Origin of the sequence: Paraburkholderia solitsugae, from assembly GCF_013177695.1 — a bacterium.
Taxonomy (GTDB): domain Bacteria; phylum Pseudomonadota; class Gammaproteobacteria; order Burkholderiales; family Burkholderiaceae; genus Paraburkholderia; species Paraburkholderia solitsugae.
In genome coordinates this window covers 1-55190 of sequence record NZ_WOEY01000095.1, presented here as the reverse complement: position 1 = coordinate 55190, position 55190 = coordinate 1, and the positions used below count along the sequence as shown (strand labels likewise).

Below are 55190 nucleotides of genomic sequence, written 5' to 3'. Positions count from 1 at the left end.
CCGCAATCGAATTCATACTGCCTCCAGCGATAACCGACAGCTGAAGTATTGCGGAGGGCACCGCTAGCCGCGTAGTACCAGCCGCCGCCAATCGCTGAGTCCAAGCTGGCGTGGGGCGCTGTACGGCACTGATGCTCATTCCCCCTCGTCGCGGTTTGCGCCTCGAACCCGATCAGCTAGGCGACATCCCGCGCCGTGGGGCGAAAGCGGCCGCTGTCGGGCCGCTCTCAGTCGATCGTGCTACCCAATCAAACCCGGCCTTTCCACGGCACCAGCACGCGCTCGAGGTGGCGCATCAACAAGTCAAAACACAAAGCAAAGAAGCCAATGACGACAATGCCCATGATCACCACGTCGCTGGCGAGAAATTCCGCAGCGTTGAGCACCATGAAGCCGAGACCACTTGTCGACGCCACCATTTCCGCGGCGACCAGGGTCGTCCAGCCGACGCCAATGCCTATCCGCATACCGGTGAAAATTTCCGGCAACGCCGATTTCAGGATCACATACAACACCACCTGGGTGCGCGAGGCGCCCATCGAATAGGCTGCATGAATCTGCTCGATCGACACGGAACGGACGCCGGATCGCGCGGCGATGGCGAGCGGCGCGAAGATGGCGAGGTAGATGAGAAAGACTTTGGAGAATTCACCAATGCCGAACCAGATGATGATGAGCGGCAAATAGGCGAGCGGCGGAAGCGGACGATAGAACTCGATGGGCGGATCGAAGATGCCGCGCGCAAAGCGCGAGACGCCCATCATCACGCCGATTGGAATCGCGGTCACGCAGGCGAGCGCGAAGGCGCCGAACACGCGCAGCAAGCTGATGCCGGTATGTTGCACGAGCGTGGAACCGGCGAAACCCTCCGTGGCCACAAACACGAACTTTGCATACACCGCTTGCGGCGATGGCAGAAAGAGCGGCTTGATCCAGTGAAGGTTGGTCGCGACAAACCATAGTCCGATGAATACGGCGACCGTCACGAGGCTCGCGACGACGCTGCTGCCGTGGCCGGGTACGCCGAATGTGTCGCCTGGCTTGGCGGGTTTCTTGGCGAGCAGCCGTGGACGTCGGCCGGGTGTGCGCGGTGGCTCGATCGGCGTGTCGGATCCCAGCGGGGCGTGATGGCCATGCGCAAGTGCATGAGCCCGTTTTGAACTAAACATGTGTCACCTCGGCTTCGGCGCTGTGCATTTTCTCGTCGCCGTAAATGATGCTGAGTACGCGCTCGCGCATCTCGATGAAATCGGGGCTCGACTTGATGGCGCGCGCGTCGCGCGTTTCCAGAAAGCGTCGATTGAAATCCAGCTCATAGGTGTGCGTGATGCGCCCGGGACGCGGCGACATCACGACCAGGTGGCTGGCCAGAAAGAGCGCTTCTTCGACGCTGTGCGTGATGAAGAAGAACATCTTGCTGGTTTGCGTCCAGACATCGAGCAGCAGTTCCTGAATCGTTTCGCGGGTCAGCGCATCGAGCGCGGCCATCGGCTCGTCCATCAGCAACATGGCGGGGTCGCAGGTCAGCGCGCGGGCGATGCCGACCCGCTGCTGCATCCCGCCGGAGAGCTGATAGATCATGTGCTTGTGAAAGTCCTGCAAGCCGACCAGCGCGAGATTGCGTGCTGCGATCTCGCGCCGCTGCGTTTTCGGCACGCCCTGAAGCTTCAGGCCGAACTCGGCGTTATCGATCACGTTGAGCCAGGGCAACAGGGCATGCTTCTGGAACACGACGCCACGGTCGGCGCCCGGTCCGGCGATCGGCGAACCGCCGAGCAGTAGCTCGCCGCTGGTCGGCGCGATGAACCCCGCCATGAGCGAGAGCAGGGTGGTCTTGCCACAACCCGATGCACCGAGCGCGACGACGAAGTCGCCCGAGTTGATCGTCAGATTGATGTCGTCGAGCGCATGCACCGTCTGGCCGGCCTTGCGGCCCGGAAAGACCACGCTCACATTCTTGACTCTCATGCTTTCCATGTTGCCTCCTGATTCGACAAAACCGCGCTACATCATTTGAGTTTCATTGCCGCTTCGGCATAAACCGGCGTCACGAACTTCGAGTAATCGGGCAACACCGCGCTGATCTGTTTCTGATCCTTCAGGAAATTGGCGGTGTCTTTCAGCGCGAACGTCGCGCGGCCGGCACTGCCGCCGCCCAGCCATTGCGAGGAAACCTGTTCCTGGAGCGTCGGGAAGGCATAGAGCGAGAGCGACTCCGGCACGTCGGCCGGTGAGCCGCCGATCATCTTGGCGATGGCTGCGGCCTGCGGCGAGGTGGCATTCCATTGCGCGGCATTCTTGCGGTATTGATCGTCCGCATCCGCGATGGCTCTCACGAGTTTGGCCATGAAGTCCTTATGCGCCTCGCCCCATTGGCGATCGACGGCGATTCCGTCGAAGGTCGGCTTGCCGAGCTTCGACAGGTCGCCGGACGTAATCAGGACCTTGCCGCTCTTCTTCAACTCCGCAAGCGCCGGGTCCCAGACATAGGCAGCATCGATATCGCCGCGCTCCCACGCCGCGACCAACTGGTTCGGCTGCATGTTGAGGATCTTCACCTCGGACGGATTGATGCCCCAATGCTGCAGCGCGAACATGGTGTGATAGTGCGTCGTCGACACGAACGGCACGCCGATCGTCTTGCCTTTCAGATCAGACGGCTTGGTGATGCCGGAGCCATTGCGCACGACCATCGCTTCGGCCTGGTTGATATTGTCCAGAATCCAGAAGAGCTGCAGGTCGAGCCCCTGGCTGACCGCGGCGGCGAGCGGGCTCGAGCCGATCACACCGACCTTCACGTCTCCTGAGGCCATCGCGGTCGCGACTTTCGCGCCGGATTCGAACTGCCGCCAGTTGATCTTGTAGCCCGTTTCCTTCTCGATCGAGCCGCTGGCGATCGCGACGACCCATGGGTCGACGATCTGCTGATAGGCTATGGTGACCTCCTTGTCCTGCGCGTAGCTGCTGGGCGCCGCCACGCAGGCGAGCGCCGCGAGCGCCGCCACCGTCATACGGCGCGTGAGATGGCCGAACCAGCGGGACAGCTTTGGGGGGGTATCGCTTCTCATCTTAGGTCTCCAGAATGGCCGTGTAGGTACGCGAATACACGTGAATCCAGCCCGCGCCGACGGGGACTTGTCCCAATCGCCGGCAAAGGGGTGATGCGAGTATCGTCAGTAATAAATGTTGCGGGTTAGGGCCAGACGTGGCTGATCGTTGAGTCCACACCGCTGCACCAGACTGAGCCGTTGCGCCGATGTCGCCGGCAGCCGCCCGGGATGACTGGCAGGCGTTTTTTTGCGCGCCCACAATGCCGGTGTCCGCCTTCGTGCGAGCGGGCTCCGCCTACAAAAAACAGGAGAAAGCATGGCAAGTCGCACCTCGATTGCTCTATGGACTCAACGATTCCAGCGTTCACCCGAGTCGAATATGAGTCTCCAGGGCCAGATTCGCCAGATGCTGGTGGCTGCGATTCTGGACGGCCAACTGTTGCCGGATCACGCGTTGCCGTCCAGTCGCGAGCTGGCCGATCAATTAAGTGTAGCTCGCAATACGGTCGTGCTCGCTTACCAGCAACTGGTGGAGGAGGGGTATCTGATTTCACGCGAGCGCAGTGGGCATTTCGTCAATCCGGCCATTCTCGAAGGGCGGCACGAATTCGCGCCGCTGCAGACGGTCCCAGGGCAGGCCGCCAATGAGGCGCTCGCGCGGCCGGATTGGGACCAGCGCTTACGCAGGCGGCCGTCCTCGCAGCGCAACATCGTCAAACCGGGCAACTGGCTGAGCTACGAATATCCCTTCATTTATGGACAGTTCGACCAGTCGCTGTTTCCGACCAACGATTGGCGAGAATGCTGCATGAAAGCGCTGTCGGTCATGGAGATCCGCAACTGGGCACCGGACCTGATCGAGCGCGACGACGATACGCTGATCCAGCAGATCCGCACGCGGGTGCTGCCGCGGCGCGGCGTGTTTGCGATGCCGGACGAAATCGTCGTGACGATCGGCTGCCAGCAGGCGCTCTATCTGATCGCGGATCTGCTCGCGAGCGAGCGGACCACGATCGGCTTTGAGAACCCCGGCTATCCGGATGCCCGCAATATCTTCGAGAACCGCAATGCGCGGCTGCAGCCGCTGCCTGTCGATGGCGGCGGCGTGCGCCCGGTTGAGGACGCCGATCTGCTCGCGCAGTGCGATTACGTCTATGTGACGCCGAGCCACCAGTGCCCGACCACGGCCACCATGCCTATCGAGCGCCGTCATGCGCTGCTGGAACAGGCCCAGCAACATGACTTCGTGCTGATCGAAGACGACTACGAGAGCGAAAACAACTTCTCAGGCATGCCGCACCCTGCGTTGAAAAGCCTTGATACGGCGGATCGGGTGATCTATATCGGCAGCCTGTCGAAGACGTTTGCGCCTGGGCTGCGGCTGGGTTATATCGTCGGGCCGCGTGAACTGGTGCGTGAACTGCGCGCGCTGCGGCGCCTGATGGTGCGCCACCCTGCAGCGTATATTCAGCGCGCCTTCGCCACTTTTCTGGCGCTCGGGCACCACGATGCGCTGCTGCGCCGGCTCGCTCATGCCTATCGGGAGCGCGCTCAGGCGCTGATGGCGGCGCTCGACGCGCATCTTCCGGAGGCGCGCTATGTGCCGGTGGGCGGCGGCGCGTCGTGCTGGGTCGAAGGGCCGCCATGGCTCGATGCGACACAGCTTGCCGCGGATGCGCAGGCACATGGCATTCTGATCGAGCTGGGCCGGGTTTTCTTCATGACCGGACTGGAGCAGAACCACTGCTTCCGGATGGGTTTTTCGGCCATCAAGCTGGAAAAGATCGATGCGGGCGTGCGTCTGCTAGCGGAGCTTGTGCGCGCACAGCAGCCTGTGGAATAGGGGGCGGGCTAAGCCGAAGTTTGAACACCTGAACCACTGCTGAGCAAGAAGTGGCGCGCCTTTGCGCCATTTTTTGTGTCTTAAATGTTCCCATGTAAATGATGCATTTTCGACGAGATTTCATCTTGATTTACCGGGTTGATTGTCTATTCTTTAGCCCATGTATATCGAGACCGTCCCGAACCGGAACTCTCCGCCCGCGATCCTCCTGCGTGAGGGCTACCGCGAAGGCGGCAAGGTCGTCAAACGCACGATCGCCAATCTGTCCCACTGGGATCCGCAACTCATCGAGCACTTGCGCATCCTGCTCAAGGGCGGCGTCGCCGTTGAGTCAGCCCGGGCGCTGATGAGCATTGAGCGCTCCCTGCCGCATGGCCATGTGGCCGCGGTGCTCGGTATCGCACGGCGCTGCGGTCTCGCGAAGCTGCTGGATCCCGCACCCGCCCCGGTGCGCTCGCTGGTGCTGGCCCTGGTGGTCGCGCGCGTGTTGGAGCCGGGCTCCAAGCTCGCCACCTGGCGCAACTTGCAGCCGGAGTCTGCAACCCATTCGCTGTCGCAGGTGCTGGGACTCGGCGCATTCGAGGCCGAGCGGCTCTACGCCGCGCTGGACTGGCTCGGTGTGGCGCAGCCGCGCATCGAGCGCAGCCTGGCGCGCCAGCATCTGGGCAACGGCGTGCTGGTGCTCTATGACCTCACCTCGACGTGGGTCACCGGCCGGCACTGCGCGCTCGCCCACTACGGCTACTCGCGCGACGGCAAACGCGACGACCCGCAGATCGTGTTCGGCTTGCTGTGCAGCGCGGATGGATGCCCGGTAGCGGTCGAGGTGTTTGCCGGCAACACCGCTGATCCGGCCACGCTGGCCGCGCAGATCGACAAGCTCAAGGAGCGCTTTGGCCTGTCACAGGTGGTGTGGGTGGGGGACCGCGGCATGGTCCCCTGCGCGCGGATCGAGCAGGTGCTGCGTCCGGCGGGCATGAGCTGGATCACCGCGCTGCGCTCGCCACAGATTGCCGAGCTGATCGAGGACCGCGGCCCCTGGCAGCCTTCGCTGTTCGACGAGCACGGCCTGATCGCACTCGACAGCGCGCGCTATCCGGGCGAGCGGCTGGTGGTCTGCCGCAACCCGGCGTTGGCCGAGGAGCGCGCCAGAAAGCGCGCCGAGCTGCTGGCGGCCACCGAAGTGGAACTGGCCGCGATCGCGCAGGCCACTGCGCGCACCCGCAATCGCTTGCACGGCCAGGACAAGATTGGCTTGCGCGTGGGTCGCGTGATCGAGCGCTACCGGATGGCCAAGCACTTCGACCTGGAGATCACCGAGACCAGCTTTACGTTCACCCGCAAGCAAGCGCAGATCGATGCCGAAGCCGCACTTGATGGACTCTATGTACTGCGCACCAACGTGCCCAGCGAACAGTTCTCCGATGCCCAGACGGTCCTGGCCTACAAGAGCCTGGCGCAGGTCGAGCGGGCCTTCCGCTCGATGAAGACTGTCGATCTGCACGTGCGTCCGATCTATCACTTCAACGAGTCGCGTGTGCGCGCGCACGTGTTTTTATGCATGCTGGCCTACTACGTCGAGTGGCATCTACGCGAAGCGCTCAAGCCCCTGCTTCATGACGATGAGGACCTCGCAACGCGGCGTGATCAGCGCACCAATCCGGTGATGCCGACGCCGCGCTCCGAAGGGGCCAACGCCAAAGCCGCGCGCCACCGTACCGACGATGCGCTACCCGTGCATAGCCTGCATACGCTGCTGCAAGACCTCGCCACCTTGACCTACAACATCACTTCCACCCCGGTCAATCCACAGGCGAAGATCGTCATCACAACCCGTCCCACACCGTTGCAGAGCAAAGCCTTTGCGCTGCTCGGCATCGACCCCGCCTGTTCCCAGTAGTCAACCCCTTCGGTTCGAAAATCTCTCAGCGCTTCAACAGGTTAGCTCGGGCGCCCAGTCAAACTTCGGGCTAAGCGGTGCCATAAGCGATCGCAGAAGCGGTGGCAAAAGCGGTGGCAAAAGCGGTGGCAAAAGCGGTGGCAAAAGCGGTGGCAAAAGCGGTGGCAAAAGCGGTGGCAAAAGCGGTGCCGCGAGCGACCATGACCGACCGCACAAGCGACTGCCAAAGCGCTCTAGAACGTTTTAGCGAGCTGTTGAGCGGCTTCCTGCAGGCGCGGCACGAACTCGAGGGCGCGCGACAGCGGCGCCCGCGAGACCGGGGCATGAACGGCGATCGCTGCGATGCAGGTATTGTTCTCATCCATCACCGGCGCGGCCACGCAAGCGATACCGGCGACAAATTCCTCATTGTCGATAGCGATGCGCTTGTGCGCAGTGCGGTCGAGCTCCGCTTCGAGCAGTTCGGGATCGGTGATGGTGTTCGGTGTGAAGCGTTCGAGCTTCAGCGTGCGGACGAGGGCGCTGCGTTGTTCGCGCGGCAGCATGGCCAGCAGCAGCTTGCCGCTCGCGCTGCAATGCGCCGGCACGCGCGAGCCGGGCTTGAGATCGAGCCGCAACGGCCAGGGTGCTTCGAGCCTGTCGAGATACAGCACCTCGGTTTCGTGCAGCATGGTGAGGTTGCAGGTCTCGCCGAGATCGGCAACCAGGTTCGACAGGATCGCATGCCGCAGCCGGCGGGCACCCGAATGCATCATGACGCCCAGACCGAGTTGCGCAAGACGCGGCCCTATCACATAGGCGTTTTTCTGGCCCGGTTCGCGGATCACGAGGCCGCCGGCCTCGAGCGAAGCCAGCATGCGGTGCAGTGAAGCCTTCGGCAGGTCGACGTCCTGGGCAATGTCGGCGAGCGACACTGGACCTTCGGCGCGCACGAGATGCTCGAGCAGGGCGAACGCCCGCAGGGTAGGGGTATCCGCTTTAGTCATGGGGGCCGTTCCGGAAAATGGATCGGCGTCATTGTACCGCGTGGCCTTACCGGTGGTGGTTTTCGCTGGGATCAGGTGATTTAAAAGCACTATTTCAGCGCAGATCATCCCGTTTTTCGGAATGCGGTGCGGCGCGGCACCTCGGAGCATGAATGCACGTTTGAACGCGTGGCGGACTCGCTTTCGGCCCTGCGTCCCGGGCCGCTGCACGTATTTCGCCGGCAATCTCGCCCGCACTACTGCCGGAATGTCTTGGCGGTTTCCTCCGCGGCGAGCCGCAGATCGGGCAGGAAGGCCAGCAGATCCTCGAGTACGACCCGCCCGACCGGCGCCTGAACGGCGATGGCCGCGCACGCGCGATTGCGATCCAGCATGACCGGCACCGCGATCGCGATGAGCCCCTGCAAATGTTCCTGATTGTTGATCGCGAGCTGGCGCCGCCGCGTGATGGTCAGTTCTTTGCGCAACTCGCCGCGATCCGTAATCGTCCGCTCGGAGTAGGCGCGCAGCGGCAAAGTTTCGATAACCCGTTCGCGCCTGTCCTTGGGCAGAAAGCTGAGTAACAGCTTGCCGCTTGCCGAACAGTGCAGCGGAACATGCGAACCCGGTTGAAGATGCATGCGCAGCGGCCACTCCGTTTCCACCCGGTCCACATAAACCACATCGTTGCCGGCCAGCATCGTCAGATTGCAGGTCTCGCCGATTTTGGCCACCAGTTGCTCGAGCAGCACATGGCGGGCAGCGGCCGGGCCCGCATGCATCAGCACATTGACCGCCAGCATGCGCACGCGCGGTGAACACTCGTATAGCCGGTCGCCGGCGCTGCGCGTGACCAGCCACGCATCCATCAACTGCACCAGAATCCGATGCACGGTCTGCTTGGGCAGTTCGAGGGCATGGACGAGATCCGTCATGGAAAGCGGGCCGCTTGCCTCAGCCAAGGTTTCAAGTACGCGAAATGCACGCACGGCTGCCGCATTCGATTGATTCGAAGTCGCCACGCTGTCTCCTCAGTGTCGTACTTATAAGTTGGATTGTGCATCGGTCTGGTTAGTTTTCGGGACTATGGAAAGTCCCGAAATTTGCACTTTTCGATTCTCGCCGGCCTGGCGCAAGGGATAGTTCAGAAAACGGGACTCCGAAGCATGCGCGGTTCACTAGATTGGTACCAACACCAATCTTTCCCGTTCCGGAGTGAACCGTATGAACGTCAGGGCCACAGAAGCCGAAGCCACGCACGCGAGTGCGCAAAGCGAAGTCGAACGCGTGGTTGCGTCACTGGTTGCGCGTGCGCGGGCTGCGCAGCGCGTATTCGAGATCGCGGGGCAAGATATGCTCGATGCCGCCGCCGACGCCGCAGCGTGGGCGATCATGGAGCCCACGCGCAACCGGCAGCTTGCAGAGCTGGCGGTGCGCGACACCGGTCTCGGCAACGCGGACGACAAGTTTCGCAAGAACTATCGCAAGACGCTCGGGCTGTTGCGCGATTTGCGCGGGCAGAAGACCACGGGTGTGATCGAGCGTCATGACGCCACCGGCATCGTCGAGATCGCACGGGCTGTCGGCGTGGTGGCGGCGATCACGCCGTCCACCAATCCGGCGGCCACGCCGGTCAACAAGATCGTCAACGCTCTCAAATGCGGCAATGCCGTGATCGTGGCGCCTTCTCCCAAGGGCTATTCGTCGTGCGCGCTGCTGATCGACTTCATTCACGCGCAATTCGCCAAAGTCGGGCTCGCGGCCGACCTCGTTCAGATGTTGCCAGCGCCGATCAGCAAGGCGGCCACCGCCGAACTGATGCGGCAGTGCGATCTGGTCGTGGCGACTGGCTCGCAGGCGAATGTGCGCATGGCCTACGCAAGCGGGACGCCCGCGTTCGGCGTGGGCGCGGGGAACGTGGCTTCGATCGTCACCGCGTCGGCCGATCTGCACGATGCAGCGCACAAGATTGCACGTTCGAAAACGTTCGATAACGCTACGAGCTGTTCATCCGAAAACAGCGTCGTTATCGAAGCTGCGGTGTACGCAAACATGCTGGCCGAGCTGACTGCCTGCGGTGGCGTGATGCTCGACGCCGCGCAAAAAGCGCGACTGCAGGCCGCCCTGTGGTCGAACGGCAAGCTGTCGGCACACTGCACCGCGCGCTCGGCCACGGAGATTGCACGGGCGGCGGGGCTCGACGATATTGCCGCGCGCGAGCCCGCTTTCCTGATGGTGGAGGAAACCGGCTTCGGCGCTGACTACCTCTTCTCGGGTGAGAAGCTCGCGCCGGTACTGACCGTTTATCGCGCGGCAACCTTCGATGCTGCTGCCGACATCGTGCGCGGCATCTACGCCTATATGGGCGCCGGGCACTCGGTGGGCCTGCATTCCAGCGACTCGGGCCAAGCGGTGGAGCTCGCGTCGACGCTGCCAGTTGCGCGCGTGATCGTGAATCAGGCGCATTGCCTCGCGACAGGCGGCAACTTCGATAACGGCTTGCCCTTCTCGCTCTCGATGGGATGCGGAACGTGGGGCCGCAACAATTTCTCGAGCAATCTCAACTTTCACCATTACCAGAACATCACGCGCGTGGCCTACCCGATCGAGGAGCGCGTCCCCGAGCTCGACGACGTACTCGGCGATTTCTTCGGGAGGTATGGCAAATGAGAACGCCTCATACGATTCGCGCGCTGATCGACGCGCGCGCCGCTCAGCATCCCGACCAGGCGTTCCTGCTGGCGGCCCCTGAATGCGCCGAGGATGACGGCGCCGCGGCCCGTGTCGACGTGTTGACCTTCGCGGAACTGCGCGACGACTGCCGCGCGCTTGAGACGTATTTTCACGAAGCAGGCTTGCACGCCGGCGATGTCGTTTCGGTCTTCATGGGCAACGGCATCCACACGGCAAGGCTGCTGCTCGCGGCGATGTATAGCGGGCTCGTCGCCAACCCGCTCAATCTGTTGTGCCAGCCGTCGCAGTTGCGCTACATCGTGGAGCATTCGGACACGCGCATGGTCTTTGTCTCCGGCGATACGCACGCGGCGATGTCGAGCGCGATCGACGGGTTGCGTGAGCAAGGCATTACCCGCACCGTTGCGCTGATCCAGACGGCGCCCGATGCCGCCGTTGTGCCTGTGCCGGCTTGCGTCGAACCAGCGCTGGTGGAAGCGGCAGGTGTTGCCGCCGCGCACATGGCATCGGCAGAGGGGGCGCCCAGCGCGTCACCGATAGCCGCCGGGGAGGCTCAAGCCTCGTCGACCGGCGGGCCAGATGCGAGCGATGTGGCGCTGTTGATGTACACGTCCGGCACCACGGGCGCACCGAAGGGCGTCCTGCTGACGCATCGAAATCTGCTGGCCAATGCCCGCAACATCTCGCACGAACACCGGCTCGGCACCGGCGACCGGGTCTTCGCCGCGTTGCCGCTTTATCACATCAATGGCCTTGTCGTGACGTTGCTGGCGCCGCTCTTTCATGGCGGCTCGGTGGTCATGACGCCGCGGTTTTCAGCACGGACCTACTGGCGGGATGTCGCGCGCCACGGTTGCACGTGGATCAACGTGGTGCCGACGATCGTCGCCTATCTGCTCAACAACGACGAACCGTGCGCGTTCGACCTGTCCGCGCTGAGGTTCTGCCGCAGTGCGTCGGCAGCGCTGCCCGTCGATCATCACCGCGCATTCGAGACGCGCTTCGGGGTCGGCATCATCGAAACGATGGGCATGACCGAAACCGCCGCGCCTGTGTTCAGTAATCCATACGATCAGGAGAGGCGAAAAATCGGCAGCATCGGCCTGCCTTCGGGCGGTGAAGCCAAGGTGATCGATCGTGACGGCCGCGAATGCGCGCCCAACGAGTGCGGCGAACTGGTGTTGCGCGGCGAGCAGGTGATGGGCGGCTATTACAAGCGCGCCCGGGAAACGCGTGAAGCCTTCACCGCCGACGGCTGGCTGCGTACCGGCGACCTCGGCTATCGCGACAGCGACGGTTACTTCTACATCAACGGCCGCGCAAAGGAATTGATCATCAAGGGCGGCGAAAACATCGCACCGCGCGAGATCGATGAAGCGTTGCTCAAACACCCCGGTGTGTTGGATGCGGCAGTGGTGGGCGTGCCGGATACCGCGTATGGGCAGGAGATCGTCGCCTTCATCGTGCCTCGCGTCGAGCAAGGGCAGGGCGCGCTCGACGTCGCGGATCTGCATGAGCACTGCCTGCGCGAACTGGGCCGCTACAAGACGCCGAAGGAATTTCGCTTCGTCACGGAACTGCCTCGTGGACCTTCGGGCAAGGTGCAGCGCCTGAAGCTCGTGCCCACTTGACGGCACGCGCATCGGTATGCCGGATCGCGCCGGCAAGCACAGGAGGCGGGTGCGCGTCGAGGCGCACGTGACCCGACACAGCGCGACGCAGTACGACGTGCGAATCGAACACCCCAGACGCCGTCGGCGTCACATAAGAGACACAGGAGACAGCATGCAAACGCATAAGCGGCGCGTGAAAACGCGCCACATCATCCTGGCCGTCATGTGCCTGATGTATTTCATCTCGTACATCGACCGTGTGAATATCGCCGTGGCCGGCCCTATCATCCGCCATGAAATGGGACTGACGACGGTCCAGCTCGGCCTCGTGTTCTCGGCCTTCGCGTATCCGTACGCGTTCATGCAGGTCATCGGTGGCTGGCTGTCGGACAAGTACGGGCCGAAGCTGGTGCTGACGGTGTTGTCGCTGATCTGGGGCGCGGCGACGCTCGCCACGGGATTCGCCGGCAGTGTGGCGATGCTCGTCGCGCTGAGGTTCGCGCTGGGAATCGGCGAGGGCGGTGCATTCCCGACGGCGACGCGCGCGTTTACCTACTGGATGCCGGTGGCGGAGCGGGGTTTCGCTCAAGGCATCACCCATAGCTTCGCCCGCCTCGGCGGCGCGGTCACGCCGCCGCTCGTGCTCGCGGTGGTGGTGGCCGGCGGCTGGCGCGACGCGTTTATTTTGCTCGGCGTGGCGAGTCTCGCGTGGACGATACTGTACCTCTGCGTTTTTACGAACTCGCCGGAGCAGAACCGTCGCGTGACGCCTGAGGAAACGGCTGAGATCGGCTATCGCGCCGGCGACTGCGAACGCGCCAAGCGTGCGGCCACGCCGTGGCGCAAACTGATCCGCAGGATGTGGCTCGTCACGTTCGTCGATTTCTGTTACGGCTGGCTGCTGTGGGTCTATCTGACCTGGCTGCCTTCGTACCTGAAGGAGGCCCGCGGCTTCGATCTCAAGCAACTGGCGCTGTTCACGGCGCTGCCGCTTCTCGCGGGCGTGATTGGCGATACCCTGGGCGGCGTCGTCTCGGACCGGCTCTACAAGCGCACCGGCCGGCTGCGCTTTGCGCGCTGTGCCGTGCTGGTGGTGGGCATGGGCGGCTCGCTCGTGTTCCTGCTGCCGATGGTGTCCGCGACCAATCCGTTGATGGCGGTGCTGTACCTGTCGGCGTCGTTCTTCTTTCTCGAGATCACGAATCCGGTGTTGTGGACCTTGCCGCTCGACATCGGCGGTCGCTACGCGGGCACGGCGGGCGGCATGATGAACACGGGCTTCGGCGTCGCCGGCATGATTTCGCCCGTGGTGTTTGGTTATCTGATCGAGACAACGGGCAGTTATAACGTGCCGTTCACGATTTCCGCGGGTTTGCTGGGGGTGGGGATCGTGGCCGCGCTATTCATCGATCCGGCCAGGACGGTCGAGGCCGACGAAGAGCGCGAGCGGCTCGAAGGCAGGCAACTGGACGGTATGCCCGCGTTTGCCCCGGCGAGTGCCGCAGTGCGGCTGGAACGGCACCATCTGCGCCGTCCGCTGCGCTGGCGCAGATAAGACGTGCTCAGGCAAGTGGGCGGACGGCAGGCGCCCGCTTGCTCGCGACGCTGGTTAATCGGCAGGCGTGAGCTTGCGCAGACGCCAGATCAGACTCGAGGTGTCGTAGCGGTTGCCGCCTAACGCCTGAATGTCGCCGTAGAACTGATCGACAAGCGCGGTGACCGGCAGCGACACGCCAACGCGCTTCGCTTCGTCGAGGCAGAAACCGAGGTCCTTGCGCATCCAGTCGACGGCGAAGCCGTAATCGAACTTACCTTCGATCATCGTTTTGCCGCGGTTGTCCATCTGCCAGCTCGCCGCCGCGCCCTTGCCGATCACCTCCAGGACGCGGGCCATGTCGAGGCCTGCGCTCTCGCCGAAATGGATCGCTTCGGACAGGCCCTGCACGATGCTGGCGACGCAGATCTGATTGACCATTTTAGCCAGTTGACCGGCACCGGTCGGGCCGATCAGTGTGACGGCGGCCGCGTAATGGCGCAGCGTCGCCGCGGCACGTTCGAACGCCGCCGCGTCGCCGCCGCACATGATCGTCAGCTTGCCGTTTTGCGCCCCGGACTGGCCGCCCGAGACCGGCGCGTCGATGAAGTGCAAACCCTGCGTGCCCGCGATGTCCGCGAGTTCCCGGGCGACGTTAGCCGAGGTGGTGGTGTGATCGACGAACGGCGTGCCACGCGCCATGCCCGCAAATGCGCCCTGGTCGCCGAGGGTGATGCTGCGCAGATCGTCGTCGTTGCCCACGCATGCCAGCACCAGCTCGGCGCCGTCCACGGCTTCGCGCGGCGTGTGTGCTGCGCGTCCGCCGTACTCGGCGACCCATTGCTCCGCTTTTTGCGCGGTACGGTTGTAAACCGTCACGTCGAGGCCGGCTTTCGCCAGATGCCCGGCCATCGGATAACCCATGACACCGAGGCCGAGAAAGGTGACGCGGCGCACTGCATCGCTCGAAGAAGCGTTTGCTGGATTGTTCATTGGGGTTCCTCAGGGCGGGGAAGAGTATGGGGAAATCAATTATGTCAGCGATGTCTGCGTGGTGCGAGCCGTGCGTCAACCGCCCTGAATGGTCCCTTAGCAAAGAAGTCAATCGCAGTGTTACCGGATCGAGCTCGCCATGCAGACTGTTCTAAAACCGCTCCACCCTGAACGGCCGCGTGTCTACAAGCGTCTTCTCGTCGGTCATCATCTCGGCGATCAGCCGGCCCGTGACCGGGCCTAGCGTGAGCCCATGGTGTGCATGGCCGAACGCGAACCACAAGTCTTTGTGATTTCTCGCGGACCCGATGATCGGCATCATGTCGGGCGTACAAGGGCGCCGTCCCATCCATGGTTCGTCGTCGAGACGCTTGCCCAATGGAAACAGCGTGCGCGCAATCGGCTCGACCGCGGCGAGTTGCGTGGGCGTTTTGGGCGCATCGCAGTGCGCGATTTCCGCCCCGGTGGTCAAGCGGATGCCTTTTGCCATGGGTGCGATCAGGTAGCCTTTCTCGACGTCCAGAACCGGATGATTTAGCCGGGCCATTGCCTCAGCCGCATAGTGCATGTGGTACCCGCGTTTGACAGCAAGCGGCAAGCGATAGCCGAGTCGCGTACTGACCCGATCCGACCACGGCCCCAACGCGACTACCGCCGACGAAGCAGTGATCGTTCCGGCTTCCGTATCGACCGCCCAACCCTCCCGAAACGAGTCCGCGTCGCCGATGAAGAACCGCCCACCCAGCGCTTCGAAATACTTCGCGTAGGCGGTGACAAGCGCGTTGGGATCGCTCACGGAATCAGACGCCGGGTAGCGCAAGCCGCCTGACAAGGTCTTGTCGAGATCGGGCTCCTTCTGTTGCAGGCGGGCGGCGTCGAGCGCTTCGAACTCGACGCCATATTCCCGATGCCACTGTTCAACGAGCCGGATTTCCGCGTCCCGTACCTTGTCAGTGCGAAACACCTTGATCCAGCCGGTGTGGCGCAACAACGCGCTCGCGCCGGCCGCGGCGGCCAGCGCGCGGTGTTCGTCCACGCAATGCTCGATCAGCGTGGCGTATGACTTCGCGATAGCGGCATGTTTTGCCGGATGAGAATTGCGCCAGTATTGCCACAGGAACGGCGCGGTCTTGAGCATGGCGTCGGCATGGTAGCGAACGTCTGGCGACTGGTTGCGCGCGTAGCGAAGCAAGGTGCCGAGGTCACGTGGAAACGCGTAGGGATACACGGCTTCGCGCTGGATCAGCCCGGCGTTGCCAAACGACGTTTCGTTGCCGGGCTGCTTACGGTCGACCAGCGCGACCTGGCGCCCGCGTTGCTGAAGGTGCACGGCAACGCACACGCCGACAATGCCCGCACCGAGCACAACGGCATCGAATTTCAAAGTGGTCATGGAGTATTTCGGGCGTTATGGAGAATGATTTCGTCCGTTTGAGGTGCACCCGCATCATAGTCTGTCGAGTCGTCTTAAATCCCCGTGCGATCTGGGCAATGCTGATGCCGGCATTGTGAAGGAACAACGATACGAATATGCCATCCTTGCCTTTCCAATTTGTTTAACTATAGTGTTAAATATCAACCAAATGGTTTACAAAATGAGGGAATCATGAGCGAACCGTTTCATCGTCCTTCGCTGGGCGCGTCGGTGTATTACAAGGACCCGTTTGCCGCGCTCGACTGGCTTGAGAAAGCGTTTGGCTTCGAGCGTCAAATGGTGATCACGGATGGCGACGGCCAGTTGGGCCACTCGGAAATGCGTTTCGGCGACAGCTACGTGATGATCTGCCGCGAATGGTCGGAAGACGCGGCGAGCCCGGCTTCGATCGGCGGCAAGAATACGCAATCGGTGCACGTGCAACTGCGCGACGGGATCGACGAGCATTGCGCCCGCGCGCGGGCCGCGGGCGCTGTCATCACGCGCGAGCCGGCGGATCAGTTTTACGGCGACCGCGTCTACGCGGCGCGCGATCCGGAAGGGCACGTCTGGAGCTTCGGCCAGACCGTGCGCGCGGTGTCGCGCGAGGAAGCCGAGCGCGTGAGCGGCCTGAAAATCGAAGGGTGGGTGTAAACGGATGGGTAAGCCGATGGCATTGCCTGCCAGCGCCTCGCTCGACCGCACGCTGGCCGCGCTAGCCGATCCGAACCGGCGTCAGGTGGTCGATCTGCTCAGTCAGCAGCCGATGCGTGCCGGCGAACTCGCTCAAGCCACCGGTCTCTCGCCGCAGGCGATGAGCCGGCATTTGCGGGTGCTGCGTTCGAGCGAGCTGATCGAAGAATCGCACGACGGCATCGACGCACGCGTGCGCCTCTACGTGCTGAGATCGGCGCCGATGAGCGAACTGAAGGCGTGGCTCGAACAGACCGAAGCATTGTGGTCCGAGCAATTGCTGGCGTTCAAGGCGCATCTGGAGCAGCAGGAATGAGTTCGCGCGTGCAGGTGTCGCTACGCGTCGCGGCCACGCCGCTGCGCACGTTCGATGTGTTCACGCGCGAGATCGGCAGATGGTGGCGGCCGAACGGGCTGTTTCAATTCACGCCGCGAGGCGCGGGCGTGCTGTCGTTCGAGCAGGCCGCGGCACCGCTCACGCCCGGGGAGTATGGCCGCCTGATCGAAACGCAGCCGGACGGCAGTGTGTTCGAGATCGGCCGCGTCACAGCGTGGGAGCCGGGCGAGCGGTTGGCATTCGGCTGGCATCAGGCCAGTTTCACCGATGCGCAGCACACGCACGTCGAAGTGCGTTTCGAAGCGGTGGGCGACGAAACGCGTGTGACGGTCGAGCATCGCGGCTGGGATACGGCGCCGCAGGACCATGTGGCGCGCCACCATTTCCCCGAGCGCGAGTTTCTGTTGCGGCACGGCGAGTGGTGGCAGGTCTTGCTGGCATCTCTGCGGATTGAAGTGCAAGCCGCTGCGCCGCCGGGCTGAAGGCCGGCGCCTCGTTGTCACATGCTCGTTAGCGTGTGGCGATAGCGGCGGCAACACCCACCATGACCGTGGCACTGGCGCGGTTGGTGATCCTGACTGCGCGGCGGGTGCTCAACAGCTTGCGCGCACGCGTGGCGAGCAGAGCCCAGCCGAAGTCGACGGCCATCAGCACGATCAGCATGGTGAGCGTCAGTTCGAACCACGCGACAGTGCCGATACGTGACAGATCGATGATGGTCGGCAGCAACGCGAGGTAGAACATCATGATCTTCGGATTGCTGAGCGTCACTAGCAAGCCGGCGACGAACATGCGCCACGGCGACTGGCCGCTCGGCAAGTCGCTGCCTTGCACGTCGGCCGGTGCGCGCCACATTTTCCATGCAAGGAACAGCAGATAGGCGACACCAACGAATTTCAGCACGATGAACACCATGCCGAAGCTGCGCGCGATCACCGCGAGACCGGCCACTGCGCAGGTGAGCCACAATGCTTCGCCGAGCCACATCGCGGCGAGAAACGGCAAGACGTCGCGAAAGCCGTTGGTCAGCACGCGTGCGACCAGCGCGGCGATGCTGGGGCCCGGCGTGCCGGCGGCGATGATTAGCGCCAGGGCGAAAACGAGCAAAGCCGACAGCGTCATAAGGTTTCTCCGCGAATTTGAGTGAGCGCGCAACCTTCGGTTCAGCGGGCGCGCAACCTCCGGTTGACGAAGCGCCACACGGCGCTCACCAGCAACGATCCGACACCGAGCGAGACGCCCAGCAGCACGATGGAACTCATATGGTCGCGCACCAGCGGCACGTTGCCGAACAGATAGCCGGCTGCCACCAGCGACACGATCCACAGTGCGGCGCCGGCCGTGACGAACGAGACGAAACGTGCAAACGTCATGCGTGAAACACCGGCGACAAACGGCGCGAAAGTGCGCACGACGGCAATGAACGGCGATAGCAGAAAGGTCAGGCCGCCGCGTGCTTCGTAAAACGCGTGCGCTTTACGCAGGGCATTCTTGTCGAGCCAGCGGTAGTCGGCGGTATAGACTTTTTCGCCGATCGCGCGGCCGATCGCATAGCAGACGATGCTGCCGGCGACGGTGGCGGCGAACAGCACGGGGATCACGAGCCAGACGTTCAGCGCGCCGGTGGCGGCGAGACCGCCACAGATGAAAATCAGCGGATCGCCAGGCAAAAAGAATAGCGGCAGGAAGCCGATCTCGACGAACACTACGAGAAACAGCATCGCGTAGACGGCCGTGCCGTATTGCACGATCAATCCGCTCAGGTGCTGGTCGAAGTGCAGGGCGACCTGCAGCACATGCATGAGATCCATCTTGGTCCGAAAGGGATTGGGGTGTTCAGGATTTTAGTCCCGTGGCGGCGTGGGCACTTGTTTATTTCGCGGTTGCAATGTCAATATCGGGGGAGTCTTCCGGAATCGCCCCTGAAAAAAAACGACGAGACACCTATGCAACACGCTTTGAACGTCACGTTCCGCCTTGCCGCGCCGCACGATGCGGACGCTATCCGTACGATCGAATTCGAGGCCGGCCAGCGCTTTGCTGGCGTCGGCATGACCGGTATCGCCGATGCACCGCCGATGGAGCTGGAACTCGTCAACCGCAAGATCGATGCGCAGCAGATCGTCGTCGCCGTGGATGCCGATGAGACCTGTGTGGGGTTCGTGATGTTCGAGCCGCAGCCCACGCGCTTATATGTTCAGGAGCTCGACGTGCTGACTTCGCATGCAGGGCAACGCATCGGCGCGGCGCTGATCGAGCAGGTCGCGCAACTCGCGCGCGCGCAACAACTCACGCAACTTATATTGTCGACGTTTCGCGAGGTGCCGTGGAACGCGCCGTACTATCGGCGCCTCGGCTTTCACGATATCGCGGAGACCGATCTCGATGCGGCGCTGATCGCGCGGCGCGACGCGCATATCGCGCGCGGACTCGACGAATCGAAGCGCGTGTTCATGCGGCGTGACCTGGCATGACGGCAGGCGAGAGCGTTTAGTGTGCCAACGGTGCGTCTGTGATGTGCCTGCGATGGGCGTGCAATCCACACGAAGCGCCCGACGGGCAGCGCATAAAAAAGCGCGGCAGGTGTGACTGGACATCCGTCCGTTCATACCCGCCGCGCTGTCTTGCCGCGCACTTCTATGAATCAGCCGCTTTAATACAGCGGCTTAACCCTCCGCTGACTTCGCAGCTCATTTGCGTTGCTAATTTCCCAGCTCAAATTCCAGGCGACTTCAACCACTTATTCGACAGTTTCCAGCGTCGGATAATCGACGTAGCCGGTTTCGCCCTGTGCATAGTACGTCGCCGGATTTGGCTTGTTCAACGGGGCATTCGTCTCGAAGCGGCGCACCAGATCCGGATTCGCGATGAACAGTTGACCCCACGCCACCGCGTCCGCTTCGCCTGCGTCGAGCACGTGCTGCGCGGTTTCCTTGGTGAACTTTTCGTTCGCGATGTACGGGCCGCCGAATGCCTTCTTCAGTTGCGGGCCGAGGCGGTCGTCGCCGAGCGCTTCGCGAGCAGCGATGAACGCAATCTTGCGCTTGCCGAGTTCGTGTGCCACGTAACCAAAGGTGGCAGCCGGATCCGAATCGCCCATGGTGTGCGCGTCGCGGCGCGGTGCGAGGTGCACGCCGACACGGTTCGCGCCCCAGACGTCGATACAGGCATCGGTGATTTCGAGCAGCAGGCGGGCGCGGTTTTCGATCGGGCCGCCGTACGCGTCGGTACGCTTGTTGGTGCTGTCCTGCAGGAACTGGTCGAGCAGATATCCGTTCGCGCCGTGCACTTCCACGCCGTCGAAACCTGCCGCCTTCGCGTTTTCGGCGCCCTTGCGGAATGCGTCGACCACACCGGCGATTTCATCGAGTTCCAGTGCGCGCGGCGTCACGTACGGACGCTCCGGACGCACGAGGCTCACGTGGCCTTGTGCCGGGATCGCGCTCGGCGCGACCGGCAGTTCGCCGTTCAGGAACAGCGGGTCCGAAATACGGCCGACGTGCCACAGTTGCAGGAAGATCTTGCCGCCGGCTGCATGCACGGCGCTCGTGACGATCTTCCAGCCTTCGACCTGTTCCTGCGACCAGATGCCCGGGGTGTCGGCGTAACCGACGCCTTGCGGTGTGACGGAAGTGGCTTCGCTGATGATCAGGCCTGCCGTGGCGCGTTCGGCGTAGTACCTCGCCATCAGCGCGTTCGGCACGCGGATTTCTTCGGCGCGTTGACGCGTGAGCGGCGCCATGATGATGCGGTTCGACAACGTGATGTCGCCAATCTGAAGCGGGTCAAAAAGAGTCGGCATAGGAGTTCACCTTAGGTGGCGGGCGCGTGGCCCGAGCCTTAAAAAATTGCACGATGAAATAAGCGAAAAAACGCGGCGATGCGGATGATGTGCTCAGAGCCCGGTGTTCATGTGCTCGAGAAACGCCTGAATAACGGCCTCATTGCGTTTGAAAAACACCCATTGACCCACCCGCCTGGACGTGACGAGACCCGCGCGCTGCAAGGCGGCGAGGTGCGCTGACACGGTGGACTGCGACAGGCCGCAGCGCGCGTCGATCTTGCCGGCGCACACGCCTTGATCGAGTGGCAACTCCTGGTCGGAGAAGTGCGCGTACGGCTCGCGCAGCCAGCCGAGAATCTCCCGCCGTACAGGGTTGGCAAGCGCTTTGTGGATCGCGTCGATATCGAGCGTCATGTGGGTCAGTTTTCAGGGCATCAACAACTGGCAGACGTGGCCGCCGGTTGGCGGCCGCGCCTCTGCATCGCTACAAGACGAATTGTATATCGGAATTTAACGATATGTATGAAACCACTACTGGCTATGGGGTCGATAGTTGTGGGTGCACAAATAAGCCTGCACTTTGGGCACGGACCACATTTCGCACAAAAAAGAACGCAGCGCATATTTCACAATGTGAATTTGCGCGCGGAAATCAACTGCAGATGGGCCTAGGCGGTCGACAGCAAGAACTTTGGTTCTCGGGAGGGGCAGCGCGAAAAAGCTCGATTCCAATAGCAAATTAAATTTGGAATCCTATATGTAAATCTGCACTTGGCAAGCTGGACAGGCTAGTTCACGATGATTTCATTTTGCCTTCGTTTCTTGCGGCCAATCAGCACGTTTTGCACGCGCGCTCGCGCTCGAATCCCAATTCTGAAGCGGTCTGGACGTTTGTTTTCCGCTCGGACTTGATGAAGCCCCGACGGGCAACGAGCCCGATTTGCCGCGAGTCCCCACATCCCGAGACCCCGCCGAGGGTAGGCGACCAGCCAGTGATCTATCCCGCGGACAGCAAGGCTAGGCGCAGGCAGGATCTGTACATGCCAGCCTTGCACTACATGGCGATCCAGACGAGCGGCGGTGGACGACCCACTCGGCCATTCGCTTTCCCTCAAAGCTGCCGCTCAGGATAATTGGCCACGCTTTACACCCCAGTCATTTCACCGGAAACGGCGGAATGGAACCGACAGCATCGACGTCAATCGACACGCTGACCGCTTGCCAACGATCCGCATCGGCCGCTCTCGCCTGCTCCGCCTGACGCGCAAACTGGAAAGCGTCGCTTCCGAGCAGAATGTGCGGCGGTAAAGTTTCAGTGTCAGTAATCTTGAGGACGACCTCCGCAACTCTGACGGGATCACCGGACTCGTTGCCCCAATAGCCTTCCAACTGTTTCACGCTTGCACCGACTGAGGGTTCGTAATCTGGCAGCAACGCCGGTCGGTCAGCGTTGGCACGCTTTCCCCAATTGGTACGCATTCCACCGGGCTCAAGAGCGGTAACCTTAACGCCAAAGGGTGCGGTCTCGAGCGCCAGGCCTTCAGTAAAGCCACCGACGGCCCACTTCGACGCGAAATAGGCCGCGTTGCCTGAGAATGCCGTACGGCCACCCAACGAAGAAATCTGGATGATGTGTCCGCTGCGCTGCCGCCGCATGACAGGAAGCGCGGCGCGGGTAAGATTCACGGCACCGAAAAAGCAGGTCTCGACCAATTGGCGAAACTCGTTCGAAGGAACCTGCTCAAACGGCCGGGTATCACCATAACCTGCATTATTCACAAGCACGTCAAGTCGGCCAAAGGCATCGACCGCTGCGTCGACCGCCGCCAAGCCTTGCGACTCGTTGGTGACGTCGAGTTCGACTGCCCGGACATTCGCGCCGTATTGCGCCACCAGTTCGTCCAATTGGCGGACGTTACGGGCGGTCGCGACGACCTGGTCGCCAGCGTTCAGCGCTGCCTCGGCAATGTTTCGACCCAAACCACTTCCGCTTCCAGTGATAAGCCAGACTTTAGACATTTTGAGTTTCCTTTTGGATAAAAAGTGACTAGACAGTCATTTAACTAACAAAAAAATTTATCGCAATGCTTTCCGCAGAAACTCGAATGCCGCCATGCAGACCTGTTCGGCATGTTTCGGATTCCGACACATGCAGTCAGCCTCGAATTTTGCTTTCTCCGCGTTAATGCGACAGAACCGGTCACCGTCCTTCTGCTGCCTGCTCCTTGTTCCCGTCCGTGCGTGTGATTATCCCGGCTGCAATGATTCCGACCTCGTAGAGAATGACCAGCGGGAAGGCGAGAATAAGCTGAGAGAACGCGTCCGGCGGCGTCACCAGGGCGGAAATCACAAACGCACCGACAATCACGTACGGCCGGATCTGGCGCAACTTCTTCACCGTCACGATCCCCATTCGCGCGAGGATCACCACGATGATCGGCACCTCAAACGTCACGCCAAACGCAAGAAACATGGTGAGGACGAAACCCACATACTTATCGATATCCGTCGTCATTTCCACCCCGAGCGGCGCGTTGTAATGCGCCATCACACGGAAAATGGTGGGAAACACGACGAAATAGGCGAATGCCATGCCGCACAGAAACAGCGTGTAGCTGCTGCCGACCAGCGGCACGACGAGTTTCCTTTCGTGCTGGTAGAGCCCCGGCGCGACAAACGCCCAGATCTGGTACAGCACGACAGGCAGTGCGATGACGAGCGCAACCATCATGGTGACTTTCATCGGGACGAAGAACGAGCCCGTGACGTCGGTGACAATCAGCTTGCCGTCCTTCGGCAAGTTCTGGATCAGTGGATGGGCCAGCAGCCGGAAGATATCGGGCGCCCAGTAAACCAGTCCGATGAACACGAAGACCACGGAAGCGCCTGCGCGGATGATCCGGTCACGTAGTTCGACCAGGTGTGAAATGAACGTCTCTTCGACTGGCTCGTCGTTAATCTGCTGTAGGTCACTCATGCCGAGCCTCTGCCAGGAATCATCGATGGAAGGAAAGGACGTAAACGCCAATTGAAAGCGGGGGAAAACATCAGATAAACCGCGTAGGGCGACGCAGCGTCTCAGGAATACGCCACGCAGCCTGCGACGCCCGCGATTGCAGGCGCGTCTTGCGCACTGTCGCGTGCCTGTACCAGTTCGGGATAGCACCCTGCTTGACGCGCCAGTTCTTGCGCTTTGTTTGCGACGCCTTACCGATGTCCTTGACTACACCCGAGGGACTACCGGCGACGTGTGTTTGATCTGGATCACCGGCGCCTGCCGCATTGTCCGAATTTGAAGTGCCCGGATTCCAGGCGTCGTTGAGTTCGCTTTCCTGCTGGCGCAGTACGTCGTGAACCTTGTTCTCGACATCCAACGCCGCTGTTTCAAACCCGGCGCGCGTCCTCTTCAAACCGTCGAGGTCAATCTCCCGGGCAACTTCCGCCTTGATATCGTCGATATACCGTTGCGCGCGGCCGAACAGTGCGCCCGCCGTCCGTGCCACACCGGGCAAGCGCTTTGGGCCGAGCACGACGAGTGCGACGACGCCGATGAGTGCCATTTTGGTCAATCCGAGGTCGAGCATGGAATCAAAGCTCCTGAAACTGGGGAGGGGTACGGCCAAGACCGTACTTATTTGAAATGGACCGTGAAACTGATCCGATAACTACCGGTACTCGCCCCGACGCGTCATGTTCTTTGTTTCCACGTCAACGACGCCGTTATGAGGCAATTCACGCTGCCCTTCCGAAATTTCACTTTCGGCCAACCCTTCCTTGAACCCCTTGACTGCGCCACCCAGATCGCCTCCGATGTTACGCAGCTTCTTCGTACCGAAAACAAGTGCCACTATCAGCAAAACGATCATCCAATGCCAAATGCTCAACGAACCCATGATTGAAACCCCTCTCTGGCTGCGTCGCACGTGTCGCCCGCGACGAAGAACGCGGACCTTGCGGCCCGATTCGGAGCATCGACGCTCCGCTGATTAAACCGATCAAATGTTGCTACTGGCCTTGCCACGGCAGCTTCCGAAATGGAACCGCGTTAGCGCAGCGATCTGAACGCTGCCCGGACCTCGCGACTGAAGAGCTCGGGCTGCTCCCATGCCGCGAAGTGACCGCCGTTGTTGACCTCGTTGAAGTAGATGAGGTTGTGATAGCTGCGTTCCGTCCAGCTTCGCGGTGCGCGATAGATCTCGCCCGGGAAGATCGTCACGGCAGCCGGTAGGGAAATGTCCACAGCATTGAAGTTGTTGGAATGGTCTTCCCAATAGATCTGGGCCGCGGACGTAGCGCTATTCGTCAGCCAGTAGAGCGAAATATCGTCGAGCATCTCATCACGCGTGAGCACGCGTTCCGGTATACCCCCGCTATACGTCCATTGACAGATCTTGTCGTACATCCATGCGGCCTGCCCAACAGGTGAATCCGCCAGTGCATAGCCAACGGTCTGCGGCCGGGTCACCATCATGGACGCATACCCACAATTGTCGCGATAGAAGACATTGAGAGACTCGTATGCAGCCTTTTCCTTCGGCGACAAGTCGCTCGGTGCAGGCTCGCCGAGGGTGAGCAATGTGGCGATGTCGGGAGGTACTGTTGCTGGCATGTTGACGTGAATGCCGATCAAGCCCTTCACCTTTTGCATGGCCATCCGGTGCGAAATTACTGATCCACAATCACCGCCTTGCGATACGAAGCGGGTGTAGCCTAATCGGGCCATCAATTCGCCCCACGCACGTGCGATGTGATTGGAATCCCAGCCGGTCGTCTTCGGCTGCTCCGAGAAGCCGAAGCCGGGTATCGATGGCACGACGATGTGGAACGCGTCGTCGGCGCTTCCACCGTATGCAGTGGGATCGGTAAGCGGAGCGATCACCTTTAACATTTCGAAAATCGAGCCCGGCCACCCATGGGTCATGATCAACGGCATCGCATTCTTGTGGCGAGACCGCACGTGAATGAACTGAATGTCGAGACCGTCGATTTCGGTCATGAACATCGGTAATGCGTTAAGTTTTGCCTCGCCCTTGCGCCAATCGTAGTCGGTTCCCCAGTACTGGACGAGTGCCTGCATTCGCGCCAGTTGTACGCCCTGAGACTGATCGTTGACGGTCTCCTTGCCGGGCCAGCGCGTGGCGGCGAGCCGTTGACGCAGATCGACGAGGCTGGCTTCTGGCACGTTGGCCTTGAACGGGTGGATCTTGTCGTCGCCGGTTGCGGCGAACAGGGATCCGGGAATCAGGCCGGCGGCGGCTACCGAGGCTGAAGCCGCGAGAATATGACGTCGACGGGGTGAAAACGGTGTTGAAGACATGGTTGAAATCCTGGCGCTAGAAAGTAGCCGGCGCGCCCATCGCGATGCGCCGGAGTGTTCACGAGAAGAACGCTCCATTGCCGGACTTCCTGACGGTCCAGCCGGGGTGAAGCATGGATCAGACAATGGATAAGGCAGGTTGTGACAGGTGATTAGTGACTAGTGGTGCGAATACGGCGAGATCGACACGTCAGGCACAACGTGAGCACTCGATTGCGACGTCATATCGCGCACGCCGCCGTATGAATGGGCCGTGATGTCCGCGCTCGCCATGTGCTCGACCTGTTCAGCGCTGACGGTCAACGCGCTCTGGCCGCGTTGCGACGCAGGTGCGCCGGCGAGAGGGTTGTAGTGAGGGGCGGGACCATAGCCGCTTGCGAAAGCGGGAGAGACGATGACTGCGCTGGCGGCGACGACCGCGGCAAAAATGAGATGCTTGATCATGACGAAACCTCAAAACATTGAGTTGGAAGCAGATCGACGCTTGAGCCGATCAACCAGTAACACGGTGGCTTTCGGTGTGTTACGCACGAAATAGATGTGTAGCAAATGCAGGGGCGCGAGCCCCGGGGCTGCGGGATTTCAGTGGCAGCCCTCTGGGTCGGCCACTTATTTCCCCTGCGATTGCGGCAGAAAGTCCGGTTAAAGGCGAACGACGTCGATAACGGCATCGGCAAATGCCTTCGGCGCTTCCTGCGGCAGGTTATGTCCGATGCCGCCGCCGATGTTCCGGTGTTGATACTTGCCGGTGAACTTCTTCGCGTAGGCCGCCGACTCGGGATGCGGTGCGCCGTTGGCGTCGCCCTCCATCGTGATGGTCGGAACAGAAATGGCCGGCGCCTTCGCCAGACGCGCTTCGATTTCGTCGTATTGCGGCTCGCCATTGGCCAGCCCCATACGCCAGCGGTAGTTGTGAATCACTACCGCGACATGATCCGGATTGTTGAACGACTCGGCCGAGCGATCGAACGTCGTATCGTCGAAATTCCATTTAGGCGAGGCGAGACGCCAGATCAGCTGGTTGAAGTCGTGGCGGTTCGCTTCATACCCCGCATAGCCACGCTCCGTGGCGAAATAGAACTGATACCACCAGGCGAACTCGGCCTTCGGCGGCAGCGGCGCCTTGTTGGCTGCCTGACTGCCGATCAGATACCCGCTCACCGACACCATCGCCTTGCATCGCTGCGGCCACAGCGCGGCAATGATGTTGACCGTGCGTGCACCCCAGTCGAAGCCACCAAAAATCGCTTTGTCGATCTTCAATGCGTCCATCAACGCGATGATGTCGACGGCAACCACAGCCTGCTGACCGTTGCGCGGCGTATCCGCCGACAGGAACCGCGTCGAACCATAGCCGCGCAGATACGGCACGATGACCCGGTAGCCAGCGGCTGCGAGCAACGGCGTGACTTCGGCAAAGCTGTAAATGTCGTAGGGCCAGCCGTGCAGCAGGATGACGACCGGTCCATGCTGCGGGCCCGCTTCCGCATAACCCATACTGAGCGTTCCGGCGTTGACCTGGCGAATGTTCTCGAATGAAGCAACACGCGTTGCCGCTTTCGTATTGGGTGGCGTGCCGTTCGACTGCGCCTTGGCGAGTCCGCTCAAACCCAACTCCAACAAACTGACACTCGCAACTGTCGTCCCAAGCAGACGACGACGTCGAGTATTGATCTGGTCCGGCATCGCTGATTCTCCTCAAAGATTAGCCACATAAGCGCCGTGCAGGTTGCGCTTGCGAAGCCAGACAATCTGGCTTGGAAGTAGTAGAACCCGTGGCCGTATCTGGCTTGTGTCCGCGAGAAGCGCCAGTGAAACGTTATGTAATTACCACTGGCGCGGACACATTGAGATACAAAAAAGGCGAGGCGGGAGTCGATGCTCATCGACGGAAAAGTGCGGCATGCAGCGCAATCAGTGAGCGATCGGAATCTGGCTGACGCCTTTCAGCAAAAGCCTGGCTTCCAGGCCGCCGCCAGGATGAGCGGCCATGCGCGTTCATCGTGACGGTGAGTTGCCTGCCAGTGGACCGGTCGATGCGCCGGCCTGCGAGGATCCGGTCTGCCCGGTGCCGCCCACAGAGCCAGCGGCCAGTCGCTGCGCGTCTTCTGCGGCGACTTTCGCCTCGGCCGCGAGGATGTCGGCAGGGTAGTCGCCCTCGTCGCCCGCGGAGGGGTTGTAGCCGGCCTGCTCGAGCCGCATCAGTTCAGCTTGAACCTGGGCGCGGGTCAGGGGGGCGGGTGAGGACTGTGCGAAACCCGTGAGCGGGCCAGCGAGGGCACAGGCAGCCAGAGTAAGGCAAACAAGCGTTTTCATGATCCGTTTCTCCTTCGGACGAGGGGGGAATGGCTGGTCGTACGGCGTACACGGTGACGCGGTGGGTCAACTGCCGAAATACGGTGTGCAATAGTCGGATGGGCCGACGCAGGACGACGGTGCGGCGGTGCTGGCGACAGCGGTGATGGCCTGCTTGCCGGCAGCGCTCGAGCCTCCCATGGGGGCGCCGGTGCCGCTGCCTTGCAACTGGAGGCGGGCGACCTGCTGTTTGAAGATCGGGTTGACCTCGGGGTACGACGTGTCAGTGACGAATTGCAGGCCTTGGGTTTCGGCCTGGATCAGTTCCTGACGGACTTCGGCGCGGGTCTTTTCCTGCGCCGACGCGCTGGTGGCGATACCGGCGGTGGCGAAGAGGGCGACGGAAAGTACGGTGAGAGCAGCGGTTTTAATTTCGAACTCCTGAATACAATGAGAGAGGGTGGAAAGTTGTTGTTTCTGGGTGAACACATGCAGCCTGAACTTATTCCGTGCTTGACTCTGTCTGCCGCGATTCCGCTTTCGTAACCGGGGAGCAGTCCATTGCGCAGTCGGCATCGCTCATGCCTACGCGAACACAGGTCGGAGAGTGGATATTCCGCGGGCGGCATGCTTTAACAGAATCTGTCGGACGCCGCCGTTTCAGTCGGACGTCTCGCGCGTTGTAGTCATTCTGCCGTTGACCGCTCAGATCCGGATCTCTGGTTGAATCGATAGACAGGGACTAGACTGAATCAGTGTCGGTTTCCTGGGGCGTCTAGCACCGTGCGTAGAGCTGTGTACGCGGTATAAACCACCCGTCTGGTGTGAAGAATCGACATCCGTGATGAGTTGCGAGCGGCTCGCTTGCGCAACACAAAAGTTGGCATTCGCGTCTTCGCTTCAGGAATAAGTTGCAGCGGGTGGATTAATCGGTCTTACGGCCGTATTTGCTCTATGAATGTCCATCCGGATTGCGCGCAGGAGTTCCAATCATGCGTTCCTTTCGCCGCCGGCTCAGACGCCCTTCGGTTGTACTCGCTGCCCTCGCGGCGATAGTGGGCACTTCTGTTCCCACGTTTGCCGCAGGCCCCGCCGGTACGAGTGCCGAAGAGGCAGCCTTTCTCTCCGAAAACGACACGGCGATGACGAAGATGATGGACGGCATGTCCATCAAGCCGACAGGCGACATCGATCGGGACTTCGTGGCGATGATGGTGCCGCACCATCAAGGCGCAATCGACATGGCGCAGGCCGAACTGCGCTATGGACACAACGAGCAACTGCGCCGCATCGCCCAGGAAATCGTGGTTGAGCAGCAGCAGGAAATCGTCGCGATGCGGCTCGCGCTGGGCCAGACGCTGCCGGCGCCCGCCCCTGTGCCCGACCAGCCGACGGCCGCATCCGCCCCCGTGCCGGCACATTCGATGTCCCCTAACAATATGCACATGAACATGCAGAAGGAGCCGTGATGAAGCCCACGTCCATCGCCTCGACCGTCCTCGCGGCCCTCGCGTTCACCGCTGCGCAGTCTGCCTCGGCTGGCCAGGCGCCCGGTTCGCTCTCCGATCCGGACATCCCGGTCAGCCACCATGATCGCGTGTACGCAGCCGAGCAGTTCTCCAACACGGTCTCCGTGATCGATCCCGCCGACAACCACCTGGTCGGTGTAATCCGCCTCGGCGATCCGGCGCCCGCCAACTTCAGCCCGCTGTATCGCGGCCAGCTGCTTGTGCACGGCATGGGCTTCTCGCCGGACCACCACACGCTCGCCGTGGTGTCGATCGGCTCCAATTCCGTCACGTTCATCGACACACAGACGAACGCGATCAAGCATGTCAGCTACGTCGGCCGGTCGCCGCATGAGGCGTTCTTCACGCCGGACGGCAAGGAAGTCTGGGTGACCGTGCGTGGCGAAAACTATGTCGCTGTCCTTGACGGCAAGACCTTCGAAGAAAAGACGCGCATTACCGTTCCCGCGGGCCCCGGCATGCAGATCTTTTCTCCGGACGGCAAGTATGGATACGTGTGTTCGTCGTTCAATCCGGAGACGGACGTGATCTCGTTGGCCGACCACAAGATGGTTGGCAAAGTCACGCAGGCTAGTCCGTTCTGTCCCGACCTGGCAGCCACCCCGGATGGAAAACAGGTTTGGTTTACGTTGAAGGATGTTGGCAAGACTCAGGTGTTTGACGCGCGTCCGCCGTTCGCTTTGCTCAAGACTATCGATACCGGCCCGATCACGAATCACGTGAACATCGTGCACAACGCCAATGGCATGTTTGCTTACGTTACCGTTGGCGGGCTGAATCAGGTGAAGGTGTTCCGCACTGACGATTTCTCACAGGTTGCAACCATTCCCGTCGGGAATCTGCCGCACGGTATCTGGCCGTCGGGTGACGGTACCCGCGTCTACGTTGGCCTCGAAAACGCCGATGAGATGTCCGCGATCGATACGCTGACCAACAAGGTCGTTGCCAACGTGCCGATCGGGCAGGCGCCGCAGGCAGTGGCCTACGTGCCGAATGCCGTGCCGGAAGGCGACGGCACTCAGAACACGCAACCGCTCGGGTTGGCGGGGCAGACTACCCATCTCGCGCTGATGCCCGTTGGCACAGGCAAACCGGCGGGCGCCGCGAGCGCCGCCACCACGGTCACTTTGTTCGATCAGGGACTGGTGCAGGTTCTCCAGGCGGCCGTGACAGGGTTGCAGCCGAAGCAGCCCTATGTGCTGGGCTTCTCGGACAAACCCGATGGCAGCGGTAGCGTGGAGCCGCTCGCCAACTTCATGACGAACCCAGCCGGCGCTGCGATTGTCAACGCGCTGGGCCAGATTCGCCAGGTGGTTGCGCCGGGGGTAAGCACGGCGGGCGACAGGCGCCGTTACCTCGTGATTGCTCCGCAAGTATCGGGTAAGCCGGGCGCGCCGGTCCAGGTGCAGGCGCTTTAAGGGGTAAGCGTACCTTTCATGCGGAAAATGGCGAAAGCAAAGCGTCGAAGCCACTTTGCTTTCGCTCGCTGTCCAACAGCCTGCTGGTTAGAAGCTCTGTGGGGTATTGACCCATAGAACTCTAGCGTCAACGCTTCCGATATTTCGATAGCCGTGCGGTAAATGCGAAAGGAAAAAGAAAGAGTCGCCTGCGCCTACGCTGACAGTTTGGTCGCCAACAGTAAGCTCCAGTTCGCCTTGGAGCACGAAACCCATTTCTTCGCCTTGGTGCTCAAGAAAACCCTGAGACGACGCGCCTGCGGGAACATGATGAATATTGGCTTCTAAAAGAGTGCATAGATGACTGGGAAGCAATGTCTCCAAAGACACAGCGTCTCCAGCTCGATGGTGCTCCGTTCGCAATACTTGTCGTTGTCCATCTCGCATGACCGTCACGTGCCCTTCCGCGTTGTCGCCATCGACAAAGAGCTTGGCGACACTGATTCCTAACGTGACAGCGATCTTGTGAAGCATGGGTAGCGAAGGTCGGACCTTGTTGTTCTCAACCTTGGATAGATAGCTTTCGGTGCATCCGACTTTGTCGGCTAACTGGCGCAAATTTAATTTGAGATTTAGTCTCGCGTGTTTAAGTCGTGCGCCAACGGCGATTTCGTTATCCATTTCCATCTTTTCAAAATTTAACCAGTCGGACCGCTTCCAATTTAAACGCGAGCATTCAGCGCGCCCGCTTCGCGTTGCTCATCGGTGCGCTCCTCCTTGCGCGAGTGTAAACGCTCGGCACGCGAATTTGTCCTTTGGGACAAGATCAGTTTCTGGTCCGGCGGCCACTATGCCACCTCTGCCAGCACGCAGGAAGCTTCCTGCTCGACGATCGAATCTTGCTCACGCCCCGGCTCAGAGGATCTCGCGAGCACCAGCGATTGGGCCCCCAACTGGTTACGCAAGGTTGCTCCGTCGGTACAGGCAAGGAAAGCTTGAGTCTTTGTAGTCAAGTAACTTGACAAGAAATTCGCTGGTAGGTAGATTCAATGCCATGAAAACTACGGTGTCCCAGTCACAATGGCAATTGAAAACCCCCAACCCAAAGGCTTACCTCTCATCAATGGCCCCCGGCTCCTGGATCGCCATCGCGCGATGGCCCAGATCGGCGCGACCGCCAACGGTGGTGTGAACCGTCAAGCTCTGACTCCCGAAGACACTGAGGGGCGGCGACTTTTACTGCAGTGGGCGACGGCACGGGGCTATACGGCAAGCATCGATCCCATCGGCAATTTGTTTATCCGCAGGCCGGGTGTCCGCTCCAGTCTCAGTCCCGTCATGACTGGGTCGCACCTCGATTCGCAACCCACCGGCGGCAAGTTCGACGGTGTGTTTGGGGTATTGGCCGGGCTCGAGGTGCTCGAAACGTTAGACGATCACAACGTGGCGACGGCGCGTCCAGTTGAACTCGTGGTCTGGATGAACGAGGAGGGCTCGCGATTCGCGCCGGTCACGATGGGCTCGGCTGTTGCAGCAGGCGCAGTTCCGCTCGAACGCGTACTGGCGACGCAAGACACCAAGGGCATGACTGTAAGCGAGGCATTGGCGCAGCAAATTTCGCAATTGCCGCCCCTGGAAAGCAGGCCGCTTGGAGCGCAGGGGTTCGCCTACATAGAAGCGCATATTGAACAGGGACCCGTGCTCGAGGGTGCGCGTTGCGACATTGGTGTCGTCAGCGCCATTCAAGGCCTTCATTTATATCAGGTCGAGGTTCTAGGGTTCGCAGCCCACGCCGGCACGACGCCTTCAAAACATCGCAAGGACGCATTGGTCGCGGCGAATGCACTGATCGCCCGGATCCGCTCCGAGGTGGCCGATCCTCTCGACGTCCTGCGTTTCACGGTCGGACGGTTCGAAGTGGCGCCCGGATCGCCGCACGTCGTACCCGGCAAGGTCACGTTTTGCATCGATCTCCGGCATCCGGACCCCGAGCATTTATTGCGCACTGGCGACCGGATTCTCGAGATCTGTTCGGGCGAGATCGAGCATTGCTCCATCTCCGCAAAAGCGTTGCTTCGATCGAGTCCCGTGCTGTTCGACGAGCGGCTCGTGTCGGTGGTTCTAAACGCGGCCGAAAGCCGGGGATTCGCGCACATGAGCATGGTCTCCGGCGCGACCCATGATGCCAAGTACATGGCCGACCGCACTCCAACCGCAATGATCTTTGTGCCAAGCGAGAAGGGCATCAGTCACAACGAGTTGGAACATACCGAAGACGAGGATCTGTGTGCAGGAACTCAGATCTTGTGCGATGCATTGCTGGTCGCTGCAACCATGGAACTGTAATTGGGGAGCGTCGATGGCATGGGTGGTGTTGCCCACGCTCTGACTCAGGCAGATCGATTCTCCATGCCGCTTTGCGCCGCTGCCTGCGCAAAGCGGGGAGCCAACGCGTATTGTCCGGACAGCAGCGCTACATGGAGTGGCGCTGCCTGCCTGCGGCTCAGCGAGATCGTGATTGCACGACCCTGCGGATACTGACTGAATCGAGGCTAAGTTGCTGGAAACAAATCAAATCTCAGGAGGCGACAGCGGCGCATCAGCGCTCTATCGCAAGCTCAATTGGCGTTTGCTGCCGATTCTACTTATCGGTTTCGTGTTTGCGTACCTCGACCGGGTTAACGTCGGCTTCGCCAAACTGCAGATGCAGAGCGATCTGCAGTTTTCCGATGCAGTGTATGGCGTGGGTGCCGGTATCTTCTTCGTGGGCTATGTGTTATTCGAACTGCCTAGCAACCTGTTGCTCCCGAAGATCGGCGCTCGTGCGACCTTCAGCCGGATCATGGTGTTGTGGGGGATCACTTCGGCGTGCATGATGTTTGTGCACAGCGTACCGGCGTTTTATGCGGTGCGATTCCTGCTGGGCGTCTTCGAAGCGGGCTTTGCACCGGGCGTATTGTTCTATCTGTCACGCTGGTACGGGCCCTCGCGCGCAGCGGGTGCGATCTCTATCGTCTGGCTCGCCGGCCCGATCAGCGGCGTCTTCGGTGGTCCTGTTGCCGGTTGGTTGATGACGGACTTTGTCGGCGTCGGGAATCTGTCTGGCTGGCAATGGATGTTTCTGCTAGAAGGCGCGCCCTGTGTCCTGCTGGGCATCGTCGCCTTTTTCCTGCTACCCGACGGGCCGGATACTGCCACATGGCTCAACGCTGAGGAAAAGCGCCTGCTCGCCACCGAATTGGACACCGCCAACGGGCGACACGGTTCGTTTGGCGCCGTTTTGAAGGACCCGAAAGTCTATGTTCTTGCGATAGCCTACCTCTGTCTCATCGCGCCGATCTATGCTGTGAGCTTCTGGCTTCCGACGATTTTTAAATTGGCGGGCGCCGGCAGTACGGTGGCGGTGGGCTGGTACGCGGCTATTCCATACGCAGTCGCCGCATTGACCATTTTTTACGGTGGTCGCAGTTCCGACCGGCATGGTGAGCGGCGCTACCACATTGCCGTGCCAGTATTCATCGCGTTCCTCTCGATTTGCGCATGGGTATTTTTTGACGGCAGTTTGCTTGCTGCGATCGTCCTCTTTACGCTTGCAACGGCAATGACATGGATGGCGAATGTCGTATTCTGGGCCGTTCCGTCCGAGTACATTAAAGGCGATGCGAGCGCGGGAGCAATTGCATTCATCAACACAATTGGCCTTTCCGGCGGGTTCTGGGGGCCGGCCATCATCGGATGGGCGAAGACCGCCACAGGCAATATGCACCTTGGCTTTCTCGTCATGGCGGCCATGCTGCTCATATCGGCGATTCTGATCTTCTTGCTGCGACTCTCGCCGAAGCATCCTGCGACGGTAACTTCGGTGTCCGAGACTTTGGCATGAAGGCGTAGATCCGCCTCGCGTTTCGTCGAATTGCGCGCGCGTTCCCTGATCGCCCACTGTTCTTGTTCATATCCATTTGGAGGTTGTCATGAATCTCGCCGAATACGCCTCCTTTGACGGCGTGGGTTTGAGTCATCTGATTTCGTGCGGAGAAGTCAGCGCTTCGGAAGTCGCGTCGGCAGCGCTGCGCGCACTCCGTGAAATCAACCCGAAGATTAACGCCGTGGTCGAGTCCTGGGCTGCGGAAGAGGCCCCGGTAATATCGGAAGACGCCGGAGCTCACCCTGTGTCGGGTGTGCCGTTTCTGGTCAAGGACCTGGGCGTGACGATCAAAGGGCGTTGCTGCGAAATGGGGAGCCGGATCGCTGAAGGGCTTGTCGCCTCGGAGGACTCCAATCTGATGGTCAGCTTCCGCAAAGCCGGCCTCGCCACGATCGGTCGCACGACGACACCTGAACTGGCGGTGAGCACGACCACCGAGGGCCGTATGTGCGGTCCGACCAGAAATCCGTGGAATCTCGAACGCGGCGCAGGCGGCTCGAGCGGTGGCGCTGGTGCAGCCGTCGCTGCCGGTATCGTCCCGCTCGCACATGCTACCGACGGCGGTGGTTCCATCCGCGTGCCTGCGGCCTTCAATGGCTTGTTCGGGATGAAGCCGACAAGAGGGCGTGTCTCGAACGGCCCGGCTGTGGACGAGGTATGGAACGGACTCGGGGTGCACATGGGGGTGAGTCGCTCAGTGCGTGATAGCGCCGCTCTCCTTGACGCTGTCAACGGCGGAGGCATCGGCGAGCCGTACTATATTGCGCCGCCCACCAACAGCTATCTGTCTGAGCTCCAGCGAAGCCCGGGCAAGCTCAAGATCGGCTTCATGTTGAATCCCGCGAACGGCGCCCGAACAGCGGCCGTGGTGGCGAACGCCACGCTGGCTGTCGCGCGCTGTCTGGCATCGCTCGGCCACGAAGTCGAAGAAGTCACGCCGGACCTCGGCGTCAGCTGGGATGCTTTCGTTCATGCGAATGCACAATTCTGGACTGCGAACGCTGCCCTGAGGCTCGATATGCTCTCTGCGGCAACCGGAAGGCTGGTCACGACGGAGTTCCTCGAACCGGCAACGTATGCGGTCTATGAGTATGGCAGTCGCGTCAGCGGCACGGATTTGCTGGCTGCGCTGCAGACACGAAATACCGTGGCGCGTGCGGCAGGGCGCATTTTCCAACACTACGACGTCGTCTTGACGCCGACGCTACCCGGTCTGGCGCCGCGCGTTGGTGAATACAACCGCGTCGAGACTTCCGTCGATGGTCTTGGCTGGATTGCTCATGTGCTTGGGCAGACGCCGTTCACTGCATTGGCGAACGTTGCGGGACTGCCGGCCATGTCGGTTCCGCTGTCGTTCGACGACGAGACGGGACTGCCAATTGGGTCGCATTTTTGCGCGAGCTTTGGACGAGAGGATATTCTCTTCCGTCTAGCAGCCCAGTTAGAGGTCGCCATGCCGTGGTCCGAACGCCGCCCGCCAGTATGGGCAGGGACGAATTCCCCGGACTAACCAGGCGGCCAGGCCCGCTGTTCAGATCTGGCGATCGAGACCACCCTGATGCTGGGCAGTGGCAATTGACCGAACGGGCCAGAGCGATGATAAAAAACAACGCTGCCCACGTACGAAGAGGCAACGAGTCCTCAAGGGACGCACTTCATTGGCGAGCGATTGCCCTCTGACCAAGGTTTTGTTCGGCAGGGGTGTCAATAAATGGGGTGGGGGTAAGTTTGCTTCCTCTCCCGGATATCGGTGTTTTCGCCGACAGATTTGAATAATTTTGACCGTGAAGTGTTAGCGTAGATAGAGTCGCTACGGTCGCGTCGCCGTTCATCCGTTAGAACAGATGTTTCCAACGGGCCGACCGACGATGCCGCCGATCGGGCGACATTGTTTATGTGTCTATAGAAGGACTGAAATCATGATCAAGACCTTGCTTTGCGTCATTGCCTGCGCGATTCCCGTTGCCTCGTTCGCCGAGGCGCCCAAGGTTTCTAACGGCATGCTCGTCGACGAAAACGGCATGACGCTCTACACGTTCGACAAGGACACCACCCCCGGGAAGAGCGCCTGCACGGGAGACTGCACGAAGCTATGGCCGGCCACGCACGCCAGTGCGGACGACAAGGCCAGTGGCGACTGGAGTTTCGTGCCCACGGCCGACGGCGGGAACCAGTGGGCCTATAAGGGACACCCGCTCTATCGCTTCTCGAAGGACACTCAGCCGGGACAGATGAACGGCGATGGCTTCAAGGGCATTTGGCATATGGCGAAGCCCTGAAGGTGCTACGCGGCGGCACTTGACCGGTCCTGCGCGCCGAGTGCCGCGACGAGCGGTTCGGTGGGGAGAGCGTGGCGTTGGTGCATGGACGCGACGGTGTGCGCAATGTACCTCTTTCCCCACGGACTATGCTGCGGGAACCTGGCCGCGAACGGACTTCGGGCGTGCGGCGGCCAGCATGCGGTTGCGCACCGCCACGCCGATCGCTGCTTCGGTTTGCTGAGCATCGGGATGGCGAGCCCGCAGACGCGGGCCAATCAGCGCCTTGTAGCGGCCCATCCACTGCGCCAGCGCCTCGGGCGTGATCCACAACGTCAGGCTCCCCCCGGCTGCGCAGGCCCGCTTCGTACTCCGGCCAGTTCGTCACACGATGCGCCATCTTCGCGATGTGATGCCGGCGATCGGCGTTGTGCTTGTGCAGCATGCGTCAGCTTCTGAATAGTGCGGCCGTCACTCTATTACCCCAACCTTTCATCGACATGGCCGCGCACCAATGCCACGCAGATCGTCACTCGCGTGGAGAACTTCAAGGGTTTCTATCTGGCCGAAACCTACCACCAGAATTTTCTCGCGCTCCATTCTGACGACCCGTACATTGTCTTCAACGAGTTACCGAAATTGGGCAACCTGAAAAAGACGTTTCCTGATCCGTACCTCAGCGCCCCGGTCTGCTGAAAACCACGCCGTCGTAGGCAGATCGTTCGCTCCGATCGGGGGAAATGCTTCACTCAGGTTGGAATAATGTCGGGCATGTTGTGTTTAATCTATATGAAAACTAGCCGATCGACAGCGGCGCATCCGGTAAGCATCAAACATCTGGAAAATGTCATGGTTGATGCGACCGGCAAAAACGCAAATCAGCAAAATGGAAAATCTATGGATAACTTAGCATTAATAGAAGCGTTCGTAGCCGTGGCTCGTTTCGAGAGCTTCACAAAGGCAGCCAGCCATCTGAAGATCTCGCCCGGAGCCTTGTCACGCGCAATCAACAATCTTGAAGCGCATACTCAGGTCACGCTCTTCCATCGCTCGACGCGACATGTTGCGCTGGCGGAGGATGCGCGCGAATACCTCGCGCTTTGTGTCGAGACTCTGGAGCGGCTGCGTGATGGTGAGCAGCGCCTCCTGAGCGAGCGCAACGAGCCTAAGGGTGTTCTGCGCGTCGTGGCTCACCCAATCGCGATCGAAGCAGGCCTGACACAGGTGATTAGCCAGTACCAACACGATGCGCCGGACGTCAGTGTGATCGTAAGTACATCGAGTGAGCCGCTAAAACTGGAGCACGGAACCTGCGATGTCGCCGTATGCCCGCCGGGTCATATTTTGGACGGACGTGCGGTTTACCGTCCTTTACTTCGTTCGCCGGTTTTACTTGTGGCTAGCAGGACCTATCTCGACCGACATCGATCTCATCGCTCCCCGTTGGATTTCGCAAAGCATGTCCTCGTGTTGTGCGGGACCGATACCGCTGCAACAGCAGATCTTCGCTTTGAGCGGGACGCAGGCGTCGCCAGGATGGCAGGTGCGGCAGTGACCATGGTCGTGGATGCGGCCTCCGTGATTCGCCTCGCATTATCTGGTTTTGGCATGGCGCTTGTCCCTGAGGTTCTGGTGTCAAGGTATCTCGAAGAAGGGCGGCTGCAGTTGGTAGTACCCGGTTACGAGGTTGACAGGGAGCCGGCGGAACTGGGCGTGGGATTCATCCGGAACAGGACGGTACCACGCCGTACGAGGAATTTCATCGACGCATGCGTTGCCCATTTCCGCTCTATCGACAACGCAAATCCTCGGGCCAGGATTGAACTCGCGGCATAGCCGCGCAGATGTTCTTTCCTGGCTCCGGGAGTGTCGTCGATTCGTTTGCGTGCTGGCGCGCCGTGCCACGTCGTGCGTCACAGGCCTGTGAATGTCTGGATGCGATCGGCGTCATCCGACTCTGCGAACATCGTCATACGGTGCAGGATCCAGTTGAGCAACTCGTGCGCGGCGGCCACGAGCGGGCGGCCGGATTTGACAAGCAGCCGCGCCTTGATACCGCGAAACAAGGGGTGGTCGATCGGCACGACGGTCAGTTCGCCTGCTGTGATCTCCCGATACGCGGCAAACTCTCCAATAAGCGTTACGAAGTTTTCGGAAGCGACGAAGCGCTTGAGCGCGGTCAGCGAATTCGTAGTGAGGATCGGACGAATCTCGATGTTCTCGGCGAACTCCAGCATCTTTGCTGCGTGACCGATTCCGAAGGTACCTGGCATCAACGCCAGTGGATAGGCGAGCAGGTCTTCGACGCTTGCCGGCCCCCCTCGCACCGCCAGCGGATGCTCCGGTCGAACCAGCAGAACGACGGGTTGCGATGAACTTGCGCGATATTCGATGCGCGCATGCGGCGGCGGATTGTAAGCAAGACCGATATGCGCGCGGCTTTCGGCCACTTCATTCAGCACATTGTCAACTGGCAGGATCTCCACGCCAATATCCAGCTTGGGGTATTGGGCACAGAAGGGGATGAGCACTTCGTCGATCAGCGCGTCGACATAGCCTTCGCTGATGGCCAGTTGAACATGGCCTTGCTGGAGACCCTTCATGGCATGAAGCTGGTCCTCCAGCTTCTCCTGCTGCGACCGATACCCTCTCCAGAACTCGAGCAGATGCGCCGCCGCCTCGGTGGGCCTCACGCCACGGGCCTGACGCTCAAACAGCGTCGCGCCGAGTTCGTCTTCCAGTAGCTTGATCTGCCGTGTAATGACGGAGGGCGACGTGTTGAGGCTATCCGCTGCCCCGCGAATCGTACCGTGAGTCAATACTTCATAGAAATAGCGCAGGCGCTGCTGATTGATTTCTCGCATGTCGGCCGTCCCATCGTCGCTGTCGTTGCCTTGTAGTCAACGATACGTGAACTTAGTTGCTGTTGCTAGTTCTGCTGGGAGTTGCCACCATTCCGATACAGGATGGGCTGAACAAAACGTTCGACATGGAGACTGGTATGGCAACAATTCAAACCGCAGCAATTCGCGGGAACGACGTTCCTGCTCTCTATGACAGGCTCAACTGGAGGCTACTCCCGTTTCTTCTGCTCTGTTATCTGTTCGCTTATCTGGATCGTGTGAATGTCGGCTTCGCCAAGTTGCAGATGCAAAGCGACCTGGGCTTTTCCGATGCCGCCTACGGTGTTGGAGCCGGTATCTTCTTTCTGGGGTACGTGCTGTTCGAGCTGCCGAGCAACCTGATGTTGCCGAGAATCGGCGCACGGAAAACCTTTTTCCGCATCCTGGTGCTGTGGGGCATTACCTCGGCATGCATGCTGTTTGTGCGCAACGTACAGATGTTCTACGGAATGCGCTTTCTGCTCGGCATTTTCGAAGCGGGTTTTGCGCCCGGCATGATTTTTTATCTTTCGCGCTGGTACGGCCCCTCACGTATGGCCCGGGCCATCGCGATCGTGTTTCTCGCCGGCCCGATCGGCGGCATTGTCGGCGGACCGCTCTCTGCGTGGCTGATGACCAGCCTCGCCGGCAAGGCTGGTCTCGCCGGCTGGCAGTGGATGTTCCTCGCGGAAGGTTTGCCGTGCATCGTGCTGGGCGTGCTCACGCTGTTCGTTCTGTCAGATCGGCCCGCGCAGGCCAGCTGGCTGAACGATGACGAGAAGCGCCTGCTCGAGTCCGAGCTCGCGGCGGTCCCGGCTGGAGATCACTCGTTCAAGGCTGTCTTGCGTAACCCCAAGGTCTATCTGCTGGCTTGCGCGTACTTTTGCATCATCGCGTCGATCTACGCCATGAGCTTCTGGCTGCCGACCATCGTGAAGTCGCAAGGTGTCGACGATACGATCCGGCTTGGCTGGTATGCGGCGATTCCCTACGTTGGGGCCGCCTTCGGCATGTACTTCATCGGCCGCAGGTCGGATGCGTGTCGCGAAAGGCGTTATCACAGCTCGGTGCCGGCGCTTCTCGCCGCGGTATTGCTTTCCCTGTCGGTTTTGAACGACGGCAACCTCGTCGCCTCGCTCGTCCTGTTGACGCTCGCCACGACGATGCTGTGGATGGCATACACGGTGTTTTGGGCCATCCCGCCTGAATACATCAAGGGCGATGCGGCAGCGGGTGGCATTGCCCTGATCAACACAATCGGCTTGTCCGGTGGATTCTGGGGGCCCGCCATCATCGGCTGGGCCAAGACGGCAACCGGCAACCTTCATCTCGGACTGCTGATCGTCGCCGGTCTGGCGCTATGCGGCGCAGTGCTGCTGGTCACGAACCGGTTGCCGAAGGAATAGCGATCCGCGTAGGCGCAGATCTGGATCAGTAAGCGCTTCGACTGTCGCCCGCTGGCGCCGGTCGAGGGGCCGAAGTCAACCCAATGTGCCGCGCTCCAGCGGGAAGCGGCGAAAGAGAGGACCTCAAATGCTTTTACATCTGTCAACATGGGCCGAAGTTGGGCAATACCTGGAGCGAAGCCGTTCGATCGTCGTTCCGATCGGCTCGAACGAGCAGCACGGCCCCACCGGACTGTTGGGCACCGACTGGTTGTGCCCGGAAATCATCGCGCACGAAGCCGAGAAGAGCGCGGACATCCTGATTGCGCCGACCTTTAATATCGGCATGGCCCAGCATCACCTGGGTTTCCCGGGAACCATCTCGCTGCGGCCGTCGACCTTCATCGCCGCCATTGGGGACTGGACGCGCTCGCTGGCGGTTCATGGCTTCGAGAAAATCCTGTTTCTGAACGGCCACGGCGGCAACGTCGCGTCGATCGAAGCCGCTTTCTCCGAGATTTATGCTGAGGCCAGTTTCGCGAAACGCCGCTCGGGCTTCGCACTGAAGCTGTGCAACTGGTGGGATCTCGAGGGCGTCGGCGAGCTGGCGCGCGAGCAGTTTCCTACCGGTCACGGAGCGCATGCGACGCCCTCCGAGATCGCCATCACGCAATGGGCGCTTCCTGAGACGATCAAGACGGCCAGCTACGCTCCGCAGATCGCGCCGTCGGGGCCGATTCGCGATGCGCTCGAGTTCCGCGCGCGCTATCCCGATGGCCGGATGGGCTCGGATCCAGGCCAGGCTTCTCAGGAGAAGGGTGGTGCGCTGGTGAAGCTGGCCGCACAGAGCCTGATTCGCGAGATGGATGCGTTCAGCCGCGAAAGCGTCCCGGACTAACAGGTCGCGAAGGCGCTGCATTCTGGCCGTCGCACCGACGGCCAGATCCGGGCAGCGGCTCAAGACTTTCTATACTGGAGACCCTGTGTCAACCTCTCAAACCCCGCTTGCGAGCGCCGCAACCCTCGCGCGCATGACTGATTTGCCTGTCCAAGCGATGCGCCACGATTGGCCGGTTGGCCGCGGTGTGCGCGCATGAAGATCCTGATTGCGGGCTTTCAGCACGAGACCAATACCTTTGCGCCCACACGGGCCGGCTGGGAAAACTTTCTGCAAGGCGAGGGCTTTCCTGCGCTCGCGCGCGGTGCCGAAGTCCTGCACCTGCGCGACGTCAACGTCCCGGTCGCTGGCTTCATCCGGCACGCCGAGGCCGCCGGACATGAACTGATTCCTGTGATCTGGGCAGGCGCGAGTCCGTCGGCCCATGTGACGCAAGATGCCTACGAGCGCATCGCAGGCTGCATTCTTCAGGCAGTCAAGACGGAGACGTTTAACGCCATTTATCTCGATCTGCACGGCGCCATGGTCGCCGAGCACACCGATGACGGCGAAGGCGAACTGCTGGAGCGCATTCGGCTAACCGTCGGCGCCGCCATTCCGGTCGTTGCCACGCTGGATCTGCACGCGAACGTGACGCAACGAATGCTGAAATACGCGGATGCCCTTGTCGCCTATCGGACATATCCGCACGTCGACATGGCACAGACCGGGGAACGGGCCGCGCGCATCCTCGACGAGCTGTTGGCCGATAGGCTGCCGCTCAAGCGGGTGGCGCGGCGCATCCCATTCCTGATTCCCATCAACGCCATGTGCACGCTCGACGAACCCGCGCGCGGCGTTTACGAACTTGTGGCCTCGCTCGAACGGGACACGGTCACTTCGCTTTCCTTCGCGCCGGGGTTTCCAGCTGCCGACTTTGCGGAATGCGGTCCGGCGATCTGGGGATATGGGCATGACGAAGATGCGCTGACGGCGGCTGTCGATACCTTGTTCGACAAAATCACCGCGCTTGAGGCGCAGTGGGCGGTTCGCTTCCTGACGCCTGACGAGGTCGTGATCGACGCAATGCTGCGCAGCCGAAGCGCACAGCAGCCTGTGATCATTGCCGATACGCAGGATAACCCTGGCGCTGGGGGCGATTCGAACACGATGTTCATGGTGCGCGCACTGTTGGGCAACGGCGCCGTCGGCGCTGCGGTCGGCATGATCTGGGATGCACAGGCAGTGGCCGCGGCCCATCGGGCAGGGGTGGGCGCGACGCTCGAACTCGCCCTGGGCGGCCGCTCGGGCGTGCCCGGAGATGAACCGCTGGTAGGACCCTTCCACGTTGAACATGTTTCGGACGGACATTTTCGTTTTGACGGACCGATGATGAACGGGATGTCGGGCGATCTCGGTCCTGTGGCCTGTCTTCGCATCGATGGGGTGAGGATCGCCGTGAGCTCGATCAAGATGCAGATGTTCGAGCGTAACCTGTACCGCGTGGCGGGCATTGAACCGGAACAGATGAAGATTCTCGTCAACAAGAGTTCCGTGCACTTCCGCGCAGACTTTCAGTCGATTGCTGACACCATCCTGGTCGCCAAAGCACCCGGTCCTATGGCCGCCGATCCGTCCGATCTGCCGTGGCGGCACCTCGATCCGCGGATTCGAGTGCGTCCAACCGGGAAGTCGCTCGGCGAGCTTCGCGCGACCGACTCCGACCTGACCGCGGTCTGGTCGTCGCATCAAAGCGGTTTCATGGCTTGAACTAGCAGTTCGTATTGATCAACCCACTATTTACGGAGCATTTCATGGTCCAACAGGACGTCTACGTCAAACTTAAGGAACTCGGGATCGACTTGCCGATCGCCGGCGCGCCCGCGGCCGCTTACGTGATGAGTGCGCAAAGCGCCAATATGATCTTCCTGGCCGGGCATATCGCGAAGAAGGACGGCAAGGTATGGGCCGGCAAGCTCGGCAGCACCCTGACAACGGAAGAAGGGCGCGTCGCCGCACGGTCGGTCGTTATTGATCTGCTCGCTACGCTGCACGCACACGTGGGCGACCTTAACCGCGTGACGCGGATCGTCAAGCTGATGAGTCTTGTCAATTCGACGCCGGATTTTGTCGAGCAACATCTGGTGACGAACGGCGCGTCGGAATTGCTCTCGGAAGTATTCGGCGAGCGCGGCAAGCATGCGCGCTCGGCCTTCGGCGTGGCTCAGATTCCGTTGGGCGCGTGTCTGGAACTTGAGATGAACGTCGAAGTAAAATAACGACGTGGCATTGGTGCGCGGCCAGGTCGATGAAAGGTTGGGGTAATAGAGTGACGGCCCCACTGTTCAGAATCGGACGCATGCTGCACAAGCACCACGCCAGGCGGCGAGGCCCGCTATTCAGATCTGGCGATCGAGACCACCCTGATGCTGGGCAGTGCGTTGCGGATGCGTTTGCGGCAGACCGAAGGCCGGCTGGGTTCGGTGGTCCAGTTGATGGGGCTGACCCCGCCGTGCGCAGCTGCGAGACGGGGCCGCCCACGCAGCGCGATCGCCATCCCGATGCTCAGCAAACCGAAGCAGCGATCGGCGTGGCGGTGCTCAACCGCATGCTGGCCGCCGCACGCCCGAAGTCCGTCCGCTTTAACGTTCCCGCAGCATAGTCCGTGGGGAAAGGGGCACATTGCGCACACCATCGCCTCCATGCACCAACGCCACGCGCCAGCCATCTGAGTCTTTTCAATTAACACTACCTGCCGGCGCGTCGCTGTTCGCGACGTGACTGGCGGAAACTGCTTCAGCGGCGAGTGCCAGCTTGTGGTGCTCGACCTGCTGTGCGAACACCGGACTAACATCGGGATACGATGCATCGGTGACATAGTTGAGTCCGTTCTGTTGTGCTTCGATCAGTTCCTGATAGACCTCAGCACGTGTCTTGCCTTGCGCAAAAGCACTTGACGAAGCAGCGAGAACGACGACGGACAATGCGGCAAAAGCGATCTTCTTCATGATGAACTCCAGTGAGTTTTGTGCAGGTTCGCATGAAGGAGAACCCTGCTTTCGCGGCTTTTATTCCTGCGTTTTTCGCTTTGAAAAAACATGGTTGGAATGCGGAATGAAGCGGGGCGTGAATGGGTTTGCTCACCGCTCGGCAAGATGGTGTCGATGTCGCGATGGTGTCGAAAGCTGCTTCTCACGCGCGTGGAATAAACGGTCGCGTAGCGGTGTTTGCCACTTGATAGCCGACCTTCGACGAACGCGCACACCATGCCCCCCAATGACACCCCTGCCGATTCGCCGCTTTCCGAAGCGGACATCCAGGCCTACACCGACGGCACATTGACGCCCGAACGCGCCGTCTTCCTCAGAGACTATCTGGGCAACGATCCGACGGAGGCGCGCCGCGTAGCGTTCTACGGCAGGCTGAACGTGCAGATCCGGCAGGCGTTCCAGACCATCGACGAACCGGTGAAGATCCGCGCAGCGGGCTGGCGTCGCACGCTTGACCGGTTCCGGCTGAAATCAGCCAGGCCGCATGGCAGGCCTGCGACGACGCTGGCGATGCTCGTTCTGATCCTGGTGGCCGTCAGCGGCTGGCTCGCCGCCACTCAGGTGTCCGCGCAGGCGCTCAGCAACGCCGCCGTGATGGCGCTGGCGGAAACCGTCGCCGCACCGTTTTCCGCTGCATCGCCGACGCGTATCGATCCGTCGGCCCCTGATCTCGCCGCGATCGGGTTGCGCCTGGTGGATCAAAGGGTCCAATCGCTTGGCCCATTCCAACGCGCCAGCGAATTCGTCTATCTAAACGGGGACAACCTGCCCGTCGTGCTGATGTCCACGCCGGCGCTGCTAGCGCCGACCCACCCGCAGTGGTCCGCGCGCCGCATCGGCGAGATCCGTCTGCTGAGCTAGACGGCGCAGCGGCAGCACTTCGTGGTCGCCGGCGACGCCCGCACCCACGGCCTGATGCGCGCAGCCGACGTCATGACCCTGCACTGATGCCTGGAACCACATCAACGGCCACGCAGGCAAGGGAGTAAAATTGGTCCACGCGTGTTTGCACCTCACATGCGCGTGGTGGTCCGACTGGCAGCCGCCGATCCGGCGTTCCACCTGAAGCCCATCGATTGGGGTGAAAAATGGATGTCCGTGACGAGTTGATAGAGCATGTGCCGCGCTTGCGGCGCTACGCACGAGCATTGATCAACAACCGCGATCTCGCCGACGATCTGGTTCAGGACACGCTCGAACGCGCGCTCGGTCGCACCGGCATGTTCCAGCCGGGCACCGACCTGCGCGCATGGCTGTTTACGATCATGCATAACGTCTTCGCCAATCAGGCGCGCAAAGCCTCCGCGCGCGCCGTTCACGTGGCGGTCGACGACGATAGCGTCAACGAAAGCGAATTCGCCGTGCCGTCCGACCAGACCCGTTCGCTGGAAATGCGCGACCTCGACTATGCCTTGCAGCGCCTGCCGGCGGAGCAGCGCGAAGTCGTGCTGCTGGTCGGCCTCGAGGAAATGAGCTATGCCGACGTGGCGCTCGCGCTGGAGATTCCGATCGGCACGGTGATGTCGCGGCTTTCACGCGGGCGCGAGCGGCTTCGGGCATTGATGGCGGGCACGCAGCCCGGTGCGAAATTACAGGTGGTGCGATGAGCGACCAACATATGCCGATCGGCGAAGAAGACCTGCACGCGTACGTGGACGGCACGCTGTCCGACGAACGACGCGTCGAGGTGGAGCGCGCGCTCGAACAGAACCCCGATCTGGCCACACGCGTCAGCGATTATTTCTCGCTGAACAACATGTTCCATGAACGCTACGACCGCGTGCTGAGCGAGCCTGTGCCCAAGCGTCTGCAGACGCCTCCGGCCAGAGGGCGCCGCTGGCGCATTGCCGCCAACTGGCCGCAGTTCGCCGGGATGGCCGCGGCGCTGGTGATGGGCGTGGGCATCGGCGTGGGTACGCACATGGGGCAGGACGTCGTGGCGCCGGTCGCCGGTCACTCGGACATGCGCCCTGTCAGCCTGGATAGCGCCGAGGGTTTCGCACGGCAAGCCGCTATCGCGCATGTGGTCTATATGCCCGCCATCGACCGCCCAGCAGACATGAATGCCGATCACGAACAGGATTTCGTGCAGTGGCTGTCCAACCGGCTCGGCACCAATGTGCATCCGCCGATTCTGTCGAAGAGCGGTTTCAACCTGTCCGGCGGCCGTCTGTTGCCGGGCGCCGATGGGCCGACCGCGCAGTTCATGTATCGCGGGCCAAACGGCGAGCGCGTGACGTTATGTATCTCCCACCGTCAGGTGAACGCGAATACCACCGCATTCAAGCTGTATCAGGACGGACCGGTGAACGTGTTCTACTGGGTCGACGGCGATTTCGGTTACGCGGTGTCAGGCGGAATCGATCGCAAGGTGCTGTTGCAACTGTCGCATGACGTGTATTCGCAATTGACGGGAGCGGCGCCGGGTTGATACGTTCCCGCGTATCAGCTTCCGGCGCCGCGGCCGCGATGGAGCGCCGCCGCGCGTATTGCACCGACTGGATTGGTGCGCGATCTGGTCAGCTCACGCGGCGTAACCCCAAGCAACCGGTTCATCCGGTGCGCCATATGGGGGCTGTGATGCCGGCGATCGGCGTCGTGCTTGTGCGGCATGCTTCAGCTTCTGAATAGTTGGGCCATCACTCTATTACCCCAAACTTTCATCGACCTATCCGTGCCCCAATGTCGGGGGGTGTTAATTTAATTTGTATCACTAACGGATAGTTTCGTCCACTAAGGTCACGTCCTTCGGGGCGTACGTGACGACGACATCTCGCTCGAGCAACAACTCCTCGATGTCGCGCAGGCTCAGACTGAACCGGAAATACCAGCAAACCTCGCAGCTGATGACGACGGCAGGGAAGCGGTGGTCGTAGTAAAGCGATTTTGTCTTCTTCATTACCTCATCCTACCGCCGCCTCCCCGTTAACCTGGTAGTGCCTGAACGCTGCATGGTTCTTGCGCCCAGCTTGCGATGTTTGTTCCGATCGCGTCGAATTGGAATACTGATAGGGTTCTTTTTCGACCGGGAATAAACGTCGGTGAACCGGCGTTCGCCCTTATACAACACACACCAACTCACACCAACTCACCGACGATCATCACGAAGAAAATCGCATTCATCTTTTGCAATGTCTTCTCAGGCTCCTGACGCAAAGTTATCAACAGGGCAGGGAATGGTAGCCGCACACGCTTCCTGGAGGTACGTAGGACTGCTGTGCGCTGTCGATGGAGAGATGGTCAAGACCTACTTCGAACGGGGGTTGGGCGTCGATATTGTGGAGCCAACGTAATCGTCGACGCATTGCGCGTCCGGTAGTGCACGTGGCCGCACGGCGCGCGCACCTATTTCGATTATCCGGAGTTTGAAGCATGTTCAACATTCGCCGAAACCCCCTCGCTGCCTGCGTAGTGAGCGCCATAGGCGCCCTCATCATGGGGTTCGCCCATGCCGAGGCTGCGCCGAGCGCAGGCGTCGCTGAGATCACGCATAACCAGGGTCCCTATCCGCCGTGGCAACATGGCGCTAACAACGACAGTACGACACGCGGTCTGTCGTTCACTGAGCCGGACGCTGACAATCTTGCCGATTTCCACGGGGACCCGATTCATCCCTCGCTGGTGCTCTATGTTGGCGGTAACTACTTCTTTGCCATGGCGCCGCTCGTGCAGGCGTTCGAAACCCGTTATCCGCAGTACAAGGGTCACGTGTACTGGGAAACGATACCACCGGGCCTGCTGGTGAAGCAGATGGAAAACGGCGGCACCGTAACGGTCGGCAACATGACATGGACCGTCCCGGCTGACATTTATCTCGCGGATCTGGAGGCTGTCCAGAAACAGATCGACGCGGGGTTCCTGCGGGCGCCGGCCGTGCCGTATGTGACGAACATGCTGACCATCATGGTGCCGGCGGGCAATCCCGCCCATATAACCGGACTCGTCGATCTTGGCCGCCCCAGGGTCCGACTGGCAATGCCGAATCCCGAATTCGAAGGTATTGCGCGGCAGATCAAGGCGTCGCTCAATCATGCGGGAGGTAAGACGCTGATCGACCGGGTGTATAGCGCCAAAGTTGCCGACGGGACCACCGTGCTGACACACATCCATCACCGTCAGACGCCACTGTGGATCATGCAGTTCAAGGCGCAAGCAGGCGTTACATGGCAATCTGAAGCGTTGTTCGAGGAACAGGCCGGTCATCCAATCAGTCATGTGGATATTGCGCCCGCCGACAACAGCACGGCGATCTATGCGGGCGCCATTGCGCAGCATGCATCCCATACCGAGGCCGCACGTCGATGGTTGGACTTCATCCGCTCGCCCGACGGGCTCGCGATCTTCGAACGCTATGGGTTCAAGCCCTACATGGCACCTGCTGGCTGAACTTGCGGACAACCACACTAGATCCTGCGCCGGCATCGCTCTGTAAGGCGCCGTCTGTCCACTTTTCACACGGGGGCCGCTCCGCGAGCTTGCATCACTCAAGGGGGCCTCCTCCTCGCGCCGTCACTTCCGATGCCAGGCATCATGCACTCCGGGAGGGGCTCAAACGGCCGGCTATGTCAGCCTGCCGAAGGGGATGTGTGACCTAATATCGCTGCTGTCGCCAACACGGCGAACATTGCGCCACCCCTTTGCTTGACCAGGATGGAATTACCGAGGCAAACGCGATCAGGTGAGCGTTTGTTCCGGATGTCCTGCGATTTTTTCATTGTTTGTGAACCTGCTGGGTCATTGAGTAACGCATCGTCGCGATGTCATAGCACTGACTGGCCTCCCCCTATGAGTGCACTTGCTGCGCAATAGACACCGGAATAAAGAGGCATTGCCAGTGTTTGCTACAGGAAGCCGTCGCACACTCAATCCGACGTACGACGCAATCCAGCTGACTGGCAAGACGATGGACATCGGTGACTTGATGAGGCACGTTCCGCATCTGCAACGCTACGCAAGAAAGCTGACGGGCAATGGCGACTTAGCCGACGACTTGGTGCATGACACTCTGGAACGCGCATTGACTCGACTGACACTGTTCCAGTCGGGCACAAACCTCCGGGCTTGGCTCTTTGCAATCATGCATAACGTGCTTGCCAACCAGGCGCGCAAGGTTTCGGCGCGAGCTGTGCACGTATCGTTCGACGATTACAGCGAATCGCAAGGCGAATCATTTGCGCTGTCGGATGACACACGATTCGCATCAGGTCTATTCGCCGCTCACTCAGGCGGCGACAAGTTAGGTAAATGGTGAAGATGATGCCGGAAGCGACACGAGCTGGTCCCTTTAACTTACGGTTGTTGCGCGGTGGCATCGCAGGGATTGTCGCGATTGCACTGAACTCCATCGCGCTAAAGGCAGCTGATTGGGTACCATTGTCCACGGCTCATGGGGGCTTGTTGCGCCTCCTTGTGCAGCTTGGAGGCATCCCTTTAGCGCTCGCTGGCGTAGCCGATATATGGCGCAGGCTCGGACTTCCGACGCCCGATACGCAGCTGTTTCAGTGGTCATTTCATGCCGTCATTGGTATGGCAATGGCGCAGATGTACGTGTTGGGTCTGAAGGTGCGCTTGCCGGGCTCCGCCACCGCGAAAGGCGTGATCTATGCGACCACGGTTTGGCTGATCAATGCAGTGATTGTTTTGCCGTTAGTTGGCGAAGGGTTCGCGGGAAGCCGGGATCTATCTTGCTTCGGCATAGCTTGGTTTGCGGCGGCCCATACTTTGTTTTTTCTCTCTCTGGCATGGGTAGACGAACTGTTGTGCGTCGCTCTCCGATTCGAATGAGCACGGATGCGCCGACTACTGGATGGCATCGCTAGCGATGCTACGCAAGGTGCTTAGTGTGGTCATTCTGGGACGAGTTCCTAAAGAGCGATGCCTTGCCGAAGCGAAATTTTCACCGACCGCAAACCCTGTCCGCCGGGCGTGCCATAAAGAATTCACGCTCCGCTCGCGGATGTGATGAACCCAGCGTCGTCGCAAAGGCGAATTGCCCTGTAGCTGGCGAACGAAAACCACTTATTTAATACTACTTAGGAATCTGAAGATGTACAAGTCAATCGCGGCTCTGGACCGTCGGGAGTATCGCGGTCTCATGCCCCACACTCGGCTGATGCTCACGCAGAAAGGCAACGCGTTCGAGTTGAGCGTTAAGCGGCGGGTCAACTTCGATGGTGAGACGGTCGAATACCTCGCGGCCGACGGCCTCCAAAGCTATGTCACAGGTCTGTGCCGTGCCGCTGGCCTCGGTGCCGGTTATAGCAGCCATATTGGCCGCAGAACGTTTGGGAGCCGCCTGGTAGCACGGGGGCACTCGCTCGACACCGTGCAATTGCTTCTCGGCCATTCGCATCTGGATCATGTCTCGCCCTATCTTGAAGTGCCGGCACGCGAGCGGCGTGAAGCTATGGCCGCTTTCGATGACGACTGCGATTGACGGCCTGTCGGAGCGAGGCTCGCTGTGCACTGAAGTTTGCGTTCGAGCGGCCGATATAGCTGGGCAGGGAGATTAAAAAACCGCGGCTAGACCTTGATTTGCCTGTTTCCTTACCTTAAAGCAAGGAATGGCGGCATCAAGGAGAATATCATGGCATCCGCGACAGTTACGTCGAAGGGACAAGTCACAATCCCGGTCGGCGTTCGGAGAGATTTGGGGTTGGGAACCGGCGACAGAATCGAATTCGTCCTCAACGAGACCACCGGTCGCTACGAGTTAGTGCCCGCGACAAAATCCGTGGAATCGCTCAAGGGGCTTGTAGGGAAGCCGGCCAAGCCTGTGTCCGTTGAAGATATGAATGCTGCCATTGCCGCACGCGGAGCCGGTGCTTAATGATCGGTCTTGATACAAACGTGCTAGTCCGCTACATCGCCCAGGATGATGCAGCGCAATCGCCGAAGGCAAGTACCTTGATCGAATCGCTGACGGTTGACGAACCCGGCTACGTAACGCAGGTTGCCCTAGTCGAAGTCGTGTGGGTTCTCTCCAGCCTGTATGCCGCCGATCGCGAGCAGATTGCAAAGGTGGTTGAAGGCCTTCTTCGAACTAAGGAGTTGAGCGTTGAAGCTGCCGAAACAGTTTGGAAAGCCCTTCGCGTGTTCTCTTCCTCCAAGGCCGATTTCGCGGACTGCCTGATCGAGCGCACTTGTCATGACGCACATTGCGAGTACACAGCGACGTTTGACGCGAAAGTCGCTAAGTCGGCTGGCTTGCGGTTAATCAAGTAAAGCGGAAAAGCCATGCGGAGCGCCTCCTGGGGCAGCGCCTGTTATCTGCTGAGTCCGATACTACCGGACAGCTAGCGGTCGCCGCGATTCATTTTGTTAGGTGTTTTAAATTAAGCCCTAAGCGCCTGTCCGATACGCTTGACCGGCGACCCATAGCTTTGCCATGGCGGTGACCCGCTCAGGACCAACGCGCGGCTATTGGCCGACGCTCGCAATCTCGCGAGGCTTCGGTATGTCGGGCTGGAAACTTTCCTGAGCGTTGCGACAGTCGGCGGCAGACAGTGATAGGCGGCGCCTATGGCCCACCGTGGCGTTTCGATTTGGTGCTGGGTCTTCTCACGCTACGTCCATCTAGGGGCGTACCGAATGTCATCAACTATTCAACAGAGGGTGTCGGTGGCTGACCGCGGGCGTATCAGCGGATCACCTTGAGTCTCGAAAACGTGATGCGGCCCTATTATAAAGCATGGGTCCTTCGCTTGTTGGGCGGCCCAGGTGCGAAGATTGGTTCGTCATTCGATGTATCGCGACGCCAGGCGGCCGCGAGTTCGCGCTTTCCGACAGAGGGCCGCCGAGGCCCGAGGGCTGGATTCCCAATGATTTACGGGGAAGTTAGGTGCGTGCCTTTTTGTCTGTCGATAATAGGTGTCGACACACAACGCCGAGGTTTGACATGGCGTTCTTCAACGTGACTTTCGAGAAAAACGGCAGCCTTCGCGGGATGTCCTTAACAGTGGCAATAGCGTAGACAATCCGGTAGTCAGCCGGCTTTGGGCGGTTAGATGGGGCGTCGAGCTTGATGCCCTTCGGAAGTTGTTCGTTGAGCTTTCGCCGAAAGACTTCGTCTTTGATAAACGTCTCGGCCGCTAGCCTTCACCCGAATTCACCGAGGTGCTGGAGTTAATATGTCAGCGAGAGCAATCCGTGTTTCATTCGACGAAACCAGATTCACCGTTCACCTGAATAACGGCAGTGCGTTGCGTGTTCCACTGGATTGATTTCCAAGGCTACGAACAGCGACGTCTGAACAACGAACGTCGCGAAGTTCGAATTTCTGCACTGTGGTGCAGCGTTGCATTGGGACCAAACAGACGAGAACATCAGCGTGAGGGGATTGTTGCGCAATGCGGAGCATCACCTCGTTTCTGAACGGCTGAAATCAGTAGGCTGTGCTGTCAAAATCGACCTCGATGACCTGTAGCTACCCAACTTCAACTTCCGTGTCCGTATCAATCGACGAGAAGCCAAGTGTCCCATTTCCGGCCGTCTCCGAGAGCAGGTTCGATGTTTTGTCATGGAAACGCTGCTTGACCCGCTGGGGCGAACGAAGGCAGTATCAGAGACGCGGCGCATTGCAATACCGGCGAACTGGCAGTGGACATGTGCTTGCCGGAACCCAACTCCATCGGTGAGGGGACGTCCATGATAGAGGTGACGAATACGTACGACCTGCAGCCAGGCGTGAATCTGGAGTCTTACGCCGAATGGGCCAGGAAGGCGGCAGAAACGATTGTGCAGCAGTCAGGTCTGGTCGAACTTCGCGCGAACCGGAATATGCTCGGCGCCCCGCAGATTCGAACGACCACCTGCTGGAGGTCTACAATCGACTGGGCGACGTTCGCAGACGGGCCATGGCGCGCGCTGGAGCAGGAATTGCGGACCTTCGCGACCAATTTCAAGGTTGAGATGTGGGGACCGTCGCCGCTCCTGCAGACGCCACTCCGTCCGGACCCAACCGGCGGTGCTGGTGCATGAGCAGACCCACGCGCGTCGTCAGCATCGAAACCGGTCGTGGCAGTCCGTCCGAAAGTGGACATTTCCGGAAGTAGGCGGGCGTGTTCGGGTTTGCGGCAGCATGCTGGCTGTTGGCAAGCCCGCGAGCGCCGTCGTCAAGGCATCCAGCGTCATAATCGCGGTCGAGTAGTATCGTTGCCCAGACTCGTCTGCGCCGCGCGACCGCCCTTTTAGGTCGTTACTCGGCTGGGTTGAAGAAGTTAGCGATTCCCGGGTAGGTGACTGCGTCCATTTCCGCACATCTGTTTGCTTATAAGTAGCGGAAGAAATAGTGCGCCCGCGCATCGAACGCCCCCAACAAACGATTATTGGATCTTCGCGGAAAAGTGTGATGGTTTTTCATGATGAAAACGTCGGAGAGCCGATCTGGGCAAGGGTTTGCGCGTCTTGATGGCCTCGCGAAATCGGGCATGATTTTGCGATGGCTACTTCACGCA

General features: G+C 60.6%; 54 protein-coding genes and 8 pseudogenes (1 of these 62 running past the window's edge). 32 read left to right on the top strand and 30 right to left on the bottom strand.

Annotated features, from left to right (window positions below; genetic code table 11):
* From phnY to tauA, 4 genes are all read right to left on the bottom strand, one after another.
* Window positions 1-16: the beginning of a phosphonoacetaldehyde dehydrogenase gene (gene phnY, locus GNZ12_RS24775; RefSeq protein WP_172314611.1), read on the bottom strand. Its footprint begins 1439 nt before the window's first position; only the first 16 of its 1455 coding nucleotides appear in the window; it begins with the start codon at window positions 14-16; the stop codon falls past the left edge of the window.
* A gap of 232 nt (window positions 17-248) precedes the next feature.
* Window positions 249-1169, bottom strand: a complete 921-nt coding sequence (locus tag GNZ12_RS24770) for an ABC transporter permease subunit (protein WP_172314609.1) — start codon at window positions 1167-1169, stop codon at window positions 249-251.
* Entirely contained in the window at window positions 1162-1977 is an 816-nt protein-coding gene (locus GNZ12_RS24765; RefSeq protein ID WP_172314607.1) for a taurine ABC transporter ATP-binding protein, read from the bottom strand. Before GNZ12_RS24765 ends, GNZ12_RS24770 begins: the two co-directional genes overlap by 8 nt.
* Window positions 1978-2009: 32 nt before the next feature.
* Window positions 2010-3011, bottom strand: coding sequence for a taurine ABC transporter substrate-binding protein (gene tauA, locus GNZ12_RS24760; RefSeq protein ID WP_235993869.1), 1002 nt, complete (start codon window positions 3009-3011; stop codon window positions 2010-2012).
* A 355-nt stretch (window positions 3012-3366) separates the two neighbouring features.
* On the opposite strand from tauA, the gene pdxR reads away from it, so the two are divergent.
* Both pdxR and GNZ12_RS24750 read left to right on the top strand, forming a co-directional pair.
* Window positions 3367-4893, top strand: a complete 1527-nt coding sequence (pdxR, locus tag GNZ12_RS24755) for a MocR-like pyridoxine biosynthesis transcription factor PdxR (protein ID WP_172314603.1) — start codon at window positions 3367-3369, stop codon at window positions 4891-4893.
* 160 nt (window positions 4894-5053) lie between these two features.
* On the top strand, window positions 5054-6793 hold the full coding sequence (locus tag GNZ12_RS24750) for an IS1634 family transposase (protein WP_172314601.1): 1740 nt from the start codon (window positions 5054-5056) through the stop codon (window positions 6791-6793).
* 70 nt (window positions 6794-6863) lie between these two features.
* Here the strand turns inward: GNZ12_RS24750 and GNZ12_RS45085 are convergent, their stop codons facing one another.
* The 3 genes from GNZ12_RS45085 to GNZ12_RS24740 all read right to left on the bottom strand — a co-directional run bounded on the left by GNZ12_RS45085 (window position 6864) and on the right by GNZ12_RS24740 (window position 8780).
* Complete coding sequence (locus tag GNZ12_RS45085; protein ID WP_268959053.1) at window positions 6864-6995, bottom strand: hypothetical protein; 132 nt, start codon at window positions 6993-6995, stop codon at window positions 6864-6866.
* Between the two features lie 31 nt (window positions 6996-7026).
* Window positions 7027-7779 carry an IclR family transcriptional regulator gene (locus GNZ12_RS24745; RefSeq protein ID WP_172314631.1) on the bottom strand — a complete coding sequence of 251 codons (753 nt, stop codon included), beginning with the start codon at window positions 7777-7779 and terminating at the stop codon, window positions 7027-7029.
* Window positions 7780-8015: 236 nt separating this feature from the next.
* Complete coding sequence (locus GNZ12_RS24740; RefSeq protein WP_074287999.1) at window positions 8016-8780, bottom strand: IclR family transcriptional regulator; 765 nt, start codon at window positions 8778-8780, stop codon at window positions 8016-8018.
* Between the two features lie 202 nt (window positions 8781-8982).
* Here GNZ12_RS24740 and sauS point away from each other — a divergent pair, with 202 nt between their 5' ends.
* The 3 genes from sauS (at window position 8983) to GNZ12_RS24725 (ending at window position 13620) form a co-directional block, all read left to right on the top strand.
* A complete protein-coding gene (gene sauS / locus GNZ12_RS24735) occupies window positions 8983-10428 on the top strand; it encodes an acylating sulfoacetaldehyde dehydrogenase (RefSeq protein ID WP_172314599.1) in 1446 nt (481 codons plus the stop codon).
* Complete coding sequence (locus GNZ12_RS24730; protein WP_172314597.1) at window positions 10425-12083, top strand: AMP-binding protein; 1659 nt, start codon at window positions 10425-10427, stop codon at window positions 12081-12083. The genes sauS and GNZ12_RS24730 overlap by 4 nt, the downstream gene beginning before the upstream one ends.
* A 154-nt stretch (window positions 12084-12237) precedes the next feature.
* Window positions 12238-13620: an MFS transporter gene (locus GNZ12_RS24725; RefSeq protein WP_172314595.1), complete on the top strand. Its 1383-nt coding sequence runs from the start codon at window positions 12238-12240 to the stop codon at window positions 13618-13620.
* 54 nt (window positions 13621-13674) lie between these two features.
* On the opposite strand, the gene GNZ12_RS24720 is transcribed toward GNZ12_RS24725, so the two are convergent.
* The 3 genes from GNZ12_RS24720 to GNZ12_RS45600 all read right to left on the bottom strand — a co-directional run bounded on the left by GNZ12_RS24720 (window position 13675) and on the right by GNZ12_RS45600 (window position 16112).
* Window positions 13675-14592: an NAD(P)-dependent oxidoreductase gene (locus GNZ12_RS24720; protein ID WP_172314593.1), complete on the bottom strand. Its 918-nt coding sequence runs from the start codon at window positions 14590-14592 to the stop codon at window positions 13675-13677.
* A 151-nt stretch (window positions 14593-14743) separates the two neighbouring features.
* On the bottom strand, window positions 14744-15976 hold the full coding sequence (locus GNZ12_RS24715; RefSeq protein WP_172314629.1) for an NAD(P)/FAD-dependent oxidoreductase: 1233 nt from the start codon (window positions 15974-15976) through the stop codon (window positions 14744-14746).
* Entirely contained in the window at window positions 15876-16112 is a 237-nt protein-coding gene (locus GNZ12_RS45600; RefSeq protein WP_172314591.1) for a helix-turn-helix domain-containing protein, read from the bottom strand. Before GNZ12_RS45600 ends, GNZ12_RS24715 begins: the two co-directional genes overlap by 101 nt.
* A gap of 86 nt (window positions 16113-16198) precedes the next feature.
* On the opposite strand from GNZ12_RS45600, the gene GNZ12_RS24705 reads away from it, so the two are divergent.
* From GNZ12_RS24705 to GNZ12_RS24695, 3 genes are read left to right on the top strand one after another with little or no spacing between them, the layout of a single operon-like run.
* Entirely contained in the window at window positions 16199-16660 is a 462-nt protein-coding gene (locus GNZ12_RS24705; RefSeq protein ID WP_172314589.1) for a VOC family protein, read from the top strand.
* A 4-nt stretch (window positions 16661-16664) separates the two neighbouring features.
* Window positions 16665-17015: an ArsR/SmtB family transcription factor gene (locus GNZ12_RS24700; RefSeq protein ID WP_235993868.1), complete on the top strand. Its 351-nt coding sequence runs from the start codon at window positions 16665-16667 to the stop codon at window positions 17013-17015.
* Complete coding sequence (locus tag GNZ12_RS24695; protein WP_172314587.1) at window positions 17012-17518, top strand: SRPBCC domain-containing protein; 507 nt, start codon at window positions 17012-17014, stop codon at window positions 17516-17518. The genes GNZ12_RS24700 and GNZ12_RS24695 overlap by 4 nt, the downstream gene beginning before the upstream one ends.
* 28 nt (window positions 17519-17546) lie before the next feature.
* Here GNZ12_RS24695 and GNZ12_RS24690 read toward each other — a convergent pair whose 3' ends face one another.
* Together GNZ12_RS24690 and GNZ12_RS24685 are read right to left on the bottom strand one after the other, a co-directional pair.
* Complete coding sequence (locus tag GNZ12_RS24690; RefSeq protein ID WP_172314585.1) at window positions 17547-18158, bottom strand: LysE family translocator; 612 nt, start codon at window positions 18156-18158, stop codon at window positions 17547-17549.
* 41 nt (window positions 18159-18199) lie between these two features.
* On the bottom strand, window positions 18200-18847 hold the full coding sequence (locus GNZ12_RS24685) for a VTT domain-containing protein (protein WP_172314583.1): 648 nt from the start codon (window positions 18845-18847) through the stop codon (window positions 18200-18202).
* 135 nt (window positions 18848-18982) lie between these two features.
* On the opposite strand from GNZ12_RS24685, the gene GNZ12_RS24680 reads away from it, so the two are divergent.
* Window positions 18983-19510, top strand: coding sequence for a GNAT family N-acetyltransferase (locus GNZ12_RS24680; RefSeq protein WP_172314581.1), 528 nt, complete (start codon window positions 18983-18985; stop codon window positions 19508-19510).
* A 266-nt stretch (window positions 19511-19776) separates the two neighbouring features.
* Here the strand turns inward: GNZ12_RS24680 and GNZ12_RS24675 are convergent, their stop codons facing one another.
* From GNZ12_RS24675 to GNZ12_RS24625, 11 genes are all read right to left on the bottom strand, one after another.
* Window positions 19777-20838 (bottom strand): alkene reductase, encoded by a 1062-nt coding sequence (locus GNZ12_RS24675; RefSeq protein WP_172314579.1) that lies wholly within the window; start codon window positions 20836-20838, stop codon window positions 19777-19779.
* Window positions 20839-20931: 93 nt separating this feature from the next.
* The gene (locus tag GNZ12_RS24670; RefSeq protein WP_172314577.1) at window positions 20932-21234 is read right to left on the bottom strand and encodes an ArsR/SmtB family transcription factor; all 303 of its coding nucleotides are present in this window, start codon (window positions 21232-21234) and stop codon (window positions 20932-20934) included.
* A 741-nt stretch (window positions 21235-21975) separates the two neighbouring features.
* Window positions 21976-22839 (bottom strand): SDR family NAD(P)-dependent oxidoreductase, encoded by an 864-nt coding sequence (locus tag GNZ12_RS24665; RefSeq protein WP_172314575.1) that lies wholly within the window; start codon window positions 22837-22839, stop codon window positions 21976-21978.
* A gap of 181 nt (window positions 22840-23020) precedes the next feature.
* Window positions 23021-23797: a twin-arginine translocase subunit TatC gene (tatC, locus tag GNZ12_RS24660; RefSeq protein ID WP_172314573.1), complete on the bottom strand. Its 777-nt coding sequence runs from the start codon at window positions 23795-23797 to the stop codon at window positions 23021-23023.
* Between the two features lie 70 nt (window positions 23798-23867).
* Window positions 23868-24404 (bottom strand): Sec-independent protein translocase protein TatB, encoded by a 537-nt coding sequence (gene tatB, locus GNZ12_RS24655; protein WP_172314571.1) that lies wholly within the window; start codon window positions 24402-24404, stop codon window positions 23868-23870.
* A gap of 81 nt (window positions 24405-24485) precedes the next feature.
* Window positions 24486-24713 (bottom strand): Sec-independent protein translocase subunit TatA, encoded by a 228-nt coding sequence (gene tatA, locus GNZ12_RS24650; protein ID WP_172314569.1) that lies wholly within the window; start codon window positions 24711-24713, stop codon window positions 24486-24488.
* Window positions 24714-24865: 152 nt separating this feature from the next.
* The gene (locus GNZ12_RS24645; RefSeq protein ID WP_172314567.1) at window positions 24866-26137 is read right to left on the bottom strand and encodes an epoxide hydrolase family protein; all 1272 of its coding nucleotides are present in this window, start codon (window positions 26135-26137) and stop codon (window positions 24866-24868) included.
* 159 nt (window positions 26138-26296) lie between these two features.
* Window positions 26297-26581: a hypothetical protein gene (locus GNZ12_RS24640; protein WP_172314565.1), complete on the bottom strand. Its 285-nt coding sequence runs from the start codon at window positions 26579-26581 to the stop codon at window positions 26297-26299.
* A 198-nt stretch (window positions 26582-26779) separates the two neighbouring features.
* Window positions 26780-27823 (bottom strand): alpha/beta fold hydrolase, encoded by a 1044-nt coding sequence (locus GNZ12_RS24635; RefSeq protein WP_172314563.1) that lies wholly within the window; start codon window positions 27821-27823, stop codon window positions 26780-26782.
* A 312-nt stretch (window positions 27824-28135) separates the two neighbouring features.
* Entirely contained in the window at window positions 28136-28453 is a 318-nt protein-coding gene (locus GNZ12_RS24630; protein ID WP_216673342.1) for a DUF4148 domain-containing protein, read from the bottom strand.
* A gap of 66 nt (window positions 28454-28519) precedes the next feature.
* The gene (locus GNZ12_RS24625; RefSeq protein WP_407947728.1) at window positions 28520-28921 is read right to left on the bottom strand and encodes a DUF4148 domain-containing protein; all 402 of its coding nucleotides are present in this window, start codon (window positions 28919-28921) and stop codon (window positions 28520-28522) included.
* A gap of 503 nt (window positions 28922-29424) precedes the next feature.
* On the opposite strand from GNZ12_RS24625, the gene GNZ12_RS24620 reads away from it, so the two are divergent.
* Both GNZ12_RS24620 and GNZ12_RS24615 read left to right on the top strand, forming a co-directional pair.
* Window positions 29425-29901 carry a DUF305 domain-containing protein gene (locus GNZ12_RS24620; protein ID WP_172314559.1) on the top strand — a complete coding sequence of 159 codons (477 nt, stop codon included), beginning with the start codon at window positions 29425-29427 and terminating at the stop codon, window positions 29899-29901.
* Window positions 29901-31379, top strand: a complete 1479-nt coding sequence (locus tag GNZ12_RS24615; protein ID WP_172314557.1) for a YncE family protein — start codon at window positions 29901-29903, stop codon at window positions 31377-31379. The genes GNZ12_RS24620 and GNZ12_RS24615 overlap by 1 nt, the downstream gene beginning before the upstream one ends.
* An 87-nt stretch (window positions 31380-31466) precedes the next feature.
* Here the strand turns inward: GNZ12_RS24615 and GNZ12_RS24610 are convergent, their stop codons facing one another.
* Window positions 31467-32039, bottom strand: coding sequence for a cupin domain-containing protein (locus GNZ12_RS24610; RefSeq protein ID WP_172314555.1), 573 nt, complete (start codon window positions 32037-32039; stop codon window positions 31467-31469).
* 399 nt (window positions 32040-32438) lie between these two features.
* Here GNZ12_RS24610 and GNZ12_RS24605 point away from each other — a divergent pair, with 399 nt between their 5' ends.
* The 4 genes from GNZ12_RS24605 (at window position 32439) to GNZ12_RS24590 (ending at window position 37562) form a co-directional block, all read left to right on the top strand.
* Complete coding sequence (locus GNZ12_RS24605; protein ID WP_172314553.1) at window positions 32439-33704, top strand: M20 family metallo-hydrolase; 1266 nt, start codon at window positions 32439-32441, stop codon at window positions 33702-33704.
* A gap of 211 nt (window positions 33705-33915) precedes the next feature.
* Window positions 33916-35241, top strand: coding sequence for an MFS transporter (locus tag GNZ12_RS24600; RefSeq protein ID WP_172314551.1), 1326 nt, complete (start codon window positions 33916-33918; stop codon window positions 35239-35241).
* 88 nt (window positions 35242-35329) lie between these two features.
* Complete coding sequence (locus tag GNZ12_RS24595; RefSeq protein WP_172314549.1) at window positions 35330-36793, top strand: amidase; 1464 nt, start codon at window positions 35330-35332, stop codon at window positions 36791-36793.
* A gap of 409 nt (window positions 36794-37202) precedes the next feature.
* Window positions 37203-37562, top strand: a complete 360-nt coding sequence (locus tag GNZ12_RS24590; protein ID WP_172314525.1) for a COG4315 family predicted lipoprotein — start codon at window positions 37203-37205, stop codon at window positions 37560-37562.
* Between the two features lie 126 nt (window positions 37563-37688).
* Here GNZ12_RS24590 and GNZ12_RS24585 read toward each other — a convergent pair.
* A pseudogene (locus tag GNZ12_RS24585) lies at window positions 37689-37841 on the bottom strand (IS5/IS1182 family transposase); the annotation flags it as partial.
* Window positions 37842-37986: pseudogene (locus GNZ12_RS24580) on the bottom strand (IS5/IS1182 family transposase); the annotation flags it as partial. It lies immediately after the preceding pseudogene.
* Between the two features lie 80 nt (window positions 37987-38066).
* Between GNZ12_RS24580 and GNZ12_RS24575 the strand changes: the two are divergent.
* Both GNZ12_RS24575 and GNZ12_RS24570 read left to right on the top strand, forming a co-directional pair.
* A pseudogene (locus GNZ12_RS24575) lies at window positions 38067-38237 on the top strand (peptide-methionine (S)-S-oxide reductase MsrA); the annotation flags it as partial.
* 153 nt (window positions 38238-38390) lie between these two features.
* Window positions 38391-39377 (top strand): LysR family transcriptional regulator, encoded by a 987-nt coding sequence (locus tag GNZ12_RS24570; RefSeq protein WP_172314523.1) that lies wholly within the window; start codon window positions 38391-38393, stop codon window positions 39375-39377.
* Window positions 39378-39454: 77 nt separating this feature from the next.
* Here the strand turns inward: GNZ12_RS24570 and GNZ12_RS24565 are convergent, their stop codons facing one another.
* Window positions 39455-40405 (bottom strand): LysR family transcriptional regulator, encoded by a 951-nt coding sequence (locus GNZ12_RS24565; protein WP_172314521.1) that lies wholly within the window; start codon window positions 40403-40405, stop codon window positions 39455-39457.
* 137 nt (window positions 40406-40542) lie between these two features.
* On the opposite strand from GNZ12_RS24565, the gene GNZ12_RS24560 reads away from it, so the two are divergent.
* The 5 genes and pseudogenes from GNZ12_RS24560 to GNZ12_RS45595 all read left to right on the top strand — a co-directional run.
* A complete protein-coding gene (locus GNZ12_RS24560; protein ID WP_172314519.1) occupies window positions 40543-41829 on the top strand; it encodes an MFS transporter in 1287 nt (428 codons plus the stop codon).
* A gap of 127 nt (window positions 41830-41956) precedes the next feature.
* The gene (locus GNZ12_RS24555; protein WP_172314517.1) at window positions 41957-42706 is read left to right on the top strand and encodes a creatininase family protein; all 750 of its coding nucleotides are present in this window, start codon (window positions 41957-41959) and stop codon (window positions 42704-42706) included.
* 195 nt (window positions 42707-42901) lie between these two features.
* Window positions 42902-44455 (top strand): M81 family metallopeptidase, encoded by a 1554-nt coding sequence (locus tag GNZ12_RS24550; RefSeq protein WP_172314515.1) that lies wholly within the window; start codon window positions 42902-42904, stop codon window positions 44453-44455.
* A gap of 44 nt (window positions 44456-44499) precedes the next feature.
* On the top strand, window positions 44500-44964 hold the full coding sequence (locus GNZ12_RS24545) for a RidA family protein (RefSeq protein WP_172314513.1): 465 nt from the start codon (window positions 44500-44502) through the stop codon (window positions 44962-44964).
* A 96-nt stretch (window positions 44965-45060) separates the two neighbouring features.
* Window positions 45061-45189: pseudogene (locus GNZ12_RS45595) on the top strand (IS5/IS1182 family transposase); the annotation flags it as partial.
* Between the two features lie 234 nt (window positions 45190-45423).
* Here the strand turns inward: GNZ12_RS45595 and GNZ12_RS24535 are convergent.
* On the bottom strand, window positions 45424-45693 hold the full coding sequence (locus GNZ12_RS24535; RefSeq protein ID WP_172314511.1) for a DUF4148 domain-containing protein: 270 nt from the start codon (window positions 45691-45693) through the stop codon (window positions 45424-45426).
* Window positions 45694-45951: 258 nt separating this feature from the next.
* Here GNZ12_RS24535 and GNZ12_RS24530 point away from each other — a divergent pair.
* From GNZ12_RS24530 to GNZ12_RS24520, 3 genes and pseudogenes are all read left to right on the top strand, one after another.
* Window positions 45952-46683 (top strand): annotated as a pseudogene (locus GNZ12_RS24530) (anti-sigma factor family protein).
* Window positions 46684-46823: 140 nt separating this feature from the next.
* Window positions 46824-47342, top strand: a complete 519-nt coding sequence (locus tag GNZ12_RS24525; RefSeq protein ID WP_172314509.1) for a sigma-70 family RNA polymerase sigma factor — start codon at window positions 46824-46826, stop codon at window positions 47340-47342.
* Window positions 47339-48166 (top strand): anti-sigma factor family protein, encoded by an 828-nt coding sequence (locus GNZ12_RS24520; RefSeq protein WP_172314507.1) that lies wholly within the window; start codon window positions 47339-47341, stop codon window positions 48164-48166. The genes GNZ12_RS24525 and GNZ12_RS24520 overlap by 4 nt, the downstream gene beginning before the upstream one ends.
* A gap of 324 nt (window positions 48167-48490) precedes the next feature.
* On the opposite strand, the pseudogene GNZ12_RS24515 reads toward GNZ12_RS24520, so the two are convergent.
* Window positions 48491-48634: pseudogene (locus GNZ12_RS24515) on the bottom strand (IS6 family transposase); the annotation flags it as partial.
* A 536-nt stretch (window positions 48635-49170) separates the two neighbouring features.
* Here GNZ12_RS24515 and GNZ12_RS24510 point away from each other — a divergent pair.
* The 6 genes and pseudogenes from GNZ12_RS24510 to GNZ12_RS24485 all read left to right on the top strand — a co-directional run bounded on the left by GNZ12_RS24510 (window position 49171) and on the right by GNZ12_RS24485 (window position 52959).
* Entirely contained in the window at window positions 49171-50121 is a 951-nt protein-coding gene (locus GNZ12_RS24510; protein WP_172314505.1) for a substrate-binding domain-containing protein, read from the top strand.
* Between the two features lie 517 nt (window positions 50122-50638).
* Window positions 50639-50929 (top strand): annotated as a pseudogene (locus GNZ12_RS24505) (sigma factor); the annotation flags it as partial.
* 50 nt (window positions 50930-50979) lie between these two features.
* Window positions 50980-51519 carry a hypothetical protein gene (locus GNZ12_RS24500; protein WP_172314503.1) on the top strand — a complete coding sequence of 180 codons (540 nt, stop codon included), beginning with the start codon at window positions 50980-50982 and terminating at the stop codon, window positions 51517-51519.
* A gap of 262 nt (window positions 51520-51781) precedes the next feature.
* Window positions 51782-52171, top strand: coding sequence for a tyrosine-type recombinase/integrase (locus GNZ12_RS24495; protein WP_172314501.1), 390 nt, complete (start codon window positions 51782-51784; stop codon window positions 52169-52171).
* A gap of 150 nt (window positions 52172-52321) precedes the next feature.
* Window positions 52322-52564 carry an AbrB/MazE/SpoVT family DNA-binding domain-containing protein gene (locus GNZ12_RS24490; RefSeq protein ID WP_172314499.1) on the top strand — a complete coding sequence of 81 codons (243 nt, stop codon included), beginning with the start codon at window positions 52322-52324 and terminating at the stop codon, window positions 52562-52564.
* Window positions 52564-52959: a PIN domain-containing protein gene (locus GNZ12_RS24485; RefSeq protein WP_172314497.1), complete on the top strand. Its 396-nt coding sequence runs from the start codon at window positions 52564-52566 to the stop codon at window positions 52957-52959. Before GNZ12_RS24490 ends, GNZ12_RS24485 begins: the two co-directional genes overlap by 1 nt.
* Before the next feature lie 612 nt (window positions 52960-53571).
* Here the strand turns inward: GNZ12_RS24485 and GNZ12_RS24480 are convergent.
* Window positions 53572-53817: pseudogene (locus GNZ12_RS24480) on the bottom strand (TIGR04141 family sporadically distributed protein); the annotation flags it as partial.
* Between the two features lie 564 nt (window positions 53818-54381).
* On the opposite strand from GNZ12_RS24480, the gene GNZ12_RS24475 reads away from it, so the two are divergent.
* The gene (locus GNZ12_RS24475) at window positions 54382-54714 is read left to right on the top strand and encodes a hypothetical protein (RefSeq protein ID WP_172314495.1); all 333 of its coding nucleotides are present in this window, start codon (window positions 54382-54384) and stop codon (window positions 54712-54714) included.
* The last annotated feature ends 476 nt before the right edge of the window (window positions 54715-55190 follow it).

Excerpts from the sequence above, each read along its gene's own strand:
- GNZ12_RS24770 (WP_172314609.1), bottom strand. The coding sequence starts at position 1,169 with ATGTTTAGTTCAAAACGGGCTCATGCACTTGCGCATGGCCATCACGCC.
- GNZ12_RS24765 (WP_172314607.1), bottom strand. The coding sequence starts at position 1,977 with ATGGAAAGCATGAGAGTCAAGAATGTGAGCGTGGTCTTTCCGGGCCGC.
- tauA (WP_235993869.1), bottom strand. The coding sequence starts at position 3,011 with ATGACGGTGGCGGCGCTCGCGGCGCTCGCCTGCGTGGCGGCGCCCAGC.
- pdxR (WP_172314603.1), top strand. The coding sequence starts at position 3,367 with ATGGCAAGTCGCACCTCGATTGCTCTATGGACTCAACGATTCCAGCGT.
- GNZ12_RS24750 (WP_172314601.1), top strand. The coding sequence starts at position 5,054 with ATGTATATCGAGACCGTCCCGAACCGGAACTCTCCGCCCGCGATCCTC.
- GNZ12_RS45085 (WP_268959053.1), bottom strand. The coding sequence starts at position 6,995 with ATGGTCGCTCGCGGCACCGCTTTTGCCACCGCTTTTGCCACCGCTTTT.
- GNZ12_RS24745 (WP_172314631.1), bottom strand. The coding sequence starts at position 7,779 with ATGACTAAAGCGGATACCCCTACCCTGCGGGCGTTCGCCCTGCTCGAG.
- sauS (WP_172314599.1), top strand. The coding sequence starts at position 8,983 with ATGAACGTCAGGGCCACAGAAGCCGAAGCCACGCACGCGAGTGCGCAA.
- GNZ12_RS24730 (WP_172314597.1), top strand. The coding sequence starts at position 10,425 with ATGAGAACGCCTCATACGATTCGCGCGCTGATCGACGCGCGCGCCGCT.
- GNZ12_RS24725 (WP_172314595.1), top strand. The coding sequence starts at position 12,238 with ATGCAAACGCATAAGCGGCGCGTGAAAACGCGCCACATCATCCTGGCC.
- GNZ12_RS24720 (WP_172314593.1), bottom strand. The coding sequence starts at position 14,592 with ATGAACAATCCAGCAAACGCTTCTTCGAGCGATGCAGTGCGCCGCGTC.
- GNZ12_RS24705 (WP_172314589.1), top strand. The coding sequence starts at position 16,199 with ATGAGCGAACCGTTTCATCGTCCTTCGCTGGGCGCGTCGGTGTATTAC.
- GNZ12_RS24700 (WP_235993868.1), top strand. The coding sequence starts at position 16,665 with ATGGGTAAGCCGATGGCATTGCCTGCCAGCGCCTCGCTCGACCGCACG.
- GNZ12_RS24695 (WP_172314587.1), top strand. The coding sequence starts at position 17,012 with ATGAGTTCGCGCGTGCAGGTGTCGCTACGCGTCGCGGCCACGCCGCTG.
- GNZ12_RS24690 (WP_172314585.1), bottom strand. The coding sequence starts at position 18,158 with ATGACGCTGTCGGCTTTGCTCGTTTTCGCCCTGGCGCTAATCATCGCC.
- GNZ12_RS24685 (WP_172314583.1), bottom strand. The coding sequence starts at position 18,847 with ATGGATCTCATGCATGTGCTGCAGGTCGCCCTGCACTTCGACCAGCAC.
- GNZ12_RS24680 (WP_172314581.1), top strand. The coding sequence starts at position 18,983 with ATGCAACACGCTTTGAACGTCACGTTCCGCCTTGCCGCGCCGCACGAT.
- GNZ12_RS24675 (WP_172314579.1), bottom strand. The coding sequence starts at position 20,838 with ATGCCGACTCTTTTTGACCCGCTTCAGATTGGCGACATCACGTTGTCG.
- GNZ12_RS24670 (WP_172314577.1), bottom strand. The coding sequence starts at position 21,234 with ATGACGCTCGATATCGACGCGATCCACAAAGCGCTTGCCAACCCTGTA.
- GNZ12_RS24665 (WP_172314575.1), bottom strand. The coding sequence starts at position 22,839 with ATGTCTAAAGTCTGGCTTATCACTGGAAGCGGAAGTGGTTTGGGTCGA.
- tatC (WP_172314573.1), bottom strand. The coding sequence starts at position 23,797 with ATGAGTGACCTACAGCAGATTAACGACGAGCCAGTCGAAGAGACGTTC.
- tatB (WP_172314571.1), bottom strand. The coding sequence starts at position 24,404 with ATGCTCGACCTCGGATTGACCAAAATGGCACTCATCGGCGTCGTCGCA.
- tatA (WP_172314569.1), bottom strand. The coding sequence starts at position 24,713 with ATGGGTTCGTTGAGCATTTGGCATTGGATGATCGTTTTGCTGATAGTG.
- GNZ12_RS24645 (WP_172314567.1), bottom strand. The coding sequence starts at position 26,137 with ATGTCTTCAACACCGTTTTCACCCCGTCGACGTCATATTCTCGCGGCT.
- GNZ12_RS24640 (WP_172314565.1), bottom strand. The coding sequence starts at position 26,581 with ATGATCAAGCATCTCATTTTTGCCGCGGTCGTCGCCGCCAGCGCAGTC.
- GNZ12_RS24635 (WP_172314563.1), bottom strand. The coding sequence starts at position 27,823 with ATGCCGGACCAGATCAATACTCGACGTCGTCGTCTGCTTGGGACGACA.
- GNZ12_RS24630 (WP_216673342.1), bottom strand. The coding sequence starts at position 28,453 with ATGAAAACGCTTGTTTGCCTTACTCTGGCTGCCTGTGCCCTCGCTGGC.
- GNZ12_RS24620 (WP_172314559.1), top strand. The coding sequence starts at position 29,425 with ATGCGTTCCTTTCGCCGCCGGCTCAGACGCCCTTCGGTTGTACTCGCT.
- GNZ12_RS24615 (WP_172314557.1), top strand. The coding sequence starts at position 29,901 with ATGAAGCCCACGTCCATCGCCTCGACCGTCCTCGCGGCCCTCGCGTTC.
- GNZ12_RS24610 (WP_172314555.1), bottom strand. The coding sequence starts at position 32,039 with ATGGATAACGAAATCGCCGTTGGCGCACGACTTAAACACGCGAGACTA.
- GNZ12_RS24605 (WP_172314553.1), top strand. The coding sequence starts at position 32,439 with ATGGCAATTGAAAACCCCCAACCCAAAGGCTTACCTCTCATCAATGGC.
- GNZ12_RS24595 (WP_172314549.1), top strand. The coding sequence starts at position 35,330 with ATGAATCTCGCCGAATACGCCTCCTTTGACGGCGTGGGTTTGAGTCAT.
- GNZ12_RS24590 (WP_172314525.1), top strand. The coding sequence starts at position 37,203 with ATGATCAAGACCTTGCTTTGCGTCATTGCCTGCGCGATTCCCGTTGCC.
- GNZ12_RS24570 (WP_172314523.1), top strand. The coding sequence starts at position 38,391 with ATGGTTGATGCGACCGGCAAAAACGCAAATCAGCAAAATGGAAAATCT.
- GNZ12_RS24565 (WP_172314521.1), bottom strand. The coding sequence starts at position 40,405 with ATGCGAGAAATCAATCAGCAGCGCCTGCGCTATTTCTATGAAGTATTG.
- GNZ12_RS24560 (WP_172314519.1), top strand. The coding sequence starts at position 40,543 with ATGGCAACAATTCAAACCGCAGCAATTCGCGGGAACGACGTTCCTGCT.
- GNZ12_RS24555 (WP_172314517.1), top strand. The coding sequence starts at position 41,957 with ATGCTTTTACATCTGTCAACATGGGCCGAAGTTGGGCAATACCTGGAG.
- GNZ12_RS24550 (WP_172314515.1), top strand. The coding sequence starts at position 42,902 with ATGAAGATCCTGATTGCGGGCTTTCAGCACGAGACCAATACCTTTGCG.
- GNZ12_RS24545 (WP_172314513.1), top strand. The coding sequence starts at position 44,500 with ATGGTCCAACAGGACGTCTACGTCAAACTTAAGGAACTCGGGATCGAC.
- GNZ12_RS24535 (WP_172314511.1), bottom strand. The coding sequence starts at position 45,693 with ATGAAGAAGATCGCTTTTGCCGCATTGTCCGTCGTCGTTCTCGCTGCT.
- GNZ12_RS24525 (WP_172314509.1), top strand. The coding sequence starts at position 46,824 with ATGGATGTCCGTGACGAGTTGATAGAGCATGTGCCGCGCTTGCGGCGC.
- GNZ12_RS24520 (WP_172314507.1), top strand. The coding sequence starts at position 47,339 with ATGAGCGACCAACATATGCCGATCGGCGAAGAAGACCTGCACGCGTAC.
- GNZ12_RS24510 (WP_172314505.1), top strand. The coding sequence starts at position 49,171 with ATGGGGTTCGCCCATGCCGAGGCTGCGCCGAGCGCAGGCGTCGCTGAG.
- GNZ12_RS24500 (WP_172314503.1), top strand. The coding sequence starts at position 50,980 with ATGGTGAAGATGATGCCGGAAGCGACACGAGCTGGTCCCTTTAACTTA.
- GNZ12_RS24495 (WP_172314501.1), top strand. The coding sequence starts at position 51,782 with ATGTACAAGTCAATCGCGGCTCTGGACCGTCGGGAGTATCGCGGTCTC.
- GNZ12_RS24490 (WP_172314499.1), top strand. The coding sequence starts at position 52,322 with ATGGCATCCGCGACAGTTACGTCGAAGGGACAAGTCACAATCCCGGTC.
- GNZ12_RS24485 (WP_172314497.1), top strand. The coding sequence starts at position 52,564 with ATGATCGGTCTTGATACAAACGTGCTAGTCCGCTACATCGCCCAGGAT.
- GNZ12_RS24475 (WP_172314495.1), top strand. The coding sequence starts at position 54,382 with ATGATAGAGGTGACGAATACGTACGACCTGCAGCCAGGCGTGAATCTG.